This is a genomic window from Campylobacter sp. IFREMER_LSEM_CL1085 (assembly GCF_025772235.1).
Taxonomy (GTDB): Bacteria; Campylobacterota; Campylobacteria; order Campylobacterales; family Campylobacteraceae; genus Campylobacter_D; species Campylobacter_D lari_D.
Window position 1 is genome coordinate 1 of the sequence record NZ_JAKMRU010000014.1, and the last position, 47913, is coordinate 47913.

Here is a 47913-nt window from a genome sequence, read left to right on the forward strand (position 1 = left end):
AAATTTCCTTTGCAATTTTTGCTAAAGATTTATGAAAAATTAAATAAAACTCAATTTGAAAATTCCCCTAAAAAAGCTTTTGATAGTTTAAAAAACATAATTAAAAATAATCTTCATCATAGTTTATTGCAATGTCTAAGTTATGAATTTTCTTTAAATATTTTTTCAAATTCTTATGAGAATTTAGTAGAAAACGGCAAAATTATAGACAATATAGATATGCAAAAATTAGGACGCTACATAGATGATGAAAAACCAGCTAAAAACTATCTTTACGAAAGTGTGGTTTATGACTCTGATATAGAAAAACAAATTATCAAAGAAAATAACGAAAATATAAGAAAAAAAACCATAAAAGTTTTTGCGAAATTACCAAAATTAAGCATTCCAACTCCATATAAAAATTATGAACCTGATTTTGCTTATTTTTTAGAAGATGATAAAGGTAAAAAAATATTTTTTATATGTGAAAGTAAAGGTTATGATGATGAAAATGATATTTCATCAAATGAAAAGAAAAAGATAGACTATGCAAAAGTATTTTTTAAAAATCTAAATGATAGTTTAAAAAATGAAAATATAGATATTGTTTTTAATACAAGATTAAATAAACAAAAATTCATAGAGTGTATAAAGGAAGTTTTAAATGGTAGATATTAATAATATAAAAAAAGAAAATTTAATCAATACAAAAGAAAATAAAAATGATTTTTTAGAGCATTTAAAACATAATTACCCGCAAACCATAAGTGATAATGTGCCAAATTTAAATGCAATTATGCAACTTTTAGGTTTAAATACTAAAGTCCAAGGTTATGAGCTAACTTTTGCTGGTAAAGCTTTAGCAAATGCTTTATGTAATACTCAAAATACCAATGAATTAAAATTTGAAAAAGAACAGAGTTTAAATTTTGAAAATACCAAAAATATCATCATAAAAGGGGATAATCTTGATGCTTTAAAGCTTTTAAAGCAAAGTTATTATGAAAAAATCAAAATGATTTATATAGACCCACCTTACAATACAAAAAATGATGATTTTATCTATAATGATGATTTTAGAAAAGACTATAAAGAACTTTTAAAACAAACAGGACTTTTAGAAATCGATGAAAATGGAGTTGAGATAGAAAGTGAAACTTTAAGGTTTTTTAATAGTATAAAATCAAGCAAAACTCATAGTGGATGGCTTTCCTTTATGCTTCCACGACTTAAACTTGCTAGAGATTTACTTCGTGAAGATGGAGTGATATTTATAAGTATAGATGATAATGAACAAGCAAATTTAAAAATACTTTGTGATGAGATTTTTGGAGAAGAGAATTTTGTTTCTTGTTTTATTTGGCAAAAAAAGTCAGGTGGAGGGCAAGCAAAATATTTTTATGAAGGACATGAGTATATACTTATATACACAAAAGATAAAATAAATTTAAATGGACTTTTTAAATATAAGGAAAAAGCAGATATTAATAACGATTTAATAAGAAAAGTTCATGGTAAATATAATGGACATCCGAGAATTGTTGAAATTTTAAAAAAATATAAGAAAAAAGTCATAGATCATAGAAATTTAATGTTTGAAGAATTGGATATTTTTTTAAAAGAAAAAATGATTAGTGAAAAAAAATATAATGATATAAAGTCAAAAATTGATAGTGGTGAATATTTTCTACAACAATATAAAGATACAAATTTTCATCTTATTTGTTCTTATCAAGATGATAATTTATCTAAAATGTATTCTATATTTAGTGGATATTGGACTTCAGATGGAAATGAAGAAATAGAAAATATATTTAATGGAAAATTGATTTTTGAAAATCCAAAACCAACTAAATTAATCAAAGAAATATTTTTTGCAAATGCAAAAAAAGATGATATTATTCTAGACTTTTTTGCAGGAAGTGGCACAACAGCACAAGCAGTTATGGAACTAAATGCACAAGATAATGGAAATCGTAAATTTATCCTAGTCCAACTTGATGAAAAGATAGATGAGAAAAAAAGCAAAGTTGCTTATGATTTTTGTAAAAACGAACTAAGTAGTCAAAACCCAGTCATTAGCGATATAACCATAGAAAGAGTTAAAAGAGCAGGCGAAAAAATAGCAAAAGAAAATGCAGATAAAAATTTAGACTTAGGATTTAAAGTGTTTTCTATGGTGGAAAAACCAGAGCTTGTATGCGATGGTAATGATAGTTTAAATTTGATAAATCATGCAAAATTAAGTCCGTATGAAAAGGCGTTAAATTTGGCTTTGCAAGATTGTAAAACCTTAGATAATGATCTAAAAATGATTTTAAAAGATAAAATTTATCAATGCGAACAAAGTTTTTATGTGATAAATTTTGATGATGAAGTTTTAAATTTTTTGAAAAATACTCAAAATGAAAATGTATATATTAATGGCTTTGGAGGTATAGATTTAGAAATTTATTTAAATTTAGAAAGCTTTTTAAAAGAACGCTTGAAAGTGGTGTATTGATATGGAACAAGAAATTATTAAATTTATCAAACAAAAAGATTATGAAAAAATCATTTTTTTGGGCGAGGGTTCGTTTGGTAAGGTTTTATTGATTAGAGATGTTTTTATCGATGAGCTTTTTGTTGTAAAAAAATATGATCCAGATGATATGTTAGATGAAAATGATAAGAAGAGATTTTATAAAAATTTTTTAGATGAGATAAAGATTTTATATAAGTTAAATCATAAAAATATAGTCAGAATTTTTAATTATTATCCTTATGAAAATACTCATACGGCTTATATTATTATGGAGTATATACAAGGGAAAAATATCAAAGAGTATTTTGATGATGAAAATAACTTGGAAAATTTAAATTCTATTTTTATGCAACTAATTGAAGTCTTTGCTTATATAGAAGAAAAAGGCATTATACATAGGGATATAAGAGAAAAAAATATTCTTATAGGCGATGATGGAGTGGTTAAAGTTATTGATTTTGGCTTGGGGAAGATTTTTGATGTAGAAAAAAACGAGGATACTTTAAATTCAATTATAAATAGAAACGATGTTGATACTTTACCAGAAGAGTATTTTCAAAAGGAATATACGATTCAAACTGATATTTATTATTTGGGCGATTTGGTTTATAGGCTTATCAATAACTTGGCAGAAAATAAACATAATTTTAAATATTTTGATATTTTAAATAAAATGATAAAAAAAGAAAAAAAAATTCGTTATCAAAGTTTTGCAGACATAAAGAGAGAGTTAAACAAAGAAAATTTTGTTAATTTAAAAATTAGCCAAGAAGATAAAGCGATTTATAATATTTTTTCAAATTATATTATTGGCTATGTTGATTCTTTTATAGGAGAGCCTGTATTAAATACTGATATAAATGAAATTCTAGGAGAAATTGATAAGGTTATTCAAAGAAATTCTTTTAATGAGTATATTGAAAATAATTCTAAACTTATAAACATAATCATTAAAAATAATTTTTATACACAGCAAAATCCTAGTTGTATTAAGTGCGAGGAATTGGACAAATTTTATAAGTGGTTTAAAGCATTAAATGGCAAAATGCAAAAACTTGTTTTAGATAATCTTGAAGAGAAAATATCTCAAATTCCTTTTACATCAAAAGACGATGATTTTGTCTTGCCTTTTTAATTATATAAACTAAGCAGGTATAAAATTGTAATCAAATTTTATAAACTTATCAAATAATGAAATTAAGACAATGTGAAACTAAAATAAAACTATTAGAGAATTAAAAAATCGGTTATGATATTTCCTTAAGATGTAAGAAAGAGTAAAAAATGAAAACCTTTTTAGTTTGTGCCTTAGAGCCATCAGCAAATTTACATTTAAAAGAAGTTTTAAAAGCTTATAAAAATGAATATAAAGAATTTGATTTAGTGGGAATTTATGATGAGAATTTATGTGAAGAATTTAGTCTAAATTCCAAGCCACTTTATAGCTCACATGAGTTTAGTGCTATGGGTTTTATAGAGGTTTTGCCGCTCATTTTAAAAGCTAAAAGAGCCATAAAAGAGCTAGTGAGTTTAAGTTTTGCTCAAAAAATTGATGCGATTTTATGTATAGATTCTCCTGCCTTTAACTTACCTTTTGCAAAGGCTTTAAAAAAAGCAAATTCCAAAGTAAAAAGAATTTATTATATTTTACCTCAAGTTTGGGCATGGAAAAAAGGACGCATTCCTATCATAGAAAGTCATTTTGATGCGTTAGCTTCTATTTTACCTTTTGATAGTGAGTTTTTTAGTAAAAGCACTTATGTGGGACATCCGCTTTTAGATGAGATAAAAGAATTTAAAAATAAAGAAGATATAAATTCTATATTTTCAAAAAAAGATGATGAAAAAGTAATCGCTTTCTTACCGGGCTCAAGAAAAAGTGAAATAAAGCGTTTGATGCCTATTTTTAGAGAGTTAAGCACTAAATTTAAAGGTAAAAAAATCCTTTGCGTACCCGAGTTTAATTTAAAAAGATTAGAAATTTACGGAAAAGTGAGTAATTTTGAAATTCAAACTAACACCCCAAAGGTGCTAAAAAATGCTGATTTTGCTTTTATTTGTAGCGGCACAGCTACACTTGAAGCAGCTTTGGTCGGCACGCCTTTTGTGCTTGCTTATAAAGCTAAAGCTATTGATGTATTTATCGCAAGATGTTTTGTAAAACTCAAACATATAGGCCTTGCAAATATCTTTTTAGATTTTGCAGGAAAAAGCGAGCTTAATCCTGAATTTTTACAAGAGCAAGTGAATGTGGAAAATTTATATCAAGCTTATCTTAAATACGATTATAAGGCATTTTTTGATAAAGTAGATTTTTTAAAAGAATATTTGCAATTTGCAAGTGCAAAAAATTTAGCTAAAATACTTTATGAAATCAAATAAGGATAAATCATGCAAAAAGAACCTATGAGTAAATACGGCTATGAGAAATTAGAAAAAGAATTAGAGCATTTAAAAAAAGTTGAACGCCCAAAAGTAGTAGAAGAAATAGACATAGCAAGAAGCCATGGAGATTTAAAAGAAAATGCAGAATATCACGCGGCTAGAGAAAAACAAGCTTTTATAGAAGGAAAGATTGCTGAACTTGGAGATTTGATCTCAAGAGCACAAATCATCGATCCATCTTCTTATGAGCATGATAGTGTGAAATTTGGCTCAACTGTTGTTGTAGAGGATTTAGAAAGTGAAAAACAAAGCACTTATACTTTGGTAGGGGTAAATGAAGGAAATTTAGAAAAAGGCTATATTTCCATTAGTTCGCCTATTGCTAAAGCAATGCTTGGTAAAAAAGAAGGGGATGATTTTAAAGTGCGTTTGCCAAAAGGCGAGAGTGAATTTGAAATCATTTCTATAGAATACAAAGCTTTGGAATTTTAATTTTTGCAAAAAATAATTATAAAAGAAAATGCTATTTTTATTGCCGATGCGCATGAAAATAAAAATAGGCGTGGTTTTTGGGAGTTTTTGCAAGCCTTAAAAAATAAAAAAATTCAAACTCCACAGCTTTTTTTAATGGGTGATATATTTGATCTTTTAATTTATGAAGTAAAGGCCACGCATGATTTTGCAAAAGCTTATATAGACTTACTTGAAGAACTTGCGTATGAAATTGAAATCATTTATTTAGAAGGCAATCATGATTTTAATTTAGCTAAATTTTTTAAAAAAGTGAAAGTTTTTAGTATAAAACAACAACCCTTGCTTTGCGAATTTCAAGATAAAACCTTAGTAAAATTAGCCCATGGGGATATTTTTTTAAAACCTTTTTTGCAGTTTTGCTTAAAAAGTTTAAGAAATCATTATTTGCTACTTTTTTTAAATTTTTTAAATGTTATTAGTAAAGAAAGAATTACTCAAAAAATTCTAAAAAATCAAAACAAAAAACAACTTATTAGAAAAATTCCCCATTTTTCTGCTTTAGTAAAAGAGCGTTTAAAGCACTATAATATAGGCTTTGTAATAGAAGGTCATTATCATCAAGATGTATTTTTAAAAAATGAAGATATAAAATATCTAAATTTAGCTACTTTTGCATACAAGGAAAGTTTTTTTATAGTAAAATATGAGCCAGAAATCAGATTTCACAAAATAGAACTTAAGGAGGCATAATGTTTGATGAGAATGTCGTTAAAACAGGTTCAAATGAAATGGAACTTGTTGATTTTCGCATCTTTAAGCAAGGCCACGATAAAGTCTATGAGGGAATTTATGGTGTAAATGTTTCTAAGGTTAGAGAAATCATTAAAATTCCTTTTTTGACTGAAATTCCAGGAGTACCTGAATATGTAGAAGGTATTTTTGATCTTCGTGGCGTGGTGATTCCTGTAATCAACCTAGCAAAATGGATGCAAATTCAAGAACCAGAAATGACAAATATAAAACCTAGAGTTATCATTACTGAATTTAGTAATGTTTTAATCGGTTTTATTGTCCATGAGGCGAAAAGAATTCGTAGAATTAACTGGAAAAATATTGAGCCAGCTACTTTTGCAACAAGTGCGGGTAGTTTAGATAAGGGTAAAATTACTGGTGTAACTAAGATCGAAGGAGATGAGGTTTTACTTATCCTAGATTTAGAAAGTATAGTGCAAGAACTTGGAATTTATACCCCGCAAACTGATATTGACGATGATAAAATTCAAAAAATCGAAGGTATGGCTTTAGCACTTGATGATAGTTCAACTGCAAGAAAACTTGTTAAAGATTTACTAAATAAAATTGGTCTTAAAGTAATTGAAGCTAAAGATGGTGTTGAAGGTTTACATAAACTAGAAGAGCTTTATAGTACTTATGGCAGTGATTTAAATAAACATTTAAAAATTATTGTAAGTGATGTTGAGATGCCACAAATGGATGGATTCCATTTTGCAGCAAAAGTTAGAGATGATGAGAGATTTAAAAATATTCCTATCGTATTTAACTCTTCTTTATCAAATGAATTTATGAGTGATAAAGGTGTTAAAGAAGCAGGTGGAGATGGGTATTTAGTTAAATTTAATGCAAGTGATTTCTTTGCTGAAATTTCTCGTATCATAGCAAAACATGAAAAAGGTGAGGAGTAAAAATGGAAGATATTCAAGAAATACTTGAGGATTTTTTAGTTGAAGCCTTTGAATTAGTCGAGCAAATTGATCATGATTTGGTTGAATTAGAAGCAAATCCTGAAGATTTAGAACTATTAAATAGAATTTTCCGCGTTGCGCATACTGTTAAAGGATCATCAAGCTTTTTAAATTTTGATGTTTTAACAAAACTTACTCATCATATGGAAGATGTTTTAAATAAAGCAAGACATAATGAGCTTAAAATTACTCCTGAAGTAATGGATGTAGTTTTAGAATCTATTGATATGATGAAAACTTTATTAAATTCTATTAGAGATAATGGAAATGATACAGCAATCGGACTTGATATAGCTCCAATTTGTGCAAGATTAACCGCAATTTCAGAAGGAGAAAGTTTAGAATCAATTACTCCGGCTAAGGCTGAAGAGCCAAAAGAAGAAGTTAAAGAAGAGCCAAAAGCTGAAGAACCTGAAGTTGATGTAAATAAACTTAGTGATGATGAAGTTGAAGCTGAAATTGAAAGACTTTTAAAAGTAAGAAAAGCTGAAGATCAAGCAAGACGCGCTGAAAAGAAAAAAACTCAAGAAACAACTCCAACCCCAAGTAAGCCAGCTCCACAGGCGCAAAATGCAGCAGCTGAGAAAAAGGTCCCTGCAGCAGGTGGTGGAAGCAGTGGTGCAAATATGGATCAAACAATTAGGGTTGAAGTTAAAAGACTTGATCATTTAATGAACTTAATTGGCGAGCTTGTATTAGGTAAAAACCGCTTGTTAAAAATTTATGATGATGTTGAAGAAAGATATGATGGAGAAAAATTCTTAGAAGAATTAAATCAAGTTGTTTCTCAACTTAGCATTGTCACTACAGATATTCAACTTGCGGTTATGAAAACAAGAATGCAGCCTATTGCGAAAGTATTTAATAAATTCCCAAGAGTTGTGCGTGATTTAGGCCGTGAACTTGGTAAACAAATGGAGCTTTAAATTTCAGGGGAAGAAACTGAACTTGATAAGTCTATTGTAGAAGAAATTGGCGATCCTATTATGCATATGATTAGAAATTCTTGTGATCATGGTATAGAAGATCCAGCAACGCGTATAGCTAATGGTAAACCAGAAAAAGGAACGGTTAATCTTAAAGCATATAATGAAGGAAATCATATCGTTGTTGAAATTGCCGATGATGGTAAAGGTTTAGATGCTGATGTGTTAAAATCAAAAGCAATAGAGAAAAACTTAATCACAGAGCGTGAAGCTGATCAAATGAGTGATAAAGAAGCATTTGCATTGATTTTCAAACCAGGTTTTTCAACCGCTGCAAAAATCACCAATGTTTCAGGGCGTGGTGTTGGAATGGATGTTGTCAAAACTAATATTGAAAAATTAAATGGTGTGATTGAAATCGATAGTGAGCTTGGAAAAGGCACTGTGATGAAGCTTAAAATTCCACTTACTTTGGCGATTATTCAATCTTTACTTGTGGGAACTCAAGAAGAATTTTATGCTATTCCACTTGCAAGTGTTCTTGAAACAGTTAGAGTGCCAATTGATGATATTTATACCATTGAAGGTAAAAATGTACTTCGCTTAAGAGATGAGGTTTTATCTTTAGTAAGACTTTCAGATGTATTTGGCGTAAAACAAGTGCTTGAAAATACTGATCAAACTTATGTAGTTGTTATAGGTGTGGCAGAAAGTAAGCTTGGTATTATAGTAGATACTTTAGTAGGTCAAGAAGAAATTGTTATCAAGTCTATGGGTGAGTATTTGCAAAATATCCAAGGTATAGCAGGAGCAACTATCCGTGGTGATGGTAGAGTAACTTTGATTATCGATGTTGCTGCTATGATGGATATAGCTAAAGAAATTAAAGTTGATATTAAAGCACAAATTGAATCACAATCTAAAAAAACAACTAAAGAAAAACCAAGTGATTATACAGTGCTTATAGTGGATGATTCTAAAATGGATAGAAATATCATGCAAAAATCATTAGAGCCACTAGGTGTAAGTATTATAGAAGCAACTAATGGTGTTGAAGCATTAAATACAATTAAATCAGGCGAGCATGATATTGATGCTGTGTTGATTGATATTGAAATGCCAAGAATGGATGGTTATACCTTAGCAGGTGAAATTAGAAAATATTCTAAATATAAAAACCTCCCACTTGTTGCAGTAACTTCAAGAACTAGTAAATCAGACCGCTTAAGAGGTGTGGAAGTAGGAATGACTGAGTATATTACTAAGCCTTACTCTCCAGAGTACTTAGAAAATGTAGTTAGAAAAAATTTAAAACTAGGATAAGAAGATGAATGATAAATTAAACCAGGTTTTGCAAAAACAACAAGCGCAAATTGCAGAACCTGATGTAGATAAAGAAGAGGATATTATTCAGCTTGTTGGTTTTGTGGTAGGAGATGAGGAATACGCTATTCCAATTCTTAATATCCAAGAAATTATTAAACCTATAGAATATACTAGGGTTCCAAGTGTACCTGATTATGTTTTAGGTGTGTTTAATATGAGGGGTAATGTTATGCCTTTGATTGATCTTGCTAAAAGATTTAATCAAGGTAGTTCTAAAATGACTCCTCAAACAAGATATATTGTTTTAAAAGGTATAGCAAATGGCAATCAAACTCCTGCAGGTAATGCAGGCTTTGTGATAGATAGATTAACAGAAGCTATTAAAATTCACAGAAGCAGGATTGATCCGCCACCTGAAACTTTACTAAAAGAAAAAGGTATGATTTTTGGTATAGGCAAAAGAGAAGAAAATATCTTGACTATATTAAAAGCTGAAGCTTTATTAAAGCGTGAGTTTTAATGATAAAGCTTTGTGCCTTTGACTTTGATTCTACGCTAATGGATGGGGAAACTATCGATATTTTAGCGCAAGAATATAATGTTGGTGATGCTGTAAAAGCAATCACCAACAAAGCAATGAATGGTGAGCTTGATTTTTTTGAAAGCTTAAGTGCTAGAGTAGCTTTGCTTGAAGGTATGCCTATAGAGCAGGTAAAGAAATGCTGTGAAAATTTACCTTTGATGAATGGTGCTAAAGAATTATGTGAATATTTAAAAAGTAAGAATATAAAAATAATTGTTTTTAGTGGTGGATTTCATGAAGGAATTGATTTAATACAAAATAAACTTCATTTTGATTTTGGTTTTGCTAACTTTTTACATAGTAAAAATGGTTTTTTAACAGGAAAAGTTGGCGGAGAAATTATGTTTAATAACTCAAAAGGTATTATACTACAAAGACTTAAGAAATTTTTAAATTTAAAAACAGAAGAAATTATGTGTGTAGGCGATGGAGCTAATGATATTTCTATGTTTAAAGAATGTGGATTAAAAATAGCTTTTTGTGCCAAAGAAATTTTAAAATCTCATGCAGATATTTGTATAGATAAGAAAGATTTAAAAGAAATAATAAAGGTAATACAATGAAAAAATTTTCACTATGGTGTGATTTTATAGAAAATGAATTTTTAGATCATGAATTTTTAGATTTAATTTACTCAAAAACAATCAATGGTGCTACCTCAAATCCTGCTATTTTTAAAAATGCGATTTTAAACTCAGCTATTTATAAAGAAAAAATCAAAAAATCAAATCTTAAAGATAAAAAAGCTTTATATGAGTATCTTGCGATAGAAGATATAGCTAAGGCTGCGGATAAATTAGCTATTAATTATTATGAAAATAATGATGGTTTTATTAGTATTGAAATTGACCCAAGATTAAAAGATAATACTAGCCTATCTTTGGCCGAAGCAAAAAGATTATACATGCAAATTGCAAAAGAAAATGTGATGATGAAAATTCCTGCTACAGAAGCTTCTTATGAAGTAATGCAAGAATTAATGAAAAATGGTATTAATGTTAACGCTACTTTGATTTTTGATTTTGAGCAAACTAAAAAATGCTTTGAAGCTTTAAATTTAGGTTTAAAAGAATTTAGAAAAAATAATACCGCAGCTAAAAAAGAGCCTCGAGCAGTTATTAGTATTTTTGTAAGCCGTTTTGATAGATTATTAAATAATCAAGTTTTAGATAAAAATTATATAGGAATTCTTACTGCAACAAAGGCTTATAATTATATCATTAAACAAAATGAAACAAATATTAGAGCTTTATTTGCAAGTACAGGTGTTAAGGGTGATGATTTAGAAAAAGATTATTATATTAAAGAATTACTCTATGATAAAGCTATTAATACTGCACCACTAGATGCTATTAAGGCTTTTAAAGGTAAGCAAATTATATTTAAAGAGCCTTTGAAAGATGAATGTATAGAGAAAAAATTAAATGCAAATATTTCAAAAGATGCTTTAAGTAAAGCTTGTAAAGATTTGCTTGATGATGGTTTGGAGCAATTTTGCATAGCTTATGAAGATATTTTAAAATCTTTATAAACTTATTTGGCTATAATTAGCGTTTATTTTTTTAGAAAGGAAACAGATGTTAGAAGGTATCGTTAGAGAGAGTATCGGTAGAAAAGCTGCTAAAGCTTTAAAAAGAGATGGTTATCTAATCGCAAACATCTACGGAAAAGGATTAGAAAACATCAATGCTGCTTTTAAAGTAAATGAATTTATTAAAGAAGTACGCAAAAAAACTACTTTAGCTTTTGATGTAAAAGTAGCAGATAAAGTATTAAATGTTGTGGTAGTTGATTATCAAAAAGATCCTGTAACTGCAGAATTAAAACACGTAGATTTAAAAGTAGCACAAAAAGGTGTTATTTCTAAATATATGGTTCCTGTAAAGATTGTAGGAACAGCTATGGGTCTTAAAAATAAAGGTGTTTTAATCCAATCAAAAAGAAGATTGAAAGTAAAATGTGCAGCTGAAAACTTACCAAATTATTTTGAATTAGATGTAACTAAACTTGATGTTGGTGATGCACTTTTAATCCGCGATGTAGTTGTACCTGAGGGTGTAACTATGGTTGATGCTGATAGAGTAGCTGTAGTTGGCGTAGAAAAAGCAAGATAAAATGACCTTAGTCGTAGGACTTGGTAATATAGGAGAACAATACGCCCAAACCCGTCACAATGTAGGGTTTATGCTAATTGACTTAATTTTGAAAGATTTGCAAACAGCAAAGCTTTCAAATGCCAAATTTAAAGGAGAGCTTTTTAAAGGCTCTTCTACTCTTTTTTTAAAACCTTCCACTTATATGAATTTATCAGGAGAAAGTGTAAAAGCTGTTAGTGAATATTATAAATGTGATAGAATCATTGTAATCCATGATGATATAGATTTAAATTTGGGTGCATTGAAATTTAAAATGGGTGGATCAAGCGGTGGACATAATGGGCTTAAAAGTATAGATAATCTTTGTGGCAATGCTTATGAGAGGGTACGCATAGGAGTAGGAAAAGGACAAGATGTAATTTCTCATGTTTTGGGAAAATTTAAACAAGAAGAACAAGAAAGCTTAACTAAGGTTTTAGAACATAGTAAAAAAGCCTTACTTGAGCTTTTAAATTCTGATATAGAAAAAATCGCTTCAAAATATTCTTTAAAAAGTTAAACGATGAGTATATTTTTTCGCTATATTTCATCTTTGTATTTAAAATCATTTTTTATTTTATTTTTTTCTTTGACTTTTTTCTTCGTAGCGATTGATTTTTTACTCAATTTCAATAGACTGCCAAAAAGTGCAAATTTAGAGCTTTTGTATATATTTTTCTTAACATGTTCAGCAGCTTCTTATATACTACCTTTAGCTATAGTCCTTGCTTTGGTTTTATGTATTTTTAATATGATACGCTCGAATGAATTTGTTAGCTTGTATGCTTTGGGTTTAAGTAAAAATCAAGTGATTTTTTATCCTTTTTTATGGGCTATGTTTTTTTGTTGTGTTTATGTAGGACTTAATTTTAGTGCCTTTGCTTATGCAGATGAATATAAAAGTAATATTCTCAAGCGTGGCGTTGTAGATAGAGAGGGTGGGGAAGTTTTGATTAAATATAATGATAAATTTATTTATATACAAAAAACAAGTTCTCAAACCTTATATAATGTAAAAATCTTTGATGTAAAAAATTTAGACATTCAAAGCACAATCCATGCAAAAACTGCTAAATTTGATGGAGATTCTTGGAACTTAAATGACGCTAAAGCTACTAATGTACCACAAAATTTGATTGTTTCAAAAGAGGGTTTAAGCGTAGAAGAATTTAAAAATATCAAAGGCTTAGAAGACTTTTCTCCAAAAATCTTAGAAAGAATTTCTTTGGTAGAGAGCAATCCTTCTTATTCTATTTTAGACGCGCTAGAAAGTATGGCAATTTTTGCAAAACAAAATATTTCTACTAATACACTTAGAACAAGTTTATATTCTTTAGTTCTTACACCATTTTTTGCGCCATTTTTAATGCTTATTGTGTATTATTATTTTCCTTTAACAGCAAGATTTTTTAATCTCGCACTTTTAGCTTTTGTGTTTTTTGTGTGCATACTTTTAGTTTGGGGTTTGTTGTTTTTATTAACAAGATTGAGTGAAAATGAAATTTTACTTCCAGAGCTTGGTATAATGCTACCAGTATTTATTTTAATAAGTATAGGAAGTTTTTATTATTTTAAACACAAATAACTACAAGTGAGGTTTTTATGGATTATTTAAAACTAGCAAAAGAATACAACACACCATTTTATATTTATGATTTTGATAAAATTGAAGAGCGTTTTACAATGTTAAAAGATGCTTTTAAGGCAAGAAAATCACAAATTTTTTATGCAGTCAAAGCAAATTCTAATTTAAGTGTTTTAAAGCTTTTAGCTTCTTTGGATAGTGGGTTTGATTGTGTTAGTGCGGGTGAGATTTATAGAGCTTTAAAAGCAGGAGCTAAAAATTATAAAATTATTTTTAGCGGGGTTGGAAAAAGTGCTGATGAATTAAAATATGCTTTAGAGCAAAACATACTTTATGTAAATTTAGAAAGCTATGAAGAAATGCTTCTTTTAGAACAAATTGCTAAAGAAAGTCAAAAGATAGCTCGTATAAGCATAAGGGTAAATCCAAATGTAGATGCTAAAACACATCCTTATATTTCTACAGGTTTGCATGAAAATAAATTTGGTGTAGATATAGAAAGTGCTAAAAAAATGTATCTTTATGCTAAAAACTCACAATTTTTAGAGTCAGTTGGAGTGCATTTTCACATAGGTTCACAAATTCTTGATATAAGTAGTATCCATGAGGCCTCAGCGATTGTTGCAAAATTAGTAAAAGAACTTTTAGCTTTGAAAATTAATATTAAATTCTTTGATATAGGCGGGGGTTTAGGGGTTTGTTATAAAGATGAACAAGAGCCAAATTTATATGATTATGCTCAAGGAATTTTAGCAAGTTTGCAAGGTCTTGATGTGTGTATAGGTATGGAACCTGGCAGGTTTTTGGTAGCAAATGCAGGTGAGTTTGTTACTAAAGTTTTATATGAAAAATTTAATGATAAAAAGCGTTTTGTGATTATTGATGGGGCGATGAATGATTTATTGCGTCCAAGTTTATATAGTGCTTATCATGAAATCAAGCTTTTGAGTGAAAATAAAGAAGAAAGCCTTTGTGATATTGTTGGTGGGGTTTGTGAGAGTGGAGATTTTTTAGCTAAAGATAGAAAACTAGCTAAAACAAAAGCAGGAGATTTGATCATAGTTAAAAGCGCAGGTGCATATGGTTTTAGTATGAGTAGTAATTACAATACTCGCAATAGAGTATGTGAGCTAGCTTGTGAAAATGGCATAGTAAGAATGATTAGAAAAAGAGAAAATTATGAGGATCAAATTGCTTTAGAACTTGATTTTTTAAGGGATTAAAATGTTGTTTTTAGATGTGCAAGGAACTTTGATTTCAGATCATGATAAAAGTCCTATAAATGGTGCTTTAGAACTCATTAAATCTTTAAATAAAGAAAAAATTCCTTATGTAATTATTACTAATAATACCAAAAAATTAGATTTTTTAAATTATTTGCAAAATTTGGGTTTTGAAATTAATGAAAAAGTTTATATTGATCCTTTTTGTGTTTTAAAAGATCATTTAAAGCCTTGTAAAATAGCAGCTTTTGGAGCAAAAGAATTTTTAGATTCACTTCAAGAGTTAGGTTATGAGCTTGATTATAAAAATCCAAAAGCATTTTTGCTAGCAAGTTATGATGATTTTAAATTTCAAGATTTTGCTAATATGATAGAGTATATTAAAGATGGCGTGCAAGCTATAGCAATGCATGAGGGTAGTATTTATAAGAAAAACTCAAGGCTTTATCCGGGCGTTGGAAGTATCATGTCTATGCTTAAAAATGCATGCGAGTTTGATTATAAAGTGATAGGAAAACCTAGTAAGGCTTTTTATGAAAGTGCTTTAAATTTATTAAAACAGCAAGATTGTAATGTGAGTTTTAAAAAAACTTTAATTATTAGTGATGATTTTAAAGGCGATTTGCTTGGTGCTTATGAGCTTGGTATGCAAACAGGCTTAGTTTTAAGTGGTAAAATTTCTAACACTCAAGGTCTTGATACAACTAAACTTAATTTTGTATATGATAGTATTAAGGATTACTACATATCGAGGTTTAAATGAAAGATATAGAAAAATTACGCAATAAAATCGATACTATCGATGATAAAATTTTGGCTTTGCTTAATGAAAGAATGCTTCATGTTAAAGATATAGGAGTTATTAAACAAAATTTAGGTGGAAGTATTTATAGACCTGAGCGTGAAAGAGCTATTATAAATAGACTTAAAAATTATAATCATGGTTTATTAGATCAAAATGCAATCGAAGCAATTTATCAAGAAATTTTTGCTGTATCAAGAAATTTAGAAATGCCTCAAAGCATAGCTTATTTAGGGCCTGAGGGAAGTTATACGCATCAAGTAGCAAGAACGCGTTTTGGTGCTATGAGTCGTTATACTCCACTTGCAAATATAGAAGATGTTTTTAAAGAATTAGCTCACAAAGAAGCAAAATATGGAGTAGTACCTATAGAAAATAATACAGCAGGTGCAGTGGGTGTGACGCTTGATTGTCTTGGAAAATATGAAGATGTAAAGATTTTTGCTGAAATTTATATGGACATTCATCATTCTTTTGTAAGTATGAGTGAAAATTTAAAAGATATTAAACGCATATATTCTCATCCACAAGGCTATAATCAATGTAGAAATTTTTTAGAAAGTCATGATTTAAGTGAAGTAGAATTTGTAGCAAGTAAATCCACAGCTCATGCGGCTTATTTAGCTTCGCAAGATGTTACTTCAGCTGCGATTTGCTCTAAAATTGCAGCAAAACTTTATAATGTACCTATATTATTTGAAACGATTGAGGATAATTTGGCAAACCGTACTAGGTTTTTGATTTTAAGTGATATAAAAATACCTCAAATGCCTCATTGTAAAACTTCTATTTTAGCACTTGCTGCACACAAACCAGGTGGGCTTAGTGATTTATTATATGAGTTTAAAAAAGAGGGGATAAATTTAACAAAACTTGAATCACGCCCTATAAAAACAAGAGAATTTGTGCATAGTTTTTATATAGATTTTGAAGGACATATTGATGATGAAAATGTCCAAAGAGTATTAAAAAAAGCTGAGCATATAAAATGGCTTGGATCATATTTATCAGGAGAAAGTAATGAAATTTAATCCTTTTTTAGAAGCTATTAAAACTTATGAAAGTGGCAAGGATATGGATTTAATTGCTAAAGAATATGGTTTAAAAGAAGTTATTAAACTAGCAAGTAATGAAAATCCTTATGGCACAAGTAAAAAAGCTAAAGAAGCCATCATAAATAATGCACATTTAGCTCATTTATATCCTGATGATACTATGAGTGAATTAAAACAAGCTCTAGCACAAAAATATGATATTTTAAAAGAAAATCTCATCATAGGTAGTGGGAGTGATCAAATTATAGAATATATAGTACATGCAAAACTTGATCATTCTAAGGCTTATTTGCAATGCGGGGTTAGTTTTGCTATGTATGAAATTTATGCAAAACAACTAGGAGTTAAGGTTTATAAAACTCCAAGCTTAACCCATGATTTAAATGAGTTATATGAGTTATATCAAAAGCATAAAAATGAAATTAAAGTAATCTTTTTATGCTTGCCAAATAATCCTTTGGGCGAGTGTTTAGACGCAAGTGAGGTTTTTGAGTTTTTAGAGAAAATTGATGAGGATTGTTTGGTAGCCATTGATGGAGCTTATAATGAATTTGCTTCATTTAAAGATAGCAAAAAACATATTAATCCTAAAGAATTAATCCATAAATTTCAAAATGCAGTATATCTAGGAACCTTTTCTAAGCTTTATGGTTTGGGCGGTATGAGAGTGGGTTATGGTATAGCTTGCAAGGAAATTATCAATGCATTTTATAAATTACGAGCACCTTTTAATGTGACTAATTTGAGTTTAAAAGCTGCTGTTGCTGCATTAGATGATGATGAGTTTGTGCAAAAAACCTTAGAAAATAATTTTTCACAAATGAAACTTTATGAAGATTTTGCTAAAAATTATAAAATTCGATACATTCCAAGCTATACAAATTTTATTACCTATTTTTTTGATGAAAAAAATAGCACAGATTTATCTGAAAAACTGCTTAAAAACGGTATAATAATAAGAAATTTACAAAGTTATGGTTTAAATGCTGTGCGTATAAGTATAGGTACAGAGTATGAAAATTCAAGGTTTTTTGAAGAGTTTTCTAAAAATTTTTAGTTTGTAGGAAATAAATGGATTATAAAACTATACTGCACCAAGTAGGTCAGCTTTATCAAAATTTAAGTTTAAGACAGCGTATTATTATTGCTGCTTCTATTGTTGTTGTAGTTGGATTTTTAGTATTTTTAACCCTTTTTAGAAGTGGCTCTACAGTAGCTAGCGAAGCTGGATATTCAGTATTATTTGAAAATGCTAATACTAGTGATTCGGCGATGATAGTAACTCAACTTGAAAAAAGTGGAGTTCCTTATATTTTGCGTAATGAAGGAACGATTTTAGTTCCTAATGAACAAGTATATAAACAGCGTTTAGCTATTGCTTCTGCAGGATTATTGCCAAAAGATAATAAAGTAGGCTTTGAGCTTTTTGATAAACAAGAATTTGGAGCCACAGAAGCTGAGCAAAAGGTAAAATACCAAAGAGCATTAGAAGGTGAGCTTGCTAGAACGATTGAAAGTTTAGAGCCTATTCATAGTGCTACGGTTCATATTGCTTTTGCTAAAGATACACTTTTTACCCAACAACAAGTTCCACCAACTGCTTCAGTAGCTTTGACTATAAAAGAAGGTTTAAAGCTTAATAAAAAGCAAATTATGGGGATTAAAAACCTAATCGCTTCTTCAGTAACAAAACTTACTCCAGAAAATGTAAAAATCATGGATCAAAAAGGTATTCCTTTAGATGATGAGGGTGCTTTTGAAAGTGATTTAATTGCTGCTCAAATTAAATATAAAAGAGATCAAGAATATGAATTAGAGCAAAAAATTGTTGCTTCTATTGCTCCATTTGCAGGTGGCTATGATAGGGTAGTAGCAAAGGTTAGTATTGATTATGATTTTTCTAAAGAAGAATCACAAAGTGAAGTATATGATCCAAATACCGTTGTGCGTAGTGAGCAAACCTTGGAAGAGCATAGAGAAGGCTATAAAGATAAAGAAATTCAAGGTGTACCAGGTGCTGTTTCAAACATCGGTCCTGTGGAAGGTTTGGATGATAAAGGTGCGCGCGAGGTTTATACTAAAAATCAAACTACAACTAATAATGAAATTTCTAAAAAAATTACCAACACCACTAAGCAATTTGCAACCATTAAAAGAATTTCTGCAGCCGTTGTGGTAGATGGAAAGTATAAAGTAATTACTGATGATCAGGGAAATATTACTAATGAATATATTCCTTTGAGTGATAAAGAAATTAAAGCGATTGAAAATCTTACTAAAGGTGCCATAGGATTTAATCTTGCTAGAGGTGATGCGGTTGAAGTAAATAATTTGGAATTTCATAGAACAGCTAAAGTTGAAAATAAGGTTCAAACTTTTTATTCAAGATTTGTCGAGCCTTTTATTCCACCTGTTAAGTATGTATTTGCCGCGATTTTGCTTTTTATCTTTTACAAAAAAGTTATTGTGCCATTTTCTCAAAAAATGCTTGCAGATATTAGACTTGAAGAAGAGATGGAAGGTAAGGATGGGCAGATTATTGATGAGGCTGAAGATGCTATTGAAAAATTCAATGCTGCTCGTAGAAAAGTTGAAGAACAACTTGGTTTTGGAGATAGTTTTGATGAGGATGCATTACAATATGATGTTTTACTTGAAAAATTAAGAGCAGTAGCTAATGAAAAAGGCGAAGAGGTGGCATTATTGTTGCAAAAACTTGTTGAAAATGAAGCCGAATTTGGTGAGAAGGATATCTAATGATAAAGCTTAGTGAAGAACAAAAAATGGTCTATGATGACCTTTCTATGCCAGAAAAGGTTGCCATATTTTTAATCCAACTTGGAGAAGATGTAACGACAGTTTTATTTTCTCATATGGATATTAATGTCATCACTGAAATTTCTCGCTATATTGCTTTAGCAAAAAATGTTGATAAGCCAGTTGCTACTGCTGTACTTGAGGAATTTTATACTTTATTACAATCAAATCAATACTTAAAAAGTGGTGGTTTGGAATATGCAAAAGAAATTTTATTTAGAACTTTTGGTCCTGAAATTGCCAATAAAATTTTGGAAAAACTTACCAAAAGTATGGAAAATAATCAAAATTTTGCTTATCTTTCACAAATTAAACCACAACAACTTGCAGACTTTATCATTAAAGAACACCCGCAAACTATAGCTTTGATTTTAGCTCATATGGATACTACTCAAGCTGCTGAAACTTTGGAATATTTTAGCGATGAATTAAGAGCTGAAGTTGTAATAAGAATGGCAAATCTTGGAGATATATCTCCTTCAATTATCAAAAGAGTATCTGCTGTGCTTGAAAGTAAGCTTGAAAGTCTTACTTCTTATAAAGTTGAAGTGGGTGGTCCAAGAGCAGTTGCTGAAGTGCTTAATCGCTTGGGTCAAAAAGCCTCTAAAACAACACTTTCTTATATTGAGCAAAGTGATGAAAAACTTGCTACAACCATTAAAGATTTAATGTTTACCTTTGATGATATTTCTCAACTTAGTACTAATGCGATTAGAGAAGTTTTAAAAGCTGCTGACAAGCGTGATTTGATGATAGGTTTAAAGGGCGCAAGCGAGGATTTAAAACAAAAATTTATGTCCAATATGTCTACGCGCGCTGCTGAAGCTTTTGTAGAAGAAATGGGCTTTTTGGGTGCTGTGCGTGTTAAAGATGTAGAAGAAGCACAAAGAAAAGTTGTAGAAGTGGTGCAAAAACTTGCAGAACAAGGTCTTATCCAAGTGGGTGAGGCTGATGAGATGATAGAGTAAGATTATGGCAAAATTAACCAATGTAATTTCACCTGAAAATATTTCTGCTCATGTAGTTGAGGGTTATCATTTTAAAGTTATGAGTGAAATGCCCTCTAGTGAAGAACAAAAACAAGAAGAAATTCAAACTATAAATCAAGTCTCTCCCGTCCAAAACACACAACAAGCAGTAGAAAATCAAACAATAGAAGCTGCTCCACAAGCCCCACAACCACAAATTCAACCTGATTTTGTAGAAGATTTACTTAAAAAAACTGATGAAATGTCAGGAAATATCATTAAGTTGCAAATGCAGATAGAAAGCCAAGAGGCTGAATTTAACAATCGTTTAAATACAGAATTAGAACATGCAAAGGAAAAATTTACTAAAGAAGGTTATGAACAAGCACAAAAGAATTTTGAAAGCGAATTAGAAGCCTTGAAGGAAAAATACTTAAAAAGCGTAGAAAAGCTTGAAAATACAGTGCAAAATTTAAATGAGTTTTTATCTAAAAATGAAAAAGAATTAGCCGATACAGCTGTAATTATTGCAAAAGAAGTGATTGCAAAAGAGCTCGAAGAAAATTCATCACTTATAGCATTAAATTTAGCAAAAGAACTTATGAGTGAACTTAAAAATGCTACCAAGATAGAATTAAAGTTAAGTCCTGATGATTTTGAATATGTAAAAACACACTTGCAAGAACAAAGCAATATTAAATTTAGTCTTGATGATGCGATTAATAAGGGAAGTATTTTAATATTAAGTGATGCGGGTAATATAGAGTCAAACCTTAACAATCGTTTGCAAAAAATCAAAAACATGGTTAATGAATGATAGATTTAAATAACTTAAATATTAAAAATATGCAAATTAAAGAACTGGAAAATTTAGCTAGTAATTTGCGTGAAGTTATCATAGATACAGTGAGTAAAAATGGTGGACATTTAAGCTCAAATTTAGGTGTAGTTGAGCTTAGTATAGGAATGCATTATGTTTTTGATGTGCGAAAAGATCCTTTTATTTTTGATGTTTCACACCAATCTTATCCACATAAGCTTTTAAGTGGTAAGATAGATAATTTTCATACTTTAAGACAATTTAATGGCTTGAGTGGATATACAAAGCCTGATGAGGGGGATTATTTTGTAGCAGGACATTCAAGCACTTCTATATCTTTAGCAGTTGGAGCTTGTAAGGCTATAAGATTAAAAAAAGAAGATCGCTTACCTGTTGTATTAATAGGTGATGGAGCGTTAAGTGCAGGTATGGCTTATGAAGCTTTAAATGAGCTTGGCGATAGAGAATATCCTTGTGTGATTATTTTAAATGATAATGAAATGAGTATTTCAAGGCCAATTGGAGCTATTTCAAAATACCTTTCTCAAGCAATGGCAACGCAGTTTTATCAAAAGTTTAAAAAACGCATAGAAAATCTTTTAGAGTATTTTCCTCAAGGCGCATCTTATATGGCAAAGCGTTTTGAAGAGGGTTTAAGACTTATTACACCTGGACTCTTATTTGAAGAATTAGGACTTGAATATATAGGGCCTATTGATGGACATAATTTAAATGAAGTTATTAATGCGTTAAATCAAGCTAAAGCTATGAATAAACCTTGTGTAGTGCATGCGCAAACTATCAAAGGCAAAGGTTATACATTAGCTGAAGGTAAAAATGCTAAATGGCATGGAGTAGGTGCTTTTGATAGAAGTAGCGGAGAGAGTTTAAAGACTAATATGAACAAAAAAAGTGCGACAGAAATTTTTTCAAATACACTTTTAAATTTAGCTCAAAAATATGAAAATATAGTAGGTGTAACTGCTGCTATGCCAAGTGGAACTGGAATAGATAAGCTAATGGAGAAATATCCTGAGCGTTTTTGGGATGTAGCAATTGCAGAACAACATGCAGTTACTTCTATGGCAGCTATGGCTAAAGAAGGTTTTAAGCCTTTTATAGCAATTTATAGCACTTTTATGCAAAGAGCTTATGATCAAGTTATCCATGATTGTGCTATTATGAATTTAAATGTAGTTATTGCTATGGATAGAGCTGGCATAGTAGGAGAAGATGGGGAAACTCATCAAGGTGCTTTTGATGTTAGTTTTTTAAGTGCTATACCAAATATTACTTTAGCGGCTCCAAGAGATGAGGCTATGATGGAAAAAATTATGGAGTATGCTTATTTTCATCAAGGTGTTTTTGCTTTTCGTTATCCTAGAGGTAATTTTTTATTAGATGAAAATTTTAATCCATGTGAGATAAAACTTGCAAAAGCTCAAATTTTATCTAAAGTGCAAAGCGATAAAGTATTTTTAGGTTTTGGTCAGGGTGTGGCTAAGGCAAAACTAGCTTTAGATAAACTTGGTTTAGATTATGCAAGCTTAATAGATTTGATTTTTGCAAAACCTTTAGATGAAGAGCTTTTAAAAGAATTGGCAAAAGATACAAAAACTTGGTTTGTTTTTTCAGATAGTGCTAAGATAGGTGGAGTGGGAAGTTTGATTACAACTTTCTTGCAAAAAGAAAACCTTTATCATATAAAACTAGTAAGTTTTGAATTTGAAGATCAATTTATAACTCATGGTAAAACAAATGAAGTAGAAAAATTTCTAGAAATTGATGTTGAATCTTTGTGTAAAAAGATTAAAATTTATTAAAAGATAAAAAATATCCTTTAATATAATCATTTTTTTATAAAAAAAGCGTTATACTATATAAAAAATATCGGAGAATTAATAATGGAACTTATTCAATTGCTTAAAAATTGTGATTTAAAAGCTACTCCTCAAAGACTTTGTATTTTAAAAATTTTAAAACGCCATGAACATCCTAATATAGAATCTTTATACGAAAGCATTAAGGAAGAATATCCTTCTATCTCTTTAGCTACAGTGTATAAAAATTTAAATACTTTAAAAGAACAAGGTTTGGTTGTAGAAATCAACACTCCAAATCAAAAAACTTGTTATGATATTTATGAATATCCTCATATACATGTAATTTGTAGCAAATGCAATCATATAGAAGATGTATGTTATGAAGATAGTGGGATAAATAAATACCAAGAAGATCTTGAGAAAAAAATTGGCAATATCATTGATTATCTTGGCGTGTTTGCTTATGTGAATGGTTGTAAAGCTTGTAAAAAATAAAATGGTTTGTGAAGTCCAAAGACGCTTTTTACTTAAAAATGATGACTTTATAAAAATTTTAAAAGAAGAAAAAATTATATATTCTAAGGATAAAATACGCGTTTTCTTTACGCGTATAAGTCCTTTTTGTGATGTTAAATATAAAAAATTTAATAAAAATTATTATCGATTTTCACTTTATAAACTGCATGATATTTTAGATAAAAAAAATCATAAACTTTCTAAAAAAGAATTTAAACAGCAAAGTAAAAAACTTATAGGAAGTGTTATTAAGAAAACTAGAATTAGTTTTGAGATTAATAGTGCTCGATTTTTACTTTATAAGTTTAAAAATAATCTACAAGATTTGGTCATTTTGAAAGTTGTTTTTCCTACTTTTGAAAAAGCAAAGCAATTTAATTTACCTCACTTTTTTAAAAGCTATAAAGAGATTTCAGATGATGAAAATTTCTACAGCAAAAATTTAGCATTATATGGAGATTTTTCTAAAATTTTTGATAGTGCTAGATGTATTAAAATTTTAGATAAGCAAGAAGATATTAGCTTACATTTTCCAAATCAAATTCAAAGTTTTGAAGCGGGTAAAATCTTACTTTTTGTGCTTTTAAAAAGATTAAAAAATGACAGATTGAATTTTTTACAAAAATTAAATTTTGAAAGTTTTGAGCAATTTTTTGCAAGTCTTAGGCAAATATGCATTTTCTTTGAGCTTTTTAGCACTCTTTTTGAAAAGAGTATTCAAAATAAACTTCAAGATTATATTTTGAATTTGGAAAAACAAATTTGTAATGATAAAATTTGTAAATTTGAATTAGAAAAGTATATTTTTATTTTAAGTGATGAAAAAATCAATGATATTTTTCTTGATATGGATTTTATTTTAAAGAATGATTGTAGTTTTTATCAAGGAGAGAAAAATCAAATTTTAAAGTCTTTAGTGGCTTTTAAACTAAGAAAAGAATTAGTTTTTTTAAAGAAAAAAATTGTAAAATCTCAAACAAATCATGAAGAAGAATTAGAAAGAATAAAATTTTTATTATGCTATTTTGTAACTATGTTTGAAGAAAAAAGTATTGAAAAACTAAAAAATTATTTTGAACATAATTATTTAGAACAAATTTCATATGATGAAAATACAATAAAACAAATTGAAAAAAGCATTAAAAAATTAAAAATATATAGTTAGGAAAAACATGCAAAAACAAGAAAAAATAGTCAAAATGTTTGATGATATAGCACCAACTTATGATAAGGCTAATAGAATTTTAAGTTTTGGAAGTGATGTGAGTTGGAGAAAAAAAGCTTGTTTAGATGTTTTTAAATTTTCTAACAATGAACTTGATATTATTGATGTGGCTTGTGGTACAGGCGATATGATTATAGAATGGCAAAATCAAGCCTTAAGGGCAAATAAAAATATCATTAGTATAAAAGGAGTTGATCCAAGTGCGGGTATGCTTGAAGTGGCTAAGAAAAAAATTCCTGATGCGACTTTTGTGCAAGCAAAAGCACAAGAACTTCCACTTGAAAGTGAAAGTGCAGACATCATAAGTATAAGTTATGGCATACGCAATGTGGTAGATAGGAAAGAAGCTATAAAAGAATTTGCAAGAGTGTTGAAAAAGGATGGGATTTTACTTGTGCTTGAATTTACTAAAAGAGAGCAGGGTGGTTTTATAGCTGCTTGTAGAGATTTTTACTTAAAAAATATTTTACCAAAAGTGGGTGGATTTATCAGTAAAAATTATAGTGCTTATGAGTATTTACCAAATTCGATAGAAGATTTTTTAAGCAAAGAAGAATTTATTAAAGAATTGAGTGAGTATTTTGAAATGCTAGAGTATAAAAGCTTTAGTTTTGGTGTTTGCTCTATGTTTATTGCAAGAAAAAAATGAAAGTTTCAGAACTTAATCTAAAAGCTAAAAGTTTATTAGAATTTCATCTTGATGATATAGAGCTTAGTGGAGAAATTTCTAAAATTACCATTCATAGTTCAGGACATTGGTATTTTGATTTAAAAGATGAAAAATCAAGCATAGCTTGTGTGATGTTTAAAGGCTTTAATCAATTTGTCCAAGCTAAACCTAAAGTTGGCGATATGCTTGAACTTAGAGGCTATGTGAGTTTATATGAAGCAAGTGGCAGGTATCAATTTATCGCCAAAAGTATGCAAAAAACAAGTCTTGGAGATTTAGAAGCTAAATTTTTAGCTCTAAAAGAAAAGCTTGAAAAAGAAGGTTTGTTTGATACAAATGCTAAAAAAAGCATTATTAAATTTCCTAAAAAAATAGGTATAATTACTTCTTTTACTTCAGCTGCTTTGCAAGATATGTTAAAGCTAATTTCACAAAAAGAATACAATCTTTGCAAAATAACTATTTTTAATGCCCTTACCCAAGGACAAAGTGCCCCAAATTCTTTAATAAATGCTTTAAAAAAAGCCAATGAGTATAATTTAGATGCGATTATTTTGGCAAGAGGTGGTGGAAGTAGAGAAGATTTGTTTTGTTTTAACGATGAAGAACTTGCAAGATGTATTTTTTCTTTAAAAACGCCTATTGTTTCTGCTATTGGACATGAGATTGATTATGTTATTAGTGATTTTGTAGCAGATTTAAGAGCACCAACTCCAAGTGCAGCTATTGATATGATTTTTCCAAATAAACTAAGCTTAGAACAAGGACTTGATGAGCTTGCTATGTGTTTTAAAAACCAAATGTTAAATCATCTTAAGTTTTATCAAAACAAAATCGATCACTTGCAAAATTTAGCCAAAGCTAAGTCTTTAGAAAATGCTTTTTTTCTTAGAAAACAAAAGCTTGATTTTTTACAAAGCCAACTAAAGAGTGTTTTAAATTTAAAATTATTAAATTATGAAAATAAGCTTGATAATTTTGAGGAACTTTTAACTCAGCATAAAAATTTCTTTGATAAAAGTAAAAATTTGATAAATTTACAAAAAGATGGCAAAAATATCTCTCTTGAAAAGCTAAAAAAAGGAGATATTATAAAGCTTTGCTCAATAAATGAGAGTAAAGAAGCTCAAATACTATAAAAAGGAGATAAAATGAGAGTGATGAATTTTAGTGCAGGTCCTTCAAACCTGCCTGATGAGGTTTTAAAAGAAGCTAGGGAACATTTGTTTGATTATCATGGTAAAGGCTTTTCTATTATGGAAGTTTCTCATCGTGGAAAGGTTTTTGAAGAAGTGCATTTTGAAGCTATCAAAATGGCAAAAGAACTTTATGGTGTAAATGATGATTATGAAGTGCTTTTAATGCAAGGTGGGGCTAGTTTGCAATTTGCTATGATACCTATGAATTTATATATGGGTGGAGTTTGTGAATTTACTAATACGGGAGTTTGGACTAAAAAGGCTATTAAAGAAGCTGAAATTTTAGGAGTAAATACAAAAATAGTAGCAAGCACTCAAGAAAGTGAGTTTGATCATATCCCACAATTTGAATTTAGCGATAATGCAGATTATGCTTATATATGCTCTAATAATACCATTTATGGAACTCAATATAAAAGCTATCCAAAGACTAAAAGTCCTTTGATAATTGATGCTTCTAGTGATTTTTTCTCTAAAAAGATAGATTTTTCTAATATTGCTATGCTTTTTGGTGGGGTGCAAAAAAATGCAGGAATTTCAGGGCTTGCTTGTGCTTTTGTGCGTAAAGATATGATAGAGCGTAGTAAAAACAAAAATATACCTAGTATGTTAAAATATAGCGTTTATGCTGAAAATAATTCTTTATTTAATACTCCAGCAACCTTTGCTATATATATGTTTAATCTTGAAATGAAATGGCTTTTAAATCAAGGTGGATTAGACAAAATCAATGAGCAAAATATACAAAAAGCCAAAATTTTATACGATGTGATTGATGAGAGTAATGGTTTTTATAAAGGTCATGCCAAAAAAGAGGATAGATCATTAATGAATGTTAGTTTTAATATAGCTTATGATAAAAACTTAGAGCCAGTTTTTGTAAAAGAAGCTGAAGAAAATGGTATGATAGGTCTTAAAGGACATAAAATTTTAGGTGGAATTCGTGCTAGTATTTATAATTCTATCAGTATTGAAAAGGTTCAAAAGTTAAGTGAATTTATGAAAGCTTTTGCAAAAAAACATGCTTGATTTTTGGTGATTTTCACCAAAAATCATTTGTATAGTAAAAACTTTACTCTTTAATATTTATCAGCATTTTCCTAAGCCACTATTGTATTTTTTTTCAAGAAAATCTTTAAAAAATTCTTTTCTACTTTTACAAGGTGCTTTAGGATGTTTTTCTCTCATATGTTCAAGATATTTATCATAGCTTGCAACTCCAACTAAGGGATGAAAAAACCTTTCGGATTTTTCATACCATAATTTAAGTTTTTTTATCATGTTTTTTCCTTTTTTAATGCTATATAAGGGCTTTCTTTTAAAGGAATGTTTAATTTTTTGATAAAAATTCCAAAACAAGAAAGTATAACAAGCAAAGTGGTAATCATGAAAAACACACATAAAATTGCATTTATTAAATTGGAATTTTTAGCTTGAGATGCTAATTTTATATCTTTTTTGATTTGCTCGATTATTGCTTCATCTTGTGTTTGAGAAAGTTTTAAATTAAATTCTTGTATTTTTTGTGTATTTATTTGTACAGCAGCAACATGACTTATAGCATTATGGATTGGATCTCCTTCTTTGTAAGGAAGAATTTTTTGAATACCTCCATAAAGTGTTGCGATTAAAACAAAACAAGCAGGTATGAGAGTAATCCAAGTATATCTTGCCTTCCCCATTTTAAATAAAATCGCACTTGCTAAAAGCAATGCCATACCAGCAAGCATTTGATTACTCACTCCAAAAAGTGGCCATAATGAGTAAATTCCACCTTTTGGATCTATCGCTCCTTGGTAGAGAAAATACCCCCATCCACCAACACTTAAAGCTGTTGCAAAAATTCCTGCTAAGGTATTATTGATATTTCCTAAAGGTTTATAAACATTACCCAATATATCTTGAGCCATAAATCTACAAGCTCTTGTCCCAGCATCAACTGCAGTTAAAATAAACAAGGCTTCAAATAAAATAGCAAAGTGATACCAAAAGCCCATTAAATTCACTCCACCAAATAATTCATGTAAAATTAAAGCAACACCTACAGCAAATGTTGGTGCCCCACCAGTTCTTGATAATATGCTTTGTTCGCCTATATTTGTAGTTAAAGTAGTGATTTCTTCAGGAGTTATTTTAAAACCCCAGCTAGAAATAGCAGCAGCTGCATTTGCAACATCTACACCTATAGTAGCAGCAGGCGCATTGATGGCAAAGTAAAGACCAGGGTGTAAAATACAAGCACAAATTAAAGCCATGATAGCCACAGCACTTTCCATAAGCATAGAGCCATATCCAACAGCTAATGCATGAGTTTCATTTTCAAGCATTTTAGGAGTTGTGCCACTTGAAATTAATGCATGAAAACCACTAATAGCTCCGCATGCAATGGTAATAAATAAAAATGGAAAAATTGCTCCAGCAAATACAGGCCCACTTCCATCTAAATATTGAGAATTAATTTTTGGCATTTGAAGATCAGGTGCTACAAATACAATAGCTAAAGCCATAACCACAATAACACCGATTTTTAAAAAAGTTGATAAATAATCTCTTGGAGCAAGTAAAAACCAAACAGGTAAAATTGCAGCTATAAAACCATAAGCCATCATAATAAGCGCTAAAGTTGGTGCATCAAAGGTAAATATTTTCGCCCAATAAGGATCAGCAGCTATTTCACTTCCATAATGTATGGCTAATACGAGCAATATAAAACCTATAATAGAAGCTTCACCAACCCTACCAGGTCTTAAAAATCTCATATAAATTCCCATAAAAACAGCAATAGGAATGGTCATTGCGATGGTAAATAATCCCCATGGAGATTCTGCTAAAGCTTTTACAACAACCATAGCTAAAATCGCAATAATTATAAGCATAATTCCAAATATAGCAATCATTGCTATTGCGCCGATAAATTGTCCTAATTCATCTTTTATCATCTCTCCTAAAGATTTTCCATTACGACGCGTAGATATAAATAAAACTACAAAATCATGTACCGCACCTGCTAAAACACCGCCTATTAATATCCAAAGCATAGAGGGTAAATAACCCATTTGTGCAGCAAGTATAGGACCTACCAAAGGACCAGCTCCTGCGATAGCGGCAAAATGATGTCCAAAAAGCACAATTTTATTTGTAGGGACAAAATCACATCCGTCATTTTTAACTACAGCAGGAGTTGCTCTGTTTTTATCTAGCTCTAGCACCTTATAGGCAATATATCTACCATAAAATCTATACCCTATGATATAAATACATAAAGCAGCAATAACAAGATAAATCGCTGAAATACTTTCGCCATTTTGGAGTGCTAATATGCCAAAACAAACAGCACCGACAATGGCAACAAAAAACCATAATATTTTGTTAGTAATATTCATTTAATTCCTTTGCTTTAGTGAATTTATTTAGTGTATCGTAGAATTATATTTTATTGCTATATAGGATAAATAAAAAATTAATATATTACAAAATGTAACATATTTCTTAGTCAATTAAAAATTAATTTTATTGACTAAGAATTTGAAATTATTTAGATTTAAAACTTAGTGTCGCTGTCAATTGTAGAGTATCGCCATATCTGTCTAGATTGTATGGTAATTTGATGTTTGCAGCTATTATTTGTAAACCATCTTTTGGTTTTGTGAGTGTGATTGTTGCTATACCTTTTTCATTTGTTGCTATGTTGTCGATATCATCATTTTGATCTTCAAATTCAACTCCTTTTACGGGTTTTCCATCTAGTAAAACTTGGAGTTTTAATTTATCTCCTTCATGTAGTGTTAAAGGATTATGTAAAGGAACTATTTCAAATTTTAATCCTAATGGTTTTTTTGAACCTTCATCCCAAGAAAAAATACTTTTTCCCATTTTGAAAATTTTTCTTGTTTGAGTGACTTCATTTGCACCAGTAATATCTGTAATATCAGATCTTTTTTGTGCATAATGTTTTCCATCTTTTGTAAATGTGTAATATCCAAAATCATAATTAACACTTGCAACAGCAGGTTTTCCCTCAATAAATATTTTGTTATTTTCGTAGTCATAGCCAGCTTTTAAATTTTTTCCTTGAGAATCTTTTGCACTTATACCAAAAACCCTATCAGGTTGATATTGTCCCCAGTGATCATCAGCCCAAAAACCTACTTCATATCCATTGCTAGTTTGCATAGGAAAGAATTGATGAGCTAAAGCAGAACTTGCTATAAAAAAACTCAAAAACACCATTTTTGAAAATTTCATTTTTTCTCCTTTAAAATAATTTTGATAATCATTATATATATTTTTATTTATATAAAACTTAAGAATGTATTTTAATTTTTCCTTTATAAAAAAGAAAAATATTTTAATTTTTCTTATGTTAAAATCATAAATTTATTTTTAAATATTTAGGAAAAGTTATGAATGATACTATTAATATAATTGGTGCTAAAGAGAATAATCTTAAAAATATCAACCTAGAAATTCCTAAAAATAAGCTTATAGTTTTTACAGGACTTAGTGGAAGTGGTAAATCCACTTTAGCTTTTGGTACGCTTTATGCAGAAGGACAACGCCGCTATATTGAGAGTTTAAGTGCTTATGCAAGGCAGTTTTTAGATAAAGTTGGTAAACCAAATGTTGATAAAATAGAAGGTTTAACTCCTGCTATTGCTATTGATCAAAAAACAACTTCTAAAAATCCTCGATCAACTGTTGGGACTATTACTGAAATTTATGATTATTTAAGACTTTTATATGCAAGGATTGGCTCACAACATTGTCATCAATGTGGCCAAAAAATCTCATCTATGAGTGCAGCAGATATCGTAGGTGAAATCTTAAAGCTTCCAAAAGGGGCAAAAATCATCATTTATGCTCCTTTGATCAAAGAAAAAAAGGGAACTTTTGCAGATCTTTTGGAAAATTTAGTCGCAAAAGGCTATGTTAGAGCACAAATTGATGGGGTTTTAACGCGTCTTGATGAGGATATTGAGCTTGCTAAAACTAAAAAACATACAATAAAGCTTGTGATAGATAGACTCCAAATGCAAGATGATATGTTGGCAAGACTTGCAAGCGATATAGAAAAAGGTCTTAGTGAGAGCTTTGGTGAAGTGGAAATTGAAGTTTTAAATAATGAAGAATTAAACATAGCAAAACATTTTCATTATAGTGAGCATAATGCTTGTTTTGATTGTAAAATTTCCTTTCCTTTGCTTGAGCCTTTGAGTTTTTCTTTTAATTCTCCAAAAGGTGCTTGTCCAAGTTGTGATGGTCTTGGTATAAGATATACGCTAGATATGAAAAAGCTTATCAATGAAGAATTAAGCCTAGAAGCAGGAGCTGTAAAGCTATTATATGGGTTTAATAAAAGTTATTACTATAAGTTTTTAATGGCCTTTTGCGAGCAAAATGATATAAGGGTAAAAATTCCATATAATGAGCTAAGCGAAGAAGAAAAGCGTCTAGTACTTTATGGTAATGCCAAGGAAATTAACTTTTTATGGAAAAGACATCGCTTAAATCGCAAATTTGAAGGTGCAGTTAAATATGCTTATGAAATGCTAAAAGATGAAAAAGATTTAAGCGAGTATATGAGCGAAAAAACTTGTAAAGATTGCAATGGTCATCGTTTAAGAGCTGAAAGTTTAGCTGTAAAAGTTGCTGAAAAAAATTTGGGTGAAATTTTAGATATGAGTATAGAAAATACCACTGCATTTTTTTCAAAAGAAGCTAATTTTGCATATTTGAGTGAGCAAGAAAGATTGATAGCTAAGCCTATTTTTAAAGAAATTAATGAAAGATTGTTTTTTCTTTATGATGTAGGACTTGGGTATTTATCCTTAGGGCGTGATGCAAGAACAATTAGTGGGGGTGAAGCTCAAAGAATTCGTATAGCATCTCAAATTGGTAGTGGTTTAAGTGGAGTGATGTATGTTTTAGACGAGCCTAGCATTGGTTTGCATGAGCGAGATACAGCAAAACTCATTAAAACTTTAAGAAATCTTCAGCAAAAGGGTAATACTTTAATCGTGGTTGAGCATGATAAAATGACAATAGAAGAAGCAGATTTTATCGTAGATATTGGTCCAAATGCTGGTAAATTTGGTGGTGAAGTTGTATTTAGTGGAACTTATAAAGAATTATTAAAAAGCAAAAGTCAAACCGCCCTTTATATGAGTGGTAAAAAGCAAATTGCCCATCAAAAAAATAGAGAACAAAAAGATTTTATTAGTTTAAAAGATGTGAGCATTAATAATATTCAAAATTTAAGTGTAGATTTTCCATTGCATAATTTAGTAGCAATTACAGGTGTTTCAGGAAGTGGTAAAAGCTCGCTAATCTTGCAAACTTTGCTTCCATTTGCAAAAGAAGAGCTTAACCGTGCTAAAAAAGTTAAAAAACTAAGTGGGGCTAAGATAGAAGGTTTGGAAAAACTTGATAAGGTAATTTATCTTGATCAAAGTCCTATAGGAAGGACTCCTCGTTCAAATCCCGCTACTTATACAGGTGCTATGGATGAAATTCGTAATCTTTTTGCAGCTACCAAAGAAGCTAAAATGCGAGGTTATAAAGCAGGGCGTTTTTCTTTTAATGTTAAAGGTGGAAGATGTGAAAAGTGTAGCGGAGATGGTGAAATTAAAATAGAAATGCACTTTTTGCCTGATGTGATGGTAACTTGTGATGTTTGTAATGGCAAAAGATATAATGATGCAACTTTAGAGATCAAATATAAAGGTAAAAGCATAGCTGATGTTTTAAATATGAGTATTATTGAAGCAAGTGAGTTTTTTACTTCTGTACCAAAAATAAAACAAAAACTTGATACTTTGGTAAAAGTTGGGCTTGATTATCTTACCTTAGGACAAAATGCAACTACTTTAAGTGGCGGGGAGGCTCAGCGTATTAAGCTAGCTAAAGAATTAAGTAGAAGCGATACAGGAAAAACTCTTTATATTTTAGATGAACCTACAACAGGACTTCATTTTGAAGATGTTAATAAACTTATTGTAGTTTTGCAACATTTAGTTGATCTTGGAAATAGTGTGTTTGTGATAGAGCATAATTTAGATGTGATTAAAAATGCTGATTATATCATCGATATGGGACCTGAAGGTGGAGTTAAAGGTGGTAAGGTTATAGCTAAAGGTAGCGTTGAAGAGCTTGCTAAAAATCATGAAAAAAGTGGTTCTTACACAGGGTATTATCTAAATTTAGAGTTAAAAAACACAAAAAAATAAATTGGTTGAAGTTATTCTTCAACCATAAATTTCACCTTTTTTATATTCATAAATACTTTGCATATCTTTATCTCCTCTTCCTGAAAGATTTACAACTATCACACTTTTTTTCTTTAAAGTCGGACAAATTTTTTCTAAATAAGCTAATGCATGTGAGCTTTCAATAGCGGGTATAATACCTTCTTCTTTACATAATAATTTTAAAGCATTAATACACTCATCATCACTAATAGCATGATAACTTGCTCTTTTACTTTCTTGCAAATATGCGTGCAAAGGCCCTATGCCAGGGTAATCAAGCCCAGCAGAAATACTAAAAGTATGAGCAATGTTTCCTTTATCATCTTGTAAAACTTTAGTTTTCATACCATGGATAATACCCTCTTTACCTTTAGTAAGTGTGGCTGCATGATAAGGTGTATCTTTTCCTAAACCTGCTGCTTCAACGCCTATGAGTTTAACTTTTTCATCTTTTAAAAATGCATGAAAAATTCCAGCAGCATTGCTACCACCTCCAGCTGCTGCTATGATGTAATCAACTTTTTTATTTAATTTTATAAGTTGCATTTTACATTCTTTACCTATAATACTTTGAAAATGCGTAACAATTTGCGGATAAGGATAAGGCCCCACTGCACTTCCTACTACATAAAATACTTCTTTGGTATTTTTAACCCAAAACTTTAAAGCCTCATCTACCGCATCACTTAAAGTTTTACTTCCACTTTCTACCGCATGAACTTTTGCTCCTAAAAGCTCCATTTTATAGACATTTAAGGCTTGTCTTTTTACATCAATAGCTCCCATAAATATCTCACACTCAAGTCCTAAAAGTGCTGCTGCAGTAGCTGTTGCAAGCCCGTGTTGTCCTGCTCCAGTTTCTGCAATAATTTTTTTCTTATTCATTTTCTTTGCCATTAAGGCTTGAGCTATGGCATTGTTGATCTTATGAGCTCCTGTGTGAGTTAAGTCTTCTCTTTTTAAATAAATTTCATGATTATAAAGCTTGCTTAAATTTTTAGCATGGTATAAAGGCGTAGGTCTTCCCACATAATTAGCTAAGAGTTCTTTTAATTCTGTGTTAAAATCTTTATCTTTTTTGAGTTTTAAAAAAGCTTTTTCTACTTCATCTAATGCTATTTTTACTTCATTTGGCACAAATTGCCCACCAAATTTTCCATAATATTTTTTCATAGTATTTCCTTAAAATGATTAATAATTTAAAATCAAAAAATGATCAACTAAAACTAAAAATGTAAAATAAAAATGATTGAAAATGTAGTAGCAGGCTTAACGCCAAGAAAAAGAAGCTTTGTTAAATGAGTATTCTAAATTTAGTTTAGAAAATTTTTTCCTTTCCATAGTTTTTCCTTTTAAAAAATTGCCAAATGACTTTACATTCTAAGATAATTATTATTAAAAATTCTTTAAAATGATAGTTTATAAAATAAATACTAAGAAAATTTATAATGTTTGATTTTTTATATAATGATATAAGTTATATAGGGCTTTTTATAGTATGTTTTCTCTCTAGCACACTTTTGCCTATGGCTAGTGAGGCTTTTGTGCTTGCTTTTGTGAAATTAGATTTTAATGCTTATATGGTTTTATTTATAGCAAGCTTGGGGAATACTTTGGGTAGTTTAAGTACTTATGCATTAGCTTATTTTGGAGAGAGTCAAATTTTGGAAAAATATTTTAAAAACTCTTTATGTAAATTAGAAAAAATCAATGCAAACTTTAAAAAATTTGGCTCTTTGTATGCTTTTTTTACTTTTTTACCCATAGTGGGAGATCTTTTTGCACTAGGGCTTGGATTTGCTAAGTATTCTTTTTTAAAAGCAAGTATTTTTATAGCCTTGGGTAAATTAAGTCGTTATGCTTTTGTAATTTTCATAGCAAATTCCATTTAAAAGCCTTGATTTTAAAAGATTTAAAAGTCTAGCATTATCAACATCTTTTAAAACTTTTATGGTGTTTTTTAATTCATGATTTTTCATAGGCATTTTTGCATCTTTAAAACACCTTATCGTGCTTCCTCTAGCAAAAGTACTATCACAAATGACATCTACTAAATACTCATCAAAATTTGCTAAATTTGGATCAAGCATATAAGCAATAGTTAATGCATCGTGTATCCATGTGCCATTTGTGCCTCTTGTTTTGCTTGCAAAATCAATCCAAACTCTTAAAGTCTGCACTAAAAAATCACAAAGAGGATTTTGATTTTCTAAAGCATTTAAATCTTCATGTGTGAGCATAGTTTGCATTGTTGCATTATAAGGAACAAGTGTGATTTTAGCTCTTGAGTTTAAAACTATACTAGCAGCTTCAGGATCAAAACCAAAATTTGTATCTTTGATATGATAAGGCATATCAAAACTTCCACCCATGATAAAAATTTCTTTTACATTTTTATCAAAGTCTTTAAAAAGCTTCATAGCTATGGCTATATTTGTTAAAGGCCCTATAGCGCAAATTGAAATTTCACCTGGGTTTTGCATAACAAGCTCACCCATTTTCATACAAGCATTTGGGTTTATGTTTTCTAGGATTTTTATAGGTTTTATATGATCCCAAAGATGAGTAAGCTTAAACTCTTCTACACCTTTATCTAGTCTTTGTCTCCAAAAATGACTATCTTCACATAAAGCTTCATGAGCACCTAAATACAAAGGTATGTTTAGATTAAGCTTATTTAATAAATCTTTAGCAACACTATAAGCGGTTAAAGCTTGCACATTACCACTTAAAGTGCTAATCATTTCAAGTTTGATTTCTTTGGAGGCTAAAATAAGTCCAAGGGCTAAACCATCATCAGTATTAGCCCCTGCTATTCCATTGCCTATATCAGTATCTAAAATAAGGCGTATCATATCGCATCTTCTATTAAATTTAAATCCCTGCCTCTAGTTTCTGGTGCAAAGAAAGTTGTGATAAAACCAATTCCTGCAGTGATAACAAAATACAAGGCTATTGGCCACCAAGTGCCATAATAAGCAAGCAAAGCTGAAGCTATCATAGGAGCGGTTCCTCCTGAAAGTATAGAGCCAAATTCTTTTGCTAGTGCCATTTTGGTATAGCGATTTTTTGCTCCAAAAAGCTCCACACCCCACGCAGCTTGTACGCCAAAAATTCCTAAAGATGCTAAAGACATACCTACAATGATAGTTAAAATTACAATAATTTCATTTTTACTATCAAGTAGCATAAAAGCAGGGAAAGCATAAAGCATTAAAAGCAAGCAAAAGGTTCTATAAGTAATACGCCTTCCAAATTTATCACTTAAATATCCTGCTAAAGGTATAACCAAAAATCCCACCAAAGAAGCGATAACAACAGCAGTTGTGGCTACTGATTTATCAAGAAGTAAAATTTTAGTTACATAACCTACTATAAAGCCTTGTGCAAGATAAGATGGTCCATTTTCTCCTATTCTTATGCCCACCATAGTCCAAAATGCACGACTTTTCTGCCAAAAAGTTCTTTCATCTTTTTTCATATGTGCTTCATTTTCATGACGAATTTTTAGCATTAATTCTTTTTGTTTTTCAAAAACAGGAGTTTCTTTTATATTTAAACGCATATAAACAGCAAAAAGTGCTATAAAAATACTTCCTATAAAAGGAATTCTCCATCCCCATTCTTTAAAACTAGCATCATCCATACTTGTAACTAAAAGCCACACAAAAGCTGCAAGTAAGGTTCCACTGTTTGATCCAAGTGCTATAACAGAAGAGATTAAACCTCTATGTTTGCTAGGAGCATATTCTCCAAGCATGACAGTCCCACCTGAAAGCTCAGCACCTGCTCCAAAGCCTTGCATAAAACGCAAAATAACCAAACATATAGGAGCCCAAATTCCAATTACTGCATAACTTGGTATAAAACCAATTAGAGTAGTTGAAATACCCATTAATGCAATGGTGCTCATTAATACATTTTTTCTTCCGTATTTATCTCCTAAATATCCAAAAAATAAAGCTCCAATAGGTCTAGCAATAAAACCTATACCATAAGTAACAAAACTAAGCAATAATGCTATAACAGGAGTTTGTTCAGGAAAGAAAACTTCTGAAAAAACAGTAGCTGCAGCTAAGCCATAAAGTGCAAAATCTGCATATTCCATGGCAGTTCCTAGCCAGCATGAAAACACAGCCTTTTTAAATGCCTTTTTTCCTTGTGGAGTTTGAAAATTTTCATCCGCGATTGATTTTGTTTGCAAGATTAAACCTTTGTTTTAAATTTAAAATATAATTGTAACTAAAATGCTTAAAATGGAAATTTAATACTTTTTACCGACTTTTAAATAATTTTGGGCGATAATTATTATTATTTTTTAATATAGGAAAAAAATGAAAACTTTAACAATAATTGATACTTTTGGCTTTTTCTTTAGACTTTTTTATGCTTTAAAGGGGTTGAAAAATTCAAAAGGTGAGCCTAGTAATATGATTAGTGGTTTTGCTAATTTTATTTATAGTTTGAAAAATGAACATCCTAGTGATATGATTATTTTTGCTCTTGATAGTAAAGGAAAAACTTTTAGAAGTGAAATTGATCCAAATTATAAAATCAACCGCACTCCACCTCCGCCTGATTTATTAGCTCAAATTCCAATTTGCATTCAAATGATAGAAAAAATGGGTTTTTCAAGTTTTTCTTGCGAAGGATATGAGGCTGATGATATCATCGCATCTTTAGTTAAAGAGTGTGAAAGTAAGGATATTTTTATAAGAATTATCACTCAAGATAAAGATTTATATCAACTTATAAAAGATGATAAAGTTAGTATTTATAGCCCTATTTCAAAAAATGATTATAATGAAGCAGGGTGTTTGGAAAAATATGGGGTAAAACCTAGCCAAATAAGAGATTTTTTAGCTCTATGTGGAGATAGTTCAGATAATATCCCAGGGGTAAAAGGAATTGGTGCTAAGGGTGCTAAGAATTTACTTGATGAGTTTGAAAGTATTGAGGGAATTTATGAAAACTTAACACTAGTGCGTAATGAGAGAAGTCGTAATTTGTTGCTTGAAGGCAAAGAAAATGCCTTTTTAAGCAAAAAACTTGCTTCTTTGTATGAAAATTTAGATGTAAAAGATATGCTTTTAAATTGTGAGTATCCAAAAGATGAGCCTTTGCTTAAGATTATGGATATTTTAGAGCATTATGAATTAAATGCTTTGTTAAAAAAACTACGCACTAATCCTACTAATAAAGATAAAAATTTAGGATTTAATGCAAGATTAATTTTAGATGAGAAAGAATTATTTGAAATTTTAGAAAAAATTGATGATCAAAGCATTGTTGCTTTTGACACCGAAACTACGGGCTTGGATACTAAAGAAGCTAAGATAGTAGGGTTTAGTTTTTGTTTTCATGAAAGTGAAGCCTTTTATGTGCCACTTGCACATGATTATTTAGGAGTTTGTAAGCAAATTTCTATGCAAGTAGCTAAAAAGGGTATAGAAAAAATATATCAAAGCACGGTTATAGGCCATAATCTTAAATATGACTTTGAAATCATAAAAAATAATTTTAATTTACTTCCTCCAAAAAACTATGCTGATACTATGATACTTGCATGGCTTAAAGAGCCAAGTTTGCGTGTAAATATGGATGATTTGGCAAAAAGATTGTTTGCTTATGAGACTTTACATTTTGAAGACTTGGTAAAAAAAGGAGAAAACTTTGCAGGAGTGGATGTAGAAAAAGCTTGTAAATATGCTGCTGAAGATGCTTATATTACTTTAAGATTTTATTTGTATTTTTTAAAAAATTTAGAAAAGCCTTTATTTGAACTTGCACAAAAAAGTGAGTTTGAATTTATCAAAGTGCTTATTATGATGGAAAATAATGGCATTAAACTCGACACTCGAAAGCTTGAAAACTTAATGCAAAGTTTTAATCAAGATATTAAAATACTAAGTGAAAAAATATATGATTTAGCGGGTGAAAAATTTAATATTAACTCTCCTAAACAAGTAGGGGATATTTTATTTGAAAAATTAAAATTACCAAGTGGTAAAAAAGGTAAGACAGGTTATTCTACTGATGAAAAGGTTTTAAATGCTATTTTAGATGAACATTTGATTGTAAAAGAAATTTTAGCTTACAGAGAGCTTGCAAAATTAGTTTCTACTTATTGTGAACCTTTGTTAAAATTAGCTAAAAAAGATGAAAATTCAAGAATTTATTCAAGTTTTTTGCAAACAGGAACAGCTACTGGACGCCTTTCATCAAAAGATCCAAATTTGCAAAATATCCCTGCACATGGTCAATATGCTAAGGATTATAAATCTTGCTTTATTGCAAAAGAAGGATTTAGTTTTATCTCACTTGATTATTCACAAATTGAGCTTAGAATGCTAGCACATTTTAGTGAAGATGAGAAATTATTAGAAGCGTTTTCAAACGATGAGGATATTCATGCAAAAACTGCTATTATGATTTTTGGCCATAGTGATTATGAGACAAGAAGTATTGCTAAAAGTATAAATTTTGGTCTTATTTATGGTATGGGTTATAAGACTTTGAGCCAAAATTTAAAAATAGAAGCGAAGTTAGCTAAAGAATATATTGAAAAATATTTTGAGAATTTTACTAGTATTAAAACTTATTTTGAAAAAGTAAAAAATGAAGCTAAGCAAAATGGCTTTATAAGTACTTTACTAGGTCGTAAGCGTTATTTTGATTTTGAAAATGTAAAGCCTATGCAAATTGCAATGCATGAAAGAGAGAGTATTAACTCTATACTTCAAGGTTCAGCTGCCGATATAATAAAATTGGCAATGATAGAAATAAGTAGAAATTTGGATGAAAACAAACGCTTAATTTTGCAAATTCATGATGAGCTTATTTTTGAAGTAAAAGATGAACTTTGTGAGGATTTTGCAAAAAAAGCTAGTGATATTATGGAAAATATTGTAAAATTAAAAGTTAAATTAAAAACTTCATCAAGTATTGCCAAAAATTGGGGTATATTAAAATAAGGAGAATGTTTAATGGATCTTTCAACCATACTTGGGATGGTATTAGCTGTTGTTAGTATTTCTGTAGGGGATATTTTAGAGGGTGGTAACCCTTTGCATGTTTTACACTTAGCGTCTTTTATTATCGTGGTGCCTACAGCAGCTTTTTGCGCAATGACTTCTACACATAAAAAAATTGTTAAAGGTGCATATAAGGAATTAAAGGTAGTTTTTAAAGGTTCGGGGGTAAATTTAAGTCAAAGAATAGCTGAGCTTGTAGAATACTCTGTTATAGCAAGAAGAGATGGACTTTTGGCTTTAGAGTCAAAAACTAATGAAATTGACAATGAGTTCTTAAAAGAAGCTATGATGATGATGGTAGATGGTAAGAGCGTAGAAGAAATTAAAGAAAGTATGGAAATTCAAGTAGAAGAAATGGAAGAATATTATAAAGAATGTGCAGAATATTGGATACGCTTTGGTGAAACTTGTCCTACTATGGGGCTTGTTGGTGCTGTTTTTGGATTGATTTTGGCACTTAAACTACTTGATGATCCACAGGCTATGGCAGCGGGTATTTCAGGAGCTTTTACAGCAACTGTTACGGGAATTTTTGGTGCTTATGCTTTATTTGGGCCTTGGGGTAATAAAATGAAAGCTAATTCACATGATTTAATTAAGGAAAGAATAGTTATTTCTCACGCTATTGTAAGTATTGCAGAAGGAGCTAATCCAAGAGATTTGGAGGCAAAGTTATTTAACTATTTAAGCCATGATGAGCCTAGAATTTCTCAATTTGATAAATAAGAGTTAAAAATGGGAAAAAAACATAAATGTCCAGAATGTCCAGCAGGTGAAAAATGGGCAGTGCCTTATGCAGACTTTTTAAGTTTGCTTTTGGCACTTTTTATTGCTCTTTGGGCGATTTCTGAAAGTAATCCTGCAAAAACTGAAGCCTTGAAAACTGAATTTGTTAAAATTTTTGAATTCACTGCTTCTAGTCCTTTAGAAAAAGAAAGTGAAGTGCATAATAAATATAGTGCACCTTCAAATGCAAATGTAGAAGAGCTTGAAAAACTTAAGAAATTAAGTATTACTCAACAAGAAAATATAGAAAAATTAAAAGCAGCATTAGATCAAAGAGAAAATAATATAGTTTTAAATTTACCAGCTAGAGTTGAATTTGCTAGGGGTAGTATTCAGATTGATTCTGCTGATGTACAAGATTTTTTAAAGCGTATTAGTGAAGTGCTTAAGAAAATGCCAAAGCAAGCTCAAATAGAACTTAGAGGTTATACTGATGCAAGCGATCGGGATCCTAAGAGAAATTTTGATTTAGCTAGTAAAAGATCTCAAGTTGTAGCTGATTATTTAATAGCTAAAGGAATCGATCCAACTCAACTTATAGTTGTAAGTTTTGGTGATAATTATCCTTTAAGTGCAAATAAAGAAGATGAAATAAATAATAGGGTAGAGTTTTATATTCGCGTAGATTCTTCAGACAATCAAGTTAGAAAGTCAGTATTAGATCAAATAGAAACTTTTAAATAACAAATAAGCTTTATAAACTTATTTGTTATTTTCTCCGCCAAAACGAAGCAATGCTGAACCCCAAGTAAATCCACCACCAAAAGCATCAAGCAATATTAGTGAGCCTTGTTTTAAACGACCTTGTTCATAAGCATCATTCATTGCCATAGGTATTGAGGCTGCTGAAGTATTGCCGTATTTTTGCACTGTAACTACGCATTGTTCATCTGTAAAATTTAATTTTTCTTGCACGGCTTTAATAATTCTTAAATTAGCTTGATGAGGTATAAAAAGATCAATTTCTTCACTTTTTATATTATTTTTTGTAAGAATATCAACAACATCGTTACTTAGAGTATTTACTGCAATTTTAAATACTTCGTTTCCTTTCATTTGCATAGAAAGAGGAGAGCAAATGCTACTTTTTTGAGATCTTTGAGTTATTAATAAATCTCCAAACTCCCCATCACTTGCTGTATGGGTATCTATAATCGGATAATTATCATCTAAAGATACAATTCCAGCACCAGCTCCATCGCCAAATAAAACACAAATACTTCTATCTGTATAGTCTATAATAGAGCTAATTTTTTCAGCTCCAATAATTAAAACATTTTTCTTTGTTTTGCTTTCAACCATAGATTTAGCAAGTTCTAAAAGATAAATAAACCCTGAACATGCTGCAGAAATGTCAAAAGCAGTGATGTTTTTTAATCCAAGATTATGAGCAATTTTACATGCAGTTGATGGCATAGTAAAGCAATCAGGACTTAAAGTAGCAACAATAATAGCATCTATGTCTTGAGGTTTTAAATTCGCTCTTTGTATAGCTTTGATAGCTGCTTTAGTACCAAGATCACTTGTGTTTTCATCATCATTTGCTATGCGTCTTTGTTCTATTCCTGTTCTTCTTAATATCCACTCATCACTAGTTTGCACCATAGATTCTAATTCTTTATTGCTAAGTATTTTTTCAGGGATGTAAGAAGCTATACTTTTTAATGAAGCTTTAGTTGATTTCATAATTGGCAAGTTCTTTTTCTATAGTTTGATTTATATTTGATTGTGTAAAATTTAATGCTTGAAAAATAGCATTTTTAATGGCTTTTGGACCGCTTTTACCATGACTTATAATGACACATTCTTTCACACCTAGAAGTGGAGCCCCGCCATATTCTTCATAATCAATGTGGGTTTTTAATTCATTAAAAGCAGGTTTTGCTAAAAGATAGCCAAGTTTTGATAAAAAAGATTTTTGAATTTCTTGTTTTAAAAGTTTTGTAATAACACTTGCTACACCTTCGCCGGTTTTAAGTAAGATATTTCCATTAAAACCATCGCATACTAATACATCTATCGTGCCATTAAATATATCTCTTCCTTCAGCATTTCCGACAAAATTTGAAAGTTGCTTTAAAAGTTGATGGGTTTCTTTAGTAAGCTCATTTCCTTTGCATTCTTCTTCACCATTTGAAAGCAAAGCAACTCTAGGCTTAGCAATTTTTAAAATTTCTTTAGCATAGGCTTCACCCATAATGGCAAATTGAAACAAATGCTCACTTTTGCAATCAACATTTGCACCAACATCTAACACTAATGTTCTTGAATGGATATTTGGCATTAAAGTGGCTATTGCAGGTCTAGCGATATTGGCTAATCTTCCAAGTCTTAAAGTAGCCAAACTCATAGTAGCTCCACTATGTCCAGCTGACACAACAGCTTTTGCTTTTTGATTTCTTACTAAATCTATGGCTTTGTAGATTGTACTATCTTTTCGTTTTAATGCATCTGTAGAATTTTCTTCCATAGCAAATACATCAAAAGCCTCTTCATATTCTATATATGAGTTTAATTCTTGAGGGATTAAGGTTTTAAGCTTTTGAGGATCTCCTACTAAGATGGCTTTAAATTTTCGCTCTTTTAGAGCTTGAATTACACCTTCTATAATAGGCTTTTCCCCAAAATCACCACCCATTGCATCAATAGCAATGCTCGTCATTGTTCTTAATATTCCTTAGTTACAGGATTTACACGATGAGGCATTTTGTAGCTACCATCTTTATCCTTAATAGGCATAGGTAGGGTAACTTTGTAATGAGTTCTGCGTTTTGCTGCGCGAGTTTTGCTCACTCTTCTCTTAGGTACTGCCATTTTTTACTCCTTTATTAATTTAAACATTTATTACAATAAAAATAATCACTTAAGTAAGATTGTAATTCACTTGTAGCAAGCTCTATTAAGTCAATATGAGAGTCAAAAAACTCCATAGTATCACTTAAAGTATTATTTTCATCTTTAAAAATTCCATCGCTTGCAAAAAGCTCTATATTTTGATCGATTTCAAGTTCCATTTCATCACCACATCGATCGCAATTTCTATAAGTAAATCCTTTAAAATTAGCTGTTATTTTAGCTAATTTTGGATTAACTTTTGTAATAGTTCCTTCAAAAACTATATTATCAAGATCTAGTTTAAAAGGATAAGCTACAGAGCTAAGTTTTGCAAAGGCAATTTTCATTATAAAATTTCAGTTTTTGAAAAGAAAAATTCTATTTCAATTTTTGCATTTTCCAAGCTATCGCTTCCATGAACCGCGTTTGCATCAATACTATCTGCAAAATCTGCTCTGATAGTACCAGGAGCCGCTTCTTTTGGATTTGTAGCACCCATTAATTCTCTGTTTTTTAACACAGCATTTTCGCCTTCTAAAACAGAAACCACAACTGGACCACTGATCATAAATTCAACTAAGTCTTTAAAAAATGGTCTATCTTTGTGTACAGCATAAAATTCTTGTGCTTCTTTTTCTGAAAGCTGTATTTTTTTTGTAGCCGCTATTCTTAGACCATTGCTTTCAAAGCGTGTTAAAATTTGACCAATAACGCCTTTTTTTACTGCATCAGGTTTAATAATAGAAAGTGTTTTTTCCAAAATCGTCCCCTTAATTTAGAATAAGTTTTATATTTATAAAAGAGCTAATTATATCAAAAAATGCTTTAAAATTATATAAAAATTGTAATTTTGAGTTATAAAATGAAGAAGCTACAAGCATCTTAAATACTAGAAAGATGCTTGTATTGGGTATTAATTAAGCAAATACCGGAGTTGAGCCATCTCTTAAATCGCTTCCGATATTATCACGACTTGGTTGACCACTAACTACATCGCTCCATACAATACAGCCATCAGTTGGACATGCACTTGCACATGCTGGCTGATCATTATGTCCTACACATTCAACACATTTATCAGCATAAACATAATATCTATCTTCGCCCTCAGGGTTATTTGCATCATCTACGATTGCACTTACTGGGCATTCATCTATACAAGAACCACATGCTATACAAATATCAGTAATTTTAACTGCCATTTTTTACTCCTTAAATATTAAAAGTTTAATATAAGATTATCAAAATTGTCTTAATTTTATTCTTAAAATCTTTTAATTTTGATAATAAAATTAATTTACATACAAATTTACACAATTAATAAATTTTTAAATTTACAAATGATATTATTTTGTTACAAATAAAATTTATTAATTAGGAGATAAACGATGATAGTAACTAAAAAAGCTATTGATTTTACAGCACCTGCTGTATTAGGTAATAATGAAATAGTTGGAGATTTTAATCTTTATAAAAATATAGGACCAAAAGGTGCAGTAGTATTTTTCTATCCAAAAGATTTTACTTTTGTTTGCCCTTCTGAAATTATTGCTTTTGATAAAAGATATCAAGATTTTAAAGATAGAGGTATTGAAGTAATTGGTGTATCTTGCGATAACGAATTCTCTCACTTTGCTTGGAAAAATATGCCTGTAAATCAAGGTGGTATAGGTCAAGTTAAATTTCCTTTAGTAGCTGACTTAACAAAACAAATTGCTAGAAATTTTGATGTTTTATTTGAAGAAGCAGTTGCTTTAAGAGGTTCTTTCTTGCTTGATGCTGATGGAACAATCCGCCATGCAGTTATAAATGACTTACCACTTGGAAGAAACATTGATGAAATGATTAGAATGGTTGATACTATGCTATTTACTAATGAACATGGTGAAGTTTGCCCAGCTGGTTGGAATAAAGGCGATGAAGGTATGAAGGCTGACCCTAAAGGTGTTGCTGATTATCTAAGTAAAAACGAAAATAAATTATAATTTTTTAAGCTGAAAGTTATTCTTTCAGCTTAGTATAAATTGTGTTATAAAGTTACAATACTCTCAAAATATACTGATTAATATACATTTTTGATAAATGCTTTTAAAATATTATAACTAGGACATCATGTAATAAATAATTTACTTTTTATTTTATATATTTATTATTTTGTTGTCATTTTATTGTATTAATAGCATGATAATCGTTGTATAAAAATTTACTACAAAATTTTAAGGAGCTGTTATGGTTTTTTCATTTTCTAAGAGCTTATCTTCAAAGCTTATATGGATAATGTGTGTAGGTGTAGTTTCTATTGTAATACTGATTAATTTAGTCAGTTATTTTAATTCAAAAAATAGTACTTTTGATTTACTAACAGAAATGCAAATAAACAATATGATGGATACAAATGCTCTGTATGATTTTTATGGAACAACTAAAAGATTAGCTATAGAATCTTTAGCAGAACAATTTTCTAGTAATTTAAATATGCCTTCAGAACAAATTATGCAAAATCTCAAACTAGCTGCAAAAACTTCTGGTTTTGAGCTAGTTTATGTTGGTTTTGAAGATAGTGGCAAAAATTATCAATCAGATGGTCAAGTACTTGATTTATCAAAAGGTTATGATACCAAAAATAGAGGTTGGTATAAAGAAGCTAAAGCAGCTGGAAAATTTATAACAACTGATCCATATAAATCTGTAACAACAGGAGAAATAGGAATTACTTATGCTATTCCTGTTTATGCTAATGGAAAACTCTTAGCGGTAGTTGGAGGTGACTATAATTTACATACTTTTTCTAAAGATGTTTTAGCTATAGGGCATTCTCAAAGTTCCTATGCAGCAGTATATGATAAAGAAGGTATGGTAATTTTCCACGAAGATAAAGATAAAATGCTTACTAAAACTGACTTAAGTATTAATATAGCAAATGCTATTAAAGCAGAGCCTGATTTAATTGATCCAAGTAAAGAAGATACCTTATTTTATGCCAAAGATGGTGCAGGCAAAACACAAGTTGCAACTTGTAATCAAACTTTAAATCCAAAATACATTGTATGTTCTATTACAGATGAATCTGTATATACCGATGCAGTTAATAAAGTTTTATTCCAACAAGTTATTATTGCATTAATAGCTATTATTGTAGCTTTAATCTTAGTAAGATTTGCTATTATTAAAAACTTAAAACCTATAGCAGTTATAACTACCGGCCTTAAC

The 47913-nt window shown here is 30.0% G+C and carries 44 protein-coding genes and 2 pseudogenes; 34 read left to right on the top strand and 12 right to left on the bottom strand.

Features of this window, described 5'->3' with window-relative positions; genetic code table 11:
• From L8W56_RS06405 to serC, 27 genes and pseudogenes are all read left to right on the top strand, one after another.
• Window positions 1-660: pseudogene (locus L8W56_RS06405) on the top strand (DEAD/DEAH box helicase); the annotation flags it as partial.
• Window positions 647-2485, top strand: a complete 1839-nt coding sequence (locus L8W56_RS06410; RefSeq protein WP_220566577.1) for a site-specific DNA-methyltransferase — start codon at window positions 647-649, stop codon at window positions 2483-2485. The pseudogene L8W56_RS06405 and the gene L8W56_RS06410, both read left to right, overlap by 14 nt.
• Window position 2486: 1 nt before the next feature.
• Window positions 2487-3641: a serine/threonine-protein kinase gene (locus L8W56_RS06415; RefSeq protein WP_220566578.1), complete on the top strand. Its 1155-nt coding sequence runs from the start codon at window positions 2487-2489 to the stop codon at window positions 3639-3641.
• Between the two features lie 149 nt (window positions 3642-3790).
• Window positions 3791-4888: a lipid-A-disaccharide synthase gene (gene lpxB / locus L8W56_RS06420; RefSeq protein WP_257938824.1), complete on the top strand. Its 1098-nt coding sequence runs from the start codon at window positions 3791-3793 to the stop codon at window positions 4886-4888.
• Window positions 4889-4897: 9 nt separating this feature from the next.
• The gene (gene greA, locus L8W56_RS06425) at window positions 4898-5383 is read left to right on the top strand and encodes a transcription elongation factor GreA (protein ID WP_039619215.1); all 486 of its coding nucleotides are present in this window, start codon (window positions 4898-4900) and stop codon (window positions 5381-5383) included.
• Window positions 5384-5386: 3 nt separating this feature from the next.
• The gene (locus L8W56_RS06430) at window positions 5387-6115 is read left to right on the top strand and encodes a UDP-2,3-diacylglucosamine diphosphatase (RefSeq protein ID WP_220566581.1); all 729 of its coding nucleotides are present in this window, start codon (window positions 5387-5389) and stop codon (window positions 6113-6115) included.
• On the top strand, window positions 6115-7068 hold the full coding sequence (locus tag L8W56_RS06435; RefSeq protein ID WP_133319535.1) for a chemotaxis protein: 954 nt from the start codon (window positions 6115-6117) through the stop codon (window positions 7066-7068). Before L8W56_RS06430 ends, L8W56_RS06435 begins: the two co-directional genes overlap by 1 nt.
• A 2-nt stretch (window positions 7069-7070) precedes the next feature.
• Window positions 7071-9377 (top strand): annotated as a pseudogene (locus tag L8W56_RS06440) (chemotaxis protein CheW).
• 4 nt (window positions 9378-9381) lie between these two features.
• Entirely contained in the window at window positions 9382-9900 is a 519-nt protein-coding gene (locus tag L8W56_RS06445) for a chemotaxis protein CheW (RefSeq protein ID WP_133319537.1), read from the top strand.
• Window positions 9900-10526: a phosphoserine phosphatase SerB gene (gene serB / locus L8W56_RS06450; RefSeq protein WP_133319538.1), complete on the top strand. Its 627-nt coding sequence runs from the start codon at window positions 9900-9902 to the stop codon at window positions 10524-10526. The genes L8W56_RS06445 and serB overlap by 1 nt, the downstream gene beginning before the upstream one ends.
• Entirely contained in the window at window positions 10523-11494 is a 972-nt protein-coding gene (locus L8W56_RS06455; protein WP_263659766.1) for a transaldolase, read from the top strand. The genes serB and L8W56_RS06455 overlap by 4 nt, the downstream gene beginning before the upstream one ends.
• 46 nt (window positions 11495-11540) lie before the next feature.
• Window positions 11541-12077 carry a 50S ribosomal protein L25/general stress protein Ctc gene (locus tag L8W56_RS06460; protein WP_133319540.1) on the top strand — a complete coding sequence of 179 codons (537 nt, stop codon included), beginning with the start codon at window positions 11541-11543 and terminating at the stop codon, window positions 12075-12077.
• A 1-nt stretch (window position 12078) separates the two neighbouring features.
• Window positions 12079-12618, top strand: coding sequence for an aminoacyl-tRNA hydrolase (gene pth, locus L8W56_RS06465; protein WP_263659767.1), 540 nt, complete (start codon window positions 12079-12081; stop codon window positions 12616-12618).
• Between the two features lie 3 nt (window positions 12619-12621).
• Entirely contained in the window at window positions 12622-13683 is a 1062-nt protein-coding gene (locus tag L8W56_RS06470) for an LptF/LptG family permease (RefSeq protein WP_263659768.1), read from the top strand.
• A gap of 17 nt (window positions 13684-13700) precedes the next feature.
• Window positions 13701-14906, top strand: a complete 1206-nt coding sequence (gene lysA / locus L8W56_RS06475; protein ID WP_263659769.1) for a diaminopimelate decarboxylase — start codon at window positions 13701-13703, stop codon at window positions 14904-14906.
• 1 nt (window position 14907) lies between these two features.
• Complete coding sequence (locus tag L8W56_RS06480; RefSeq protein ID WP_263659770.1) at window positions 14908-15669, top strand: HAD-IIA family hydrolase; 762 nt, start codon at window positions 14908-14910, stop codon at window positions 15667-15669.
• A complete protein-coding gene (gene pheA, locus L8W56_RS06485) occupies window positions 15666-16739 on the top strand; it encodes a prephenate dehydratase (protein ID WP_263659771.1) in 1074 nt (357 codons plus the stop codon). The genes L8W56_RS06480 and pheA overlap by 4 nt, the downstream gene beginning before the upstream one ends.
• The gene (gene hisC, locus L8W56_RS06490) at window positions 16729-17820 is read left to right on the top strand and encodes a histidinol-phosphate transaminase (protein ID WP_263659772.1); all 1092 of its coding nucleotides are present in this window, start codon (window positions 16729-16731) and stop codon (window positions 17818-17820) included. Before pheA ends, hisC begins: the two co-directional genes overlap by 11 nt.
• A gap of 14 nt (window positions 17821-17834) precedes the next feature.
• Window positions 17835-19520, top strand: coding sequence for a flagellar basal-body MS-ring/collar protein FliF (gene fliF, locus L8W56_RS06495; RefSeq protein WP_133319547.1), 1686 nt, complete (start codon window positions 17835-17837; stop codon window positions 19518-19520).
• Window positions 19520-20548, top strand: coding sequence for a flagellar motor switch protein FliG (fliG, locus tag L8W56_RS06500; RefSeq protein WP_039619192.1), 1029 nt, complete (start codon window positions 19520-19522; stop codon window positions 20546-20548). Before fliF ends, fliG begins: the two co-directional genes overlap by 1 nt.
• 4 nt (window positions 20549-20552) lie before the next feature.
• Window positions 20553-21365: a flagellar assembly protein FliH gene (fliH, locus tag L8W56_RS06505; RefSeq protein ID WP_263659773.1), complete on the top strand. Its 813-nt coding sequence runs from the start codon at window positions 20553-20555 to the stop codon at window positions 21363-21365.
• Window positions 21362-23191, top strand: a complete 1830-nt coding sequence (gene dxs / locus L8W56_RS06510) for a 1-deoxy-D-xylulose-5-phosphate synthase (protein ID WP_263659774.1) — start codon at window positions 21362-21364, stop codon at window positions 23189-23191. Before fliH ends, dxs begins: the two co-directional genes overlap by 4 nt.
• 81 nt (window positions 23192-23272) lie before the next feature.
• Complete coding sequence (perR, locus tag L8W56_RS06515) at window positions 23273-23686, top strand: peroxide-responsive transcriptional repressor PerR (protein WP_133319550.1); 414 nt, start codon at window positions 23273-23275, stop codon at window positions 23684-23686.
• A 1-nt stretch (window position 23687) separates the two neighbouring features.
• Window positions 23688-24872: a hypothetical protein gene (locus L8W56_RS06520; protein WP_263659775.1), complete on the top strand. Its 1185-nt coding sequence runs from the start codon at window positions 23688-23690 to the stop codon at window positions 24870-24872.
• Between the two features lie 7 nt (window positions 24873-24879).
• Window positions 24880-25581, top strand: coding sequence for a bifunctional demethylmenaquinone methyltransferase/2-methoxy-6-polyprenyl-1,4-benzoquinol methylase UbiE (gene ubiE, locus L8W56_RS06525; RefSeq protein WP_263659776.1), 702 nt, complete (start codon window positions 24880-24882; stop codon window positions 25579-25581).
• Window positions 25578-26741, top strand: a complete 1164-nt coding sequence (gene xseA, locus L8W56_RS06530) for an exodeoxyribonuclease VII large subunit (RefSeq protein WP_263659777.1) — start codon at window positions 25578-25580, stop codon at window positions 26739-26741. The genes ubiE and xseA overlap by 4 nt, the downstream gene beginning before the upstream one ends.
• Window positions 26742-26753: 12 nt before the next feature.
• The gene (gene serC / locus L8W56_RS06535) at window positions 26754-27830 is read left to right on the top strand and encodes a phosphoserine transaminase (protein ID WP_220566596.1); all 1077 of its coding nucleotides are present in this window, start codon (window positions 26754-26756) and stop codon (window positions 27828-27830) included.
• 60 nt (window positions 27831-27890) lie between these two features.
• Here serC and kcuS read toward each other — a convergent pair whose 3' ends face one another.
• The 3 genes from kcuS to L8W56_RS06550 form a co-directional block, all read right to left on the bottom strand.
• Complete coding sequence (kcuS, locus tag L8W56_RS06540) at window positions 27891-28082, bottom strand: KCU-star family selenoprotein (protein ID WP_133319555.1); 192 nt, start codon at window positions 28080-28082, stop codon at window positions 27891-27893.
• A complete protein-coding gene (locus tag L8W56_RS06545) occupies window positions 28079-30184 on the bottom strand; it encodes a carbon starvation CstA family protein (protein WP_263659778.1) in 2106 nt (701 codons plus the stop codon). The genes kcuS and L8W56_RS06545 overlap by 4 nt, the downstream gene beginning before the upstream one ends.
• 148 nt (window positions 30185-30332) lie before the next feature.
• The gene (locus L8W56_RS06550; RefSeq protein ID WP_263659779.1) at window positions 30333-31046 is read right to left on the bottom strand and encodes a DUF4198 domain-containing protein; all 714 of its coding nucleotides are present in this window, start codon (window positions 31044-31046) and stop codon (window positions 30333-30335) included.
• Window positions 31047-31204: 158 nt separating this feature from the next.
• Here L8W56_RS06550 and uvrA point away from each other — a divergent pair, with 158 nt between their 5' ends.
• Window positions 31205-34027: an excinuclease ABC subunit UvrA gene (gene uvrA / locus L8W56_RS06555; protein WP_263659780.1), complete on the top strand. Its 2823-nt coding sequence runs from the start codon at window positions 31205-31207 to the stop codon at window positions 34025-34027.
• Window positions 34028-34045: 18 nt separating this feature from the next.
• On the opposite strand, the gene trpB is transcribed toward uvrA, so the two are convergent.
• Window positions 34046-35221: a tryptophan synthase subunit beta gene (gene trpB, locus L8W56_RS06560; protein WP_263659781.1), complete on the bottom strand. Its 1176-nt coding sequence runs from the start codon at window positions 35219-35221 to the stop codon at window positions 34046-34048.
• 275 nt (window positions 35222-35496) lie between these two features.
• On the opposite strand from trpB, the gene L8W56_RS06565 reads away from it, so the two are divergent.
• Window positions 35497-35940, top strand: coding sequence for a YqaA family protein (locus L8W56_RS06565; protein WP_263659782.1), 444 nt, complete (start codon window positions 35497-35499; stop codon window positions 35938-35940).
• Here L8W56_RS06565 and L8W56_RS06570 read toward each other — a convergent pair.
• Together L8W56_RS06570 and L8W56_RS06575 are read right to left on the bottom strand one after the other, a co-directional pair.
• On the bottom strand, window positions 35896-36900 hold the full coding sequence (locus tag L8W56_RS06570; RefSeq protein WP_263659789.1) for a nucleoside hydrolase: 1005 nt from the start codon (window positions 36898-36900) through the stop codon (window positions 35896-35898). The two genes, L8W56_RS06565 and L8W56_RS06570, sit on opposite strands and share 45 nt — an antisense overlap.
• Window positions 36900-38252: an MFS transporter gene (locus L8W56_RS06575; RefSeq protein WP_263659783.1), complete on the bottom strand. Its 1353-nt coding sequence runs from the start codon at window positions 38250-38252 to the stop codon at window positions 36900-36902. Before L8W56_RS06575 ends, L8W56_RS06570 begins: the two co-directional genes overlap by 1 nt.
• Window positions 38253-38382: 130 nt before the next feature.
• Here L8W56_RS06575 and polA point away from each other — a divergent pair, with 130 nt between their 5' ends.
• From polA to motB, 3 genes are read left to right on the top strand one after another with little or no spacing between them, the layout of a single operon-like run.
• On the top strand, window positions 38383-41022 hold the full coding sequence (gene polA / locus L8W56_RS06580) for a DNA polymerase I (RefSeq protein ID WP_263659784.1): 2640 nt from the start codon (window positions 38383-38385) through the stop codon (window positions 41020-41022).
• Window positions 41023-41034: 12 nt separating this feature from the next.
• Window positions 41035-41808, top strand: a complete 774-nt coding sequence (motA, locus tag L8W56_RS06585) for a flagellar motor stator protein MotA (RefSeq protein ID WP_133319563.1) — start codon at window positions 41035-41037, stop codon at window positions 41806-41808.
• Window positions 41809-41817: 9 nt separating this feature from the next.
• Complete coding sequence (gene motB, locus L8W56_RS06590; RefSeq protein WP_220566602.1) at window positions 41818-42552, top strand: flagellar motor protein MotB; 735 nt, start codon at window positions 41818-41820, stop codon at window positions 42550-42552.
• Window positions 42553-42570: 18 nt separating this feature from the next.
• Here the strand turns inward: motB and L8W56_RS06595 are convergent, their stop codons facing one another.
• The 6 genes from L8W56_RS06595 to L8W56_RS06620 all read right to left on the bottom strand — a co-directional run bounded on the left by L8W56_RS06595 (window position 42571) and on the right by L8W56_RS06620 (window position 45905).
• On the bottom strand, window positions 42571-43554 hold the full coding sequence (locus tag L8W56_RS06595; protein WP_263659785.1) for a beta-ketoacyl-ACP synthase III: 984 nt from the start codon (window positions 43552-43554) through the stop codon (window positions 42571-42573).
• Entirely contained in the window at window positions 43541-44530 is a 990-nt protein-coding gene (gene plsX, locus L8W56_RS06600; RefSeq protein ID WP_263659786.1) for a phosphate acyltransferase PlsX, read from the bottom strand. Before plsX ends, L8W56_RS06595 begins: the two co-directional genes overlap by 14 nt.
• 5 nt (window positions 44531-44535) lie before the next feature.
• Entirely contained in the window at window positions 44536-44682 is a 147-nt protein-coding gene (gene rpmF, locus L8W56_RS06605) for a 50S ribosomal protein L32 (RefSeq protein ID WP_012662034.1), read from the bottom strand.
• Window positions 44683-44696: 14 nt separating this feature from the next.
• Window positions 44697-45050: a hypothetical protein gene (locus L8W56_RS06610; protein ID WP_087699608.1), complete on the bottom strand. Its 354-nt coding sequence runs from the start codon at window positions 45048-45050 to the stop codon at window positions 44697-44699.
• Window positions 45050-45463 (bottom strand): nucleoside-diphosphate kinase, encoded by a 414-nt coding sequence (gene ndk, locus L8W56_RS06615; protein WP_039642239.1) that lies wholly within the window; start codon window positions 45461-45463, stop codon window positions 45050-45052. Before ndk ends, L8W56_RS06610 begins: the two co-directional genes overlap by 1 nt.
• 157 nt (window positions 45464-45620) lie before the next feature.
• A complete protein-coding gene (locus L8W56_RS06620) occupies window positions 45621-45905 on the bottom strand; it encodes a ferredoxin, 4Fe-4S (RefSeq protein WP_039619165.1) in 285 nt (94 codons plus the stop codon).
• A gap of 186 nt (window positions 45906-46091) precedes the next feature.
• Here L8W56_RS06620 and L8W56_RS06625 point away from each other — a divergent pair, with 186 nt between their 5' ends.
• Together L8W56_RS06625 and L8W56_RS06630 are read left to right on the top strand one after the other, a co-directional pair.
• Window positions 46092-46688, top strand: coding sequence for a peroxiredoxin (locus L8W56_RS06625; protein WP_133319569.1), 597 nt, complete (start codon window positions 46092-46094; stop codon window positions 46686-46688).
• Window positions 46689-46932: 244 nt separating this feature from the next.
• Window positions 46933-47913 (top strand): cache domain-containing protein (locus L8W56_RS06630; RefSeq protein ID WP_263659787.1); only part of this gene is annotated, 981 nt, incomplete at its 3' end.

Excerpts from the sequence above, each read along its gene's own strand:
- L8W56_RS06410 (WP_220566577.1), top strand. The coding sequence starts at position 647 with ATGGTAGATATTAATAATATAAAAAAAGAAAATTTAATCAATACAAAA.
- L8W56_RS06415 (WP_220566578.1), top strand. The coding sequence starts at position 2,487 with ATGGAACAAGAAATTATTAAATTTATCAAACAAAAAGATTATGAAAAA.
- lpxB (WP_257938824.1), top strand. The coding sequence starts at position 3,791 with ATGAAAACCTTTTTAGTTTGTGCCTTAGAGCCATCAGCAAATTTACAT.
- greA (WP_039619215.1), top strand. The coding sequence starts at position 4,898 with ATGCAAAAAGAACCTATGAGTAAATACGGCTATGAGAAATTAGAAAAA.
- L8W56_RS06435 (WP_133319535.1), top strand. The coding sequence starts at position 6,115 with ATGTTTGATGAGAATGTCGTTAAAACAGGTTCAAATGAAATGGAACTT.
- L8W56_RS06445 (WP_133319537.1), top strand. The coding sequence starts at position 9,382 with ATGAATGATAAATTAAACCAGGTTTTGCAAAAACAACAAGCGCAAATT.
- serB (WP_133319538.1), top strand. The coding sequence starts at position 9,900 with ATGATAAAGCTTTGTGCCTTTGACTTTGATTCTACGCTAATGGATGGG.
- L8W56_RS06455 (WP_263659766.1), top strand. The coding sequence starts at position 10,523 with ATGAAAAAATTTTCACTATGGTGTGATTTTATAGAAAATGAATTTTTA.
- L8W56_RS06460 (WP_133319540.1), top strand. The coding sequence starts at position 11,541 with ATGTTAGAAGGTATCGTTAGAGAGAGTATCGGTAGAAAAGCTGCTAAA.
- pth (WP_263659767.1), top strand. The coding sequence starts at position 12,079 with ATGACCTTAGTCGTAGGACTTGGTAATATAGGAGAACAATACGCCCAA.
- L8W56_RS06470 (WP_263659768.1), top strand. The coding sequence starts at position 12,622 with ATGAGTATATTTTTTCGCTATATTTCATCTTTGTATTTAAAATCATTT.
- lysA (WP_263659769.1), top strand. The coding sequence starts at position 13,701 with ATGGATTATTTAAAACTAGCAAAAGAATACAACACACCATTTTATATT.
- L8W56_RS06480 (WP_263659770.1), top strand. The coding sequence starts at position 14,908 with ATGTTGTTTTTAGATGTGCAAGGAACTTTGATTTCAGATCATGATAAA.
- pheA (WP_263659771.1), top strand. The coding sequence starts at position 15,666 with ATGAAAGATATAGAAAAATTACGCAATAAAATCGATACTATCGATGAT.
- hisC (WP_263659772.1), top strand. The coding sequence starts at position 16,729 with ATGAAATTTAATCCTTTTTTAGAAGCTATTAAAACTTATGAAAGTGGC.
- fliF (WP_133319547.1), top strand. The coding sequence starts at position 17,835 with ATGGATTATAAAACTATACTGCACCAAGTAGGTCAGCTTTATCAAAAT.
- fliG (WP_039619192.1), top strand. The coding sequence starts at position 19,520 with ATGATAAAGCTTAGTGAAGAACAAAAAATGGTCTATGATGACCTTTCT.
- fliH (WP_263659773.1), top strand. The coding sequence starts at position 20,553 with ATGGCAAAATTAACCAATGTAATTTCACCTGAAAATATTTCTGCTCAT.
- dxs (WP_263659774.1), top strand. The coding sequence starts at position 21,362 with ATGATAGATTTAAATAACTTAAATATTAAAAATATGCAAATTAAAGAA.
- perR (WP_133319550.1), top strand. The coding sequence starts at position 23,273 with ATGGAACTTATTCAATTGCTTAAAAATTGTGATTTAAAAGCTACTCCT.
- L8W56_RS06520 (WP_263659775.1), top strand. The coding sequence starts at position 23,688 with ATGGTTTGTGAAGTCCAAAGACGCTTTTTACTTAAAAATGATGACTTT.
- ubiE (WP_263659776.1), top strand. The coding sequence starts at position 24,880 with ATGCAAAAACAAGAAAAAATAGTCAAAATGTTTGATGATATAGCACCA.
- xseA (WP_263659777.1), top strand. The coding sequence starts at position 25,578 with ATGAAAGTTTCAGAACTTAATCTAAAAGCTAAAAGTTTATTAGAATTT.
- serC (WP_220566596.1), top strand. The coding sequence starts at position 26,754 with ATGAGAGTGATGAATTTTAGTGCAGGTCCTTCAAACCTGCCTGATGAG.
- kcuS (WP_133319555.1), bottom strand. The coding sequence starts at position 28,082 with ATGATAAAAAAACTTAAATTATGGTATGAAAAATCCGAAAGGTTTTTT.
- L8W56_RS06545 (WP_263659778.1), bottom strand. The coding sequence starts at position 30,184 with ATGAATATTACTAACAAAATATTATGGTTTTTTGTTGCCATTGTCGGT.
- L8W56_RS06550 (WP_263659779.1), bottom strand. The coding sequence starts at position 31,046 with ATGAAATTTTCAAAAATGGTGTTTTTGAGTTTTTTTATAGCAAGTTCT.
- uvrA (WP_263659780.1), top strand. The coding sequence starts at position 31,205 with ATGAATGATACTATTAATATAATTGGTGCTAAAGAGAATAATCTTAAA.
- trpB (WP_263659781.1), bottom strand. The coding sequence starts at position 35,221 with ATGAAAAAATATTATGGAAAATTTGGTGGGCAATTTGTGCCAAATGAA.
- L8W56_RS06565 (WP_263659782.1), top strand. The coding sequence starts at position 35,497 with ATGTTTGATTTTTTATATAATGATATAAGTTATATAGGGCTTTTTATA.
- polA (WP_263659784.1), top strand. The coding sequence starts at position 38,383 with ATGAAAACTTTAACAATAATTGATACTTTTGGCTTTTTCTTTAGACTT.
- motA (WP_133319563.1), top strand. The coding sequence starts at position 41,035 with ATGGATCTTTCAACCATACTTGGGATGGTATTAGCTGTTGTTAGTATT.
- motB (WP_220566602.1), top strand. The coding sequence starts at position 41,818 with ATGGGAAAAAAACATAAATGTCCAGAATGTCCAGCAGGTGAAAAATGG.
- L8W56_RS06595 (WP_263659785.1), bottom strand. The coding sequence starts at position 43,554 with ATGAAATCAACTAAAGCTTCATTAAAAAGTATAGCTTCTTACATCCCT.
- plsX (WP_263659786.1), bottom strand. The coding sequence starts at position 44,530 with ATGACGAGCATTGCTATTGATGCAATGGGTGGTGATTTTGGGGAAAAG.
- rpmF (WP_012662034.1), bottom strand. The coding sequence starts at position 44,682 with ATGGCAGTACCTAAGAGAAGAGTGAGCAAAACTCGCGCAGCAAAACGC.
- L8W56_RS06610 (WP_087699608.1), bottom strand. The coding sequence starts at position 45,050 with ATGAAAATTGCCTTTGCAAAACTTAGCTCTGTAGCTTATCCTTTTAAA.
- L8W56_RS06620 (WP_039619165.1), bottom strand. The coding sequence starts at position 45,905 with ATGGCAGTTAAAATTACTGATATTTGTATAGCATGTGGTTCTTGTATA.
- L8W56_RS06625 (WP_133319569.1), top strand. The coding sequence starts at position 46,092 with ATGATAGTAACTAAAAAAGCTATTGATTTTACAGCACCTGCTGTATTA.